At 72.0% G+C, this 56916-nt stretch carries 51 protein-coding genes (2 of these 51 cut by a window edge); 20 read left to right on the top strand and 31 right to left on the bottom strand.

Translation table 11 applies throughout. The features are described from left to right. From AB0G20_RS17830 to AB0G20_RS17755, 16 genes are all read right to left on the bottom strand, one after another. Nucleotides 1–119: the 5' end (the start) of a TetR/AcrR family transcriptional regulator gene (locus AB0G20_RS17830; protein ID WP_361302887.1), read on the bottom strand. It extends 493 nt beyond the left edge of the window; 119 of the gene's 612 nt are visible here — the first part of the coding sequence; the start codon lies at nucleotides 117–119; its stop codon lies beyond the left edge, outside the window. Further along, nucleotides 107–841: an enoyl-CoA hydratase family protein gene (locus tag AB0G20_RS17825; protein WP_361302884.1), complete on the bottom strand. Its 735-nt coding sequence runs from the start codon at nucleotides 839–841 to the stop codon at nucleotides 107–109. The genes AB0G20_RS17830 and AB0G20_RS17825 overlap by 13 nt, the downstream gene beginning before the upstream one ends. Beyond that, a complete protein-coding gene (locus tag AB0G20_RS17820; RefSeq protein ID WP_361302881.1) occupies nucleotides 838–2406 on the bottom strand; it encodes a 4-coumarate--CoA ligase family protein in 1569 nt (522 codons plus the stop codon). Before AB0G20_RS17820 ends, AB0G20_RS17825 begins: the two co-directional genes overlap by 4 nt. A gap of 39 nt (nucleotides 2407–2445) precedes the next feature. Beyond that, on the bottom strand, nucleotides 2446–3567 hold the full coding sequence (locus AB0G20_RS17815; protein WP_361302878.1) for an acyl-CoA dehydrogenase family protein: 1122 nt from the start codon (nucleotides 3565–3567) through the stop codon (nucleotides 2446–2448). Between the two features lie 55 nt (nucleotides 3568–3622). Continuing rightward, nucleotides 3623–5467 carry a biotin carboxylase N-terminal domain-containing protein gene (locus tag AB0G20_RS17810; RefSeq protein WP_361302875.1) on the bottom strand — a complete coding sequence of 615 codons (1845 nt, stop codon included), beginning with the start codon at nucleotides 5465–5467 and terminating at the stop codon, nucleotides 3623–3625. 8 nt (nucleotides 5468–5475) lie between these two features. Further along, nucleotides 5476–7074, bottom strand: coding sequence for a carboxyl transferase domain-containing protein (locus AB0G20_RS17805; protein WP_361302872.1), 1599 nt, complete (start codon nucleotides 7072–7074; stop codon nucleotides 5476–5478). Continuing rightward, the gene (locus AB0G20_RS17800) at nucleotides 7071–8738 is read right to left on the bottom strand and encodes an acyclic terpene utilization AtuA family protein (protein WP_361302869.1); all 1668 of its coding nucleotides are present in this window, start codon (nucleotides 8736–8738) and stop codon (nucleotides 7071–7073) included. Before AB0G20_RS17800 ends, AB0G20_RS17805 begins: the two co-directional genes overlap by 4 nt. Further along, entirely contained in the window at nucleotides 8735–9529 is a 795-nt protein-coding gene (locus AB0G20_RS17795; protein WP_361302866.1) for a TIGR03084 family metal-binding protein, read from the bottom strand. The genes AB0G20_RS17800 and AB0G20_RS17795 overlap by 4 nt, the downstream gene beginning before the upstream one ends. Nucleotides 9530–9691: 162 nt before the next feature. Next, a complete protein-coding gene (locus AB0G20_RS17790; RefSeq protein ID WP_361302863.1) occupies nucleotides 9692–10294 on the bottom strand; it encodes a DinB family protein in 603 nt (200 codons plus the stop codon). Nucleotides 10295–10367: 73 nt separating this feature from the next. Then, entirely contained in the window at nucleotides 10368–11327 is a 960-nt protein-coding gene (locus AB0G20_RS17785; RefSeq protein ID WP_361302860.1) for an EamA family transporter, read from the bottom strand. Nucleotides 11328–11486: 159 nt separating this feature from the next. Then, a complete protein-coding gene (locus AB0G20_RS17780; RefSeq protein ID WP_361302857.1) occupies nucleotides 11487–12620 on the bottom strand; it encodes a peptidoglycan bridge formation glycyltransferase FemA/FemB family protein in 1134 nt (377 codons plus the stop codon). 120 nt (nucleotides 12621–12740) lie between these two features. Further along, complete coding sequence (locus tag AB0G20_RS17775) at nucleotides 12741–15641, bottom strand: FAD-binding and (Fe-S)-binding domain-containing protein (protein ID WP_361302854.1); 2901 nt, start codon at nucleotides 15639–15641, stop codon at nucleotides 12741–12743. 23 nt (nucleotides 15642–15664) lie between these two features. Next, nucleotides 15665–16507 (bottom strand): carbohydrate ABC transporter permease, encoded by an 843-nt coding sequence (locus AB0G20_RS17770; RefSeq protein ID WP_361302851.1) that lies wholly within the window; start codon nucleotides 16505–16507, stop codon nucleotides 15665–15667. 7 nt (nucleotides 16508–16514) lie between these two features. After that, nucleotides 16515–17507 (bottom strand): sugar ABC transporter permease, encoded by a 993-nt coding sequence (locus AB0G20_RS17765; RefSeq protein WP_361302848.1) that lies wholly within the window; start codon nucleotides 17505–17507, stop codon nucleotides 16515–16517. A gap of 79 nt (nucleotides 17508–17586) precedes the next feature. Next, nucleotides 17587–18927 (bottom strand): sugar ABC transporter substrate-binding protein, encoded by a 1341-nt coding sequence (locus AB0G20_RS17760; protein ID WP_361302845.1) that lies wholly within the window; start codon nucleotides 18925–18927, stop codon nucleotides 17587–17589. 98 nt (nucleotides 18928–19025) lie between these two features. Continuing rightward, a complete protein-coding gene (locus AB0G20_RS17755) occupies nucleotides 19026–20045 on the bottom strand; it encodes a LacI family DNA-binding transcriptional regulator (protein WP_361302842.1) in 1020 nt (339 codons plus the stop codon). A gap of 207 nt (nucleotides 20046–20252) precedes the next feature. Here AB0G20_RS17755 and AB0G20_RS17750 point away from each other — a divergent pair, with 207 nt between their 5' ends. Both AB0G20_RS17750 and serC read left to right on the top strand, forming a co-directional pair. Next, nucleotides 20253–21602, top strand: coding sequence for a mucin-1 (locus AB0G20_RS17750; RefSeq protein ID WP_361302839.1), 1350 nt, complete (start codon nucleotides 20253–20255; stop codon nucleotides 21600–21602). A 74-nt stretch (nucleotides 21603–21676) separates the two neighbouring features. Beyond that, entirely contained in the window at nucleotides 21677–22795 is a 1119-nt protein-coding gene (gene serC, locus AB0G20_RS17745) for a phosphoserine transaminase (RefSeq protein WP_361302836.1), read from the top strand. Nucleotides 22796–22852: 57 nt separating this feature from the next. On the opposite strand, the gene AB0G20_RS17740 is transcribed toward serC, so the two are convergent. Then, nucleotides 22853–23728, bottom strand: coding sequence for an NAD(P)-binding domain-containing protein (locus AB0G20_RS17740; RefSeq protein WP_361303831.1), 876 nt, complete (start codon nucleotides 23726–23728; stop codon nucleotides 22853–22855). A 171-nt stretch (nucleotides 23729–23899) separates the two neighbouring features. Between AB0G20_RS17740 and AB0G20_RS17735 the strand changes: the two genes are divergently transcribed. After that, nucleotides 23900–24496, top strand: coding sequence for a TetR/AcrR family transcriptional regulator (locus AB0G20_RS17735; protein ID WP_361302833.1), 597 nt, complete (start codon nucleotides 23900–23902; stop codon nucleotides 24494–24496). Between the two features lie 43 nt (nucleotides 24497–24539). Here AB0G20_RS17735 and AB0G20_RS17730 read toward each other — a convergent pair whose 3' ends face one another. Together AB0G20_RS17730 and AB0G20_RS17725 are read right to left on the bottom strand one after the other, a co-directional pair. After that, nucleotides 24540–25196, bottom strand: coding sequence for a formylglycine-generating enzyme family protein (locus AB0G20_RS17730; RefSeq protein WP_361303828.1), 657 nt, complete (start codon nucleotides 25194–25196; stop codon nucleotides 24540–24542). Nucleotides 25197–25234: 38 nt separating this feature from the next. Further along, a complete protein-coding gene (locus tag AB0G20_RS17725; RefSeq protein ID WP_361302830.1) occupies nucleotides 25235–26002 on the bottom strand; it encodes a TetR/AcrR family transcriptional regulator in 768 nt (255 codons plus the stop codon). Nucleotides 26003–26107: 105 nt separating this feature from the next. Between AB0G20_RS17725 and AB0G20_RS17720 the strand changes: the two genes are divergently transcribed. The 3 genes from AB0G20_RS17720 to AB0G20_RS17710 all read left to right on the top strand — a co-directional run bounded on the left by AB0G20_RS17720 (nucleotide 26108) and on the right by AB0G20_RS17710 (nucleotide 29531). Next, nucleotides 26108–27067: an ATP-binding cassette domain-containing protein gene (locus AB0G20_RS17720; RefSeq protein ID WP_361302827.1), complete on the top strand. Its 960-nt coding sequence runs from the start codon at nucleotides 26108–26110 to the stop codon at nucleotides 27065–27067. Further along, nucleotides 27064–27882, top strand: coding sequence for an ABC transporter permease (locus AB0G20_RS17715; RefSeq protein ID WP_361302824.1), 819 nt, complete (start codon nucleotides 27064–27066; stop codon nucleotides 27880–27882). The genes AB0G20_RS17720 and AB0G20_RS17715 overlap by 4 nt, the downstream gene beginning before the upstream one ends. A gap of 134 nt (nucleotides 27883–28016) precedes the next feature. Further along, nucleotides 28017–29531 (top strand): cellulase family glycosylhydrolase, encoded by a 1515-nt coding sequence (locus AB0G20_RS17710; protein WP_361302821.1) that lies wholly within the window; start codon nucleotides 28017–28019, stop codon nucleotides 29529–29531. Between the two features lie 89 nt (nucleotides 29532–29620). Here AB0G20_RS17710 and AB0G20_RS17705 read toward each other — a convergent pair whose 3' ends face one another. Beyond that, nucleotides 29621–30595, bottom strand: coding sequence for a WD40 repeat domain-containing protein (locus AB0G20_RS17705; protein ID WP_361302818.1), 975 nt, complete (start codon nucleotides 30593–30595; stop codon nucleotides 29621–29623). Between the two features lie 89 nt (nucleotides 30596–30684). On the opposite strand from AB0G20_RS17705, the gene AB0G20_RS17700 reads away from it, so the two are divergent. Together AB0G20_RS17700 and AB0G20_RS17695 are read left to right on the top strand one after the other, a co-directional pair. Next, nucleotides 30685–31359 carry an SGNH/GDSL hydrolase family protein gene (locus AB0G20_RS17700; RefSeq protein ID WP_361302815.1) on the top strand — a complete coding sequence of 225 codons (675 nt, stop codon included), beginning with the start codon at nucleotides 30685–30687 and terminating at the stop codon, nucleotides 31357–31359. A 56-nt stretch (nucleotides 31360–31415) separates the two neighbouring features. Then, a complete protein-coding gene (locus AB0G20_RS17695; RefSeq protein ID WP_361302812.1) occupies nucleotides 31416–32408 on the top strand; it encodes an aldo/keto reductase in 993 nt (330 codons plus the stop codon). A 342-nt stretch (nucleotides 32409–32750) separates the two neighbouring features. On the opposite strand, the gene thpR is transcribed toward AB0G20_RS17695, so the two are convergent. Continuing rightward, nucleotides 32751–33323: an RNA 2',3'-cyclic phosphodiesterase gene (gene thpR, locus AB0G20_RS17690; RefSeq protein ID WP_361302809.1), complete on the bottom strand. Its 573-nt coding sequence runs from the start codon at nucleotides 33321–33323 to the stop codon at nucleotides 32751–32753. 26 nt (nucleotides 33324–33349) lie between these two features. Here thpR and AB0G20_RS17685 point away from each other — a divergent pair, with 26 nt between their 5' ends. After that, nucleotides 33350–33871, top strand: a complete 522-nt coding sequence (locus AB0G20_RS17685) for a GNAT family N-acetyltransferase (RefSeq protein ID WP_361302806.1) — start codon at nucleotides 33350–33352, stop codon at nucleotides 33869–33871. A 98-nt stretch (nucleotides 33872–33969) separates the two neighbouring features. Beyond that, complete coding sequence (locus AB0G20_RS17680) at nucleotides 33970–34557, top strand: Uma2 family endonuclease (protein ID WP_361302803.1); 588 nt, start codon at nucleotides 33970–33972, stop codon at nucleotides 34555–34557. Nucleotides 34558–34565: 8 nt separating this feature from the next. On the opposite strand, the gene AB0G20_RS17675 is transcribed toward AB0G20_RS17680, so the two are convergent. Further along, nucleotides 34566–35957: an MFS transporter gene (locus tag AB0G20_RS17675; RefSeq protein WP_361302800.1), complete on the bottom strand. Its 1392-nt coding sequence runs from the start codon at nucleotides 35955–35957 to the stop codon at nucleotides 34566–34568. A 26-nt stretch (nucleotides 35958–35983) separates the two neighbouring features. Then, nucleotides 35984–36421 (bottom strand): MarR family transcriptional regulator, encoded by a 438-nt coding sequence (locus AB0G20_RS17670; RefSeq protein WP_030849396.1) that lies wholly within the window; start codon nucleotides 36419–36421, stop codon nucleotides 35984–35986. Between the two features lie 155 nt (nucleotides 36422–36576). Between AB0G20_RS17670 and AB0G20_RS17665 the strand changes: the two genes are divergently transcribed. After that, entirely contained in the window at nucleotides 36577–36804 is a 228-nt protein-coding gene (locus AB0G20_RS17665; protein ID WP_361302796.1) for a ribbon-helix-helix protein, CopG family, read from the top strand. Here AB0G20_RS17665 and AB0G20_RS17660 read toward each other — a convergent pair. After that, nucleotides 36774–38225 carry an NCS2 family permease gene (locus AB0G20_RS17660; protein WP_361302793.1) on the bottom strand — a complete coding sequence of 484 codons (1452 nt, stop codon included), beginning with the start codon at nucleotides 38223–38225 and terminating at the stop codon, nucleotides 36774–36776. The two genes, AB0G20_RS17665 and AB0G20_RS17660, sit on opposite strands and share 31 nt — an antisense overlap. Before the next feature lie 117 nt (nucleotides 38226–38342). On the opposite strand from AB0G20_RS17660, the gene AB0G20_RS17655 reads away from it, so the two are divergent. From AB0G20_RS17655 to AB0G20_RS17645, 3 genes are all read left to right on the top strand, one after another. Continuing rightward, nucleotides 38343–38621 carry a DUF2530 domain-containing protein gene (locus tag AB0G20_RS17655; protein ID WP_361302790.1) on the top strand — a complete coding sequence of 93 codons (279 nt, stop codon included), beginning with the start codon at nucleotides 38343–38345 and terminating at the stop codon, nucleotides 38619–38621. 122 nt (nucleotides 38622–38743) lie between these two features. After that, the gene (locus AB0G20_RS17650; protein ID WP_361302787.1) at nucleotides 38744–39589 is read left to right on the top strand and encodes a class I SAM-dependent methyltransferase; all 846 of its coding nucleotides are present in this window, start codon (nucleotides 38744–38746) and stop codon (nucleotides 39587–39589) included. A 133-nt stretch (nucleotides 39590–39722) separates the two neighbouring features. Beyond that, a complete protein-coding gene (locus AB0G20_RS17645; RefSeq protein ID WP_361302784.1) occupies nucleotides 39723–42116 on the top strand; it encodes an HAD-IC family P-type ATPase in 2394 nt (797 codons plus the stop codon). 6 nt (nucleotides 42117–42122) lie between these two features. On the opposite strand, the gene AB0G20_RS17640 is transcribed toward AB0G20_RS17645, so the two are convergent. The 4 genes from AB0G20_RS17640 to AB0G20_RS17625 form a co-directional block, all read right to left on the bottom strand. Then, nucleotides 42123–42977 (bottom strand): hypothetical protein, encoded by an 855-nt coding sequence (locus AB0G20_RS17640; RefSeq protein WP_361302781.1) that lies wholly within the window; start codon nucleotides 42975–42977, stop codon nucleotides 42123–42125. 210 nt (nucleotides 42978–43187) lie between these two features. After that, the gene (locus AB0G20_RS17635) at nucleotides 43188–44072 is read right to left on the bottom strand and encodes a calcium-binding protein (protein ID WP_361302778.1); all 885 of its coding nucleotides are present in this window, start codon (nucleotides 44070–44072) and stop codon (nucleotides 43188–43190) included. A gap of 171 nt (nucleotides 44073–44243) precedes the next feature. Further along, nucleotides 44244–47372, bottom strand: coding sequence for a molecular chaperone Hsp90 (locus AB0G20_RS17630; RefSeq protein WP_361302775.1), 3129 nt, complete (start codon nucleotides 47370–47372; stop codon nucleotides 44244–44246). Between the two features lie 87 nt (nucleotides 47373–47459). Further along, nucleotides 47460–48386, bottom strand: a complete 927-nt coding sequence (locus AB0G20_RS17625; protein ID WP_361302772.1) for a DUF3027 domain-containing protein — start codon at nucleotides 48384–48386, stop codon at nucleotides 47460–47462. A 270-nt stretch (nucleotides 48387–48656) separates the two neighbouring features. On the opposite strand from AB0G20_RS17625, the gene AB0G20_RS17620 reads away from it, so the two are divergent. The 4 genes from AB0G20_RS17620 to AB0G20_RS17605 all read left to right on the top strand — a co-directional run bounded on the left by AB0G20_RS17620 (nucleotide 48657) and on the right by AB0G20_RS17605 (nucleotide 52158). Continuing rightward, nucleotides 48657–50090, top strand: a complete 1434-nt coding sequence (locus AB0G20_RS17620) for an MFS transporter (protein ID WP_361302769.1) — start codon at nucleotides 48657–48659, stop codon at nucleotides 50088–50090. A 76-nt stretch (nucleotides 50091–50166) separates the two neighbouring features. Continuing rightward, nucleotides 50167–50640, top strand: coding sequence for a DUF2771 domain-containing protein (locus AB0G20_RS17615; protein WP_361302766.1), 474 nt, complete (start codon nucleotides 50167–50169; stop codon nucleotides 50638–50640). 23 nt (nucleotides 50641–50663) lie between these two features. Beyond that, a complete protein-coding gene (locus AB0G20_RS17610) occupies nucleotides 50664–51320 on the top strand; it encodes a futalosine hydrolase (protein ID WP_361302763.1) in 657 nt (218 codons plus the stop codon). After that, a complete protein-coding gene (locus AB0G20_RS17605; protein ID WP_361302760.1) occupies nucleotides 51310–52158 on the top strand; it encodes a 1,4-dihydroxy-6-naphthoate synthase in 849 nt (282 codons plus the stop codon). Before AB0G20_RS17610 ends, AB0G20_RS17605 begins: the two co-directional genes overlap by 11 nt. 4 nt (nucleotides 52159–52162) lie before the next feature. On the opposite strand, the gene AB0G20_RS17600 is transcribed toward AB0G20_RS17605, so the two are convergent. Beyond that, on the bottom strand, nucleotides 52163–52546 hold the full coding sequence (locus AB0G20_RS17600; protein WP_030849358.1) for a cold-shock protein: 384 nt from the start codon (nucleotides 52544–52546) through the stop codon (nucleotides 52163–52165). A 164-nt stretch (nucleotides 52547–52710) separates the two neighbouring features. Here AB0G20_RS17600 and AB0G20_RS17595 point away from each other — a divergent pair, with 164 nt between their 5' ends. Then, nucleotides 52711–52959, top strand: a complete 249-nt coding sequence (locus tag AB0G20_RS17595) for a hypothetical protein (protein ID WP_031110609.1) — start codon at nucleotides 52711–52713, stop codon at nucleotides 52957–52959. Here the strand turns inward: AB0G20_RS17595 and AB0G20_RS17590 are convergent. Further along, a complete protein-coding gene (locus AB0G20_RS17590; protein ID WP_361302756.1) occupies nucleotides 52938–53561 on the bottom strand; it encodes a haloacid dehalogenase-like hydrolase in 624 nt (207 codons plus the stop codon). The two genes, AB0G20_RS17595 and AB0G20_RS17590, sit on opposite strands and share 22 nt — an antisense overlap. A 43-nt stretch (nucleotides 53562–53604) precedes the next feature. Next, complete coding sequence (locus AB0G20_RS17585) at nucleotides 53605–54594, bottom strand: hypothetical protein (protein ID WP_361302753.1); 990 nt, start codon at nucleotides 54592–54594, stop codon at nucleotides 53605–53607. A 152-nt stretch (nucleotides 54595–54746) separates the two neighbouring features. Between AB0G20_RS17585 and AB0G20_RS17580 the strand changes: the two genes are divergently transcribed. After that, on the top strand, nucleotides 54747–56916 hold the 5' portion of the coding sequence (locus tag AB0G20_RS17580) for a helicase C-terminal domain-containing protein (protein ID WP_361302750.1). 371 nt of this gene lie beyond the right edge of the window; only the first 2170 of its 2541 coding nucleotides appear in the window; its start codon is at nucleotides 54747–54749; its stop codon lies off the right edge, out of view.

Below are 56916 nucleotides of genomic sequence, written 5' to 3'. Positions count from 1 at the left end.
GCCCAGCCGTGTTCGGCCAGGCAGGACACGGCGGCTTCGAGGAGCCGCTGCCGGGTGGCCCGGCTGCGGTCCTGCTTGGGGACTCTCTCGGCACGGTCGACCGTGCTCACACCACCCATGCCGGATCCCGTCGTTCGAGGAAGGCCGTCATCCCCTCGCGGGCCTGCGGCGAGGAGAACAGCCGGGCCGAGAGCGCGGTCAGGTCGGCGGCGTCCCGGTCGAAGGCTTCCAGCACCCTAGCCGTGAGCAGCCGTTTCGTCTCGGCCAAGGCGTCGGGGGCGGACTTGCGCAGGCCGTCCAGGATGGGGGCCAGGGCCGTGTCGACGTCGTCGGCATGGGTGGTGAGCAGGCCCGTTGCGGTTGCTTCCGCCGCGTCGAAGCGCTCTCCCGTGAGGTAGTGGCGGGCCAGGGCGCGCGGGTTCGTGCGGGGCAGGAGCGGGAGGGAGATGACCGCGGGGGCGACTCCGATGCGGACCTCCGTGAAGGCGAAGGTGGCTTCCGTGGAGGCGGCCGCGATGTCGCAGGCGGCCAGGAGGCCGAGGCCGCCCGCGCGGACGTGGCCGGTGACCCGGGCGACGACCGGTGTGGGCAGCTCGATGATCTGCCGCAGCAGGGCGACCAGCGCCTCGGGCGGTGGCGGGTCCTTGAGGTCGGCGCCCGCGCTGAACGTGTTGCCGGTGTGCGTGAGGACGACCGCGCGGACGCCGGGGTCCTTGCCGGCGGCGGTGAGCGCGTCGGCGAGCTCGCCGACCAGGGCCGCCGACAGGGCGTTGCGGTTGCGCGGCGAGTCGAGGGACAGGGTCTCCACGGCACGCGCGCGGGTACGGGCGATCAGCGTCATGCGCTCTCCCTGAGCTGTCGGCGGAGGATCTTGCCGGAGGCCGCGCGGGGGACGCCGACGATGAAGGTGACGCGGCGGATCCGCTTGTAGGGGGCCACGCGCTCGGCGACGTACATCATGACCTCCGCCTCGGTGAGGTCCGCGGCGGACGGCTGGCGGACCACGTACGCGTGCGGGACCTCGTTGCCGTCGTCGTCGTACCTGCCGACGACGGCGGCGTCGGCGATGCCCGGGTGGGTGAGGAGCAGGGCCTCCAGCTCGGCGGGGGCCACCTGGAAGCCCTTGTACTTGATGAGTTCCTTGACCCGGTCGACGACGAAGAGCCAGCCGTCCCCGTCGACGTGTCCCACGTCCCCGGTGTGCAGCCAACCGTCGGGATCGATCATCGCGGTGGTGGCGTCGGGGCGGCCGAGGTAGCCCTTCATGACCTGGGGGCCGCGGATGAGGATCTCGCCGGATTCGCCGGCGGGCAGGTCCTTGCCGGGGTCGTCGAGGGAGACGATGCGCATCTCGGTGCCGGCGACGAGCTTGCCGACGGTTCCGGGCGGGGCGTCGTTCATGGCGTCCAGGGGGACGACGTGCGTGCCGGGTGACAGTTCCGTCATGCCGTAGGCCTGGCCGACGGGCGGCAGGCCGAGGCGCTGGGAGCAGGCGGCGGCGAGACGGGCGTCCAGGGGTGCGGCGGCGCTGATGATGTAGTCCAGGGACGACAGGTCGTACTGGGCGACGGCCGGGTGCTTGGCGAGGGCCAGGACGATCGGCGGGGCCACGTACAGCGCGTTGATGCGGTGGTTCTGGATGGCCGCGAGGAACTGCTCCAGATCGAAGCGGGGCAGGACGACGACGGTGGCGCCCTGCCGCAGGGGCGCGTTCATCAGGGCCGTGAGGCCGTATATGTGAAAGAAGGGCAGGACCGCCAGGACGCGGTCCCCCGGGCCCGCGGGGACCGCCGGGTGGAGCTGGGCGAGGTTGGTGGCGATCTGCCGGTGCGTGAGCATCACGCCCTTGGGGATGCCGGTGGTGCCGGAGGAGTACGGCAGCGCCGCGATGTCCTCGGCGGGGTCGATGGCGATCTGCGGCTCGGGGGCCGCGGAGGCCAGCATGTCGATCAGGGAGCGGTGGCCGCTCGCGCTGTCGCACACGAAGATCTCGCGTACGCCGCCCGCGAGTTCGGCGGCCCGGCGGGCGACGTCCAGCAGGGGTGAGACGGTGACGATCCAGCGGGCCGCCGAGTCCCGCAGCTGTTTCGCGAACTCCTCGGCGGTGGCGAGCGGGTGCACGGTGGTGACGGTGGCACCCGCGCGTGTGGCCGCGTAGAAGGCGGTCGGGAAGGCGATGGTGTTGGGGCTGTGCAGGGCGAGGACGTCGCCCTTGCGGACACCGGCCTCGGCGAGGGCGGCGGCGACGCGCCGGTGGAACCGGTCCACCTGCTCGTACGAGAGGGTGGTGCCGTCCGTGCCGTCGATCAGCGCCGGGATGTCGCCGAACTCGGCGGCCCGGGCCAGGACCGCGTCATGGATGGGCAGGTCGACGGGCGGGACGTCTGCGTACTCGCTGCGGAACATGGCTGGTTCCTCCTCGCGGCGCGGGCCGTCTCAGGGTGCTCAGTACGACTTGGGCAGGCCCAGGGTCTGGTGGGAGACGTAGTTGAGAATCATCTCCCGGCTCACCGGCGCAATACGAGCCACGCGCGCGGCCGTTATCAGCGAGGCGAGGCCGAACTCGCGCGTGAGGCCGTTGCCGCCGAGGGTGTGCACGGCTTGGTCGACCGCCTTCACACAGGCCTCACCGGCTGCGTACTTCGCCATGTTGGCGGCCTCCCCGGCGCCCATGTCGTCGCCCGCGTCGTAGAGGGCGGCGGCCTTCTGCATCATCAGGCGGGCGAGTTCGAGGTCGATGTGCGCCTGGGCCAGGGGGTGGGCGATGGCCTGGTGGGCGCCGATGGGGGTGTTCCAGACGGTGCGGTCGCGGGCGTAGTCGATGGCTTTCGCGAGCGCGTAGCGGCCCATGCCGATCGCGAAGGCGGCCGTCATGATGCGTTCGGGGTTGAGACCGGCGAAGAGCTGGAGGAGCCCCGCGTCCTCGTCGCCGACCAGGGCGTCGGCGGGCAGCCGTACGTCGTCGAGGGTCAGCTCGAACTGCTTCTCCGCGGCGTGGAGTTCCATGTCGATGGGGCGGCGGGTGAAGCCGGGGGTGTCGCGCGGGACGATGAAGAGGCAGGGCTTGAGGCGGCCGGTACGGGCGTCTTCGGTGCGGCCGACGATGAGGGTCGCGTCCGCGATGTCCACGCCGGAGATGAAGACCTTGCGGCCGGTGAGGAGCCAGTCCGCTCCGTCTTTTCGTGCCGTGGTGGTGATGCGGTGGCTGTTGGAACCCGCGTCGGGTTCCGTGATGCCGAAGGCCATGAGGCGGGTGCCGTCGGCCAGGCCGGGGAGCCACTGTTGTTTCTGGGCGTCCGTGCCGAAGCGGGATATCACTGTGCCGCAGATGGCGGGTGACACCACCATCATGAGAAGCGGGCAGCCTGCGGCGCCGAGCTCTTCGAGGACGATGGAGAGTTCGGAGATACCTCCGCCGCCGCCTCCGTACTCCTCGGGGAGGTTGACTCCGAGGTAGCCGAGTTTGCCTGCTTCCGACCAGAGTTGTGTGGTGTCGGATCCGCGGCCGTTGCGGTTGCCGAGTGCGGAGACCGCTCCTCGTAGGGCTTTGTGGTCTTCGGTGTCCATGGGTGTCCTTTCGGGTGCGGGAGCGTCGTGGCTGGTCGCGCAGTTCCCCGCGCCCCTAAGGGGTCTCTGTCACCACTGCCAGGAGTGAGCCCGGCTCGACCTGTTGTCCGGGTACGGCGTGCAGGGCGCTCAGAGTTCCCGTGGCCGGGGCTGTGATCTTGTGCTGCATCTTCATCGCCTCCAGCCAGAGGAGGGGGTCGCCGGCCTTGACGGCTGTGCCCACGGTCAGGCCTTCGGCGACTCGGACGACCGTGCCCGGCATGGGGGCCAGGAGGGAGCCCGGCGCGTGCTGGGCGGTGGGGTCGGGGAAGCGGGGCAGGGCTGTCAGGGCGGTGCGGTTGACGTAGACCTGCTTGCCGTAGCGGGTGACCTCGTACTTCCGCTCCACCCCGTCCACTTCGAGTACGACCAGTCCCGAGTCGGCGTGCACCACCCGCACCCCCTCCGCCTCCAGGCCCTCCCTGGTGTGCCGGTAACGGGCCTCGTGCTCCTCGCCCGCCATCAGGTACCGCTTGATCTGCGGCTGGGACGGGACGTTGCGCCAGCCGCCGAGGCGGGAGCGGCCCTGGGCGTCGGCGAGGGCCGCGGCCAGGGGGGCGTGCGGGTCGGGGGACGGCTCGGTCAGGTCCGGCAGGTGGCGGTCGTAGAAGCCGGTGTCCATACGGGCCGCGGTGAACTCCGGGTGGCGCAGGGAGCGGACCAGGAGGTCGCGGTTGGTGACGGGGCCGTGGAGCACGGTGCGTTCCAGGGCGGCGGCGAGCCTGCGGACGGCTTCCGTGCGGGTGGGGGCGTGCGCCACGACCTTGGCGAGCATGGGGTCGTAGTGGACGCCGATCTCGTCGCCGTCCGTGTACCCCGTGTCCAGGCGGACCGAGCCGGGCACGGACAGGCGGTGCAGGCGGCCGGTCTGCGGGGACCAGTCGCGGGCGGGGTCCTCGGCGTACAGGCGGGCCTCCACGGCGTGGCCACGCGCGCGCGGCGGGTCGGTTCCGAGGGGGTGGCCCTCGGCGATCCGGATCTGCTCCGCCACCAGGTCGATGCCGAAGACGGCCTCGGTGACGGGGTGCTCGACCTGGAGGCGGGTGTTCATCTCCAGGAAGTGCGCCCTGCCGTCGGCGACGAGGAACTCGACCGTTCCGGCGCCCACGTAGTCCACGGCCCGGGCGGCCCGTACCGCGAGGGCGCGGACCTCCTCGTCGAGCGCGGTGGACAGGCCGGGCGCCGGGGCCTCCTCGATCACCTTCTGGTGGCGGCGCTGCAGGGAGCAGTCGCGGGTGCCGAGGGCCCGGACGGTGCCGTGGGTGTCGGCGAGGATCTGCACCTCGACGTGGCGGCCGTTCTCCACGTACGGCTCGACGAAGACCTCACCGTCCCCGAAGGCGCTCGCGGCTTCGGCCCGTGCGGCGGCGAGTTCGGCGTCCAGCTCCGCCAGGTGCCGTACGACGCGCATGCCGCGGCCGCCGCCGCCCGCCGCCGCCTTCACCAGCACGGGCAGGTCGGCCTCGGTGACCTCGGTGAGGGGCTGGATTCCCATGAGCTGCTTGGCGCGGGTCTTGGACGCCATGGCCTCGATGGCCTGCGGGGGCGGGCCGATCCAGCGCAGGCCCGCGTCCAGGACGGCCCGGGCGAATTCGGCGTTCTCGGAGAGGAAGCCGTAGCCGGGGTGCACGGCGTCGGCGCCGGCCGCGACGGCGGCCTTCACGATCAGGTCGCCGCGCAGATAGGTGTCGGCGGGCGCCTCCCCCGGAAGTCGTACGCTCGCGTCGGCCACGCGCGCGTGGAGGGCGTGTCCGTCGGCGTCCGAGTGCACGGCGACGGTGCGGATGCCCAGGTCGCGGCAGGTGCGGAAGACCCGGCACGCGATCTCGCCCCGGTTGGCGACGAGCAGAGTGGAAATCATCTGATGCCTCACATCCGGAAGACGCCGAAGCCGCCGCGCGCGCCCTCGTAGGGGGCGGTGTGGATCGCGGAGAGGCACAGGCCGAGGACGGTGCGGGTGTCGCGCGGGTCGATGACGCCGTCGTCGTACAGCCGCCCGGACAGGAACATCGGCAGCGACTCGGACTCGATCTGCTGCTCCACCATGGCGCGCAGCGCCGCGTCCGCCTCCTCGTCGTAGGGCTGCCCCTTGGCGGCGGCCGACTGGCGGGCGACGATCGACAGCACGCCGGCGAGCTGCTGCGGGCCCATGACGGCCGACTTGGCGCTGGGCCAGGCGAAGAGGAAGCGGGGGTCGTAGGCCCGGCCGCACATGCCGTAGTGGCCGGCGCCGTAGGAGGCGCCCATCAGCACGGACAGATGCGGGACCTTCGAGTTGCTGACGGCGTTGATCATCATCGCGCCGTGCTTGATGATGCCGCCCTGCTCGTACTCCTTGCCGACCATGTAGCCGGTGGTGTTGTGCAGGAAGAGCAGGGGGATGTCGCGCTGGTTGGCGAGCTGGATGAACTGGGCGGCCTTCTGGGACTCCTCGCTGAACAGGACCCCCTGGGCGTTGGCGAGGATGCCGACCGGATAGCCGTGCAGGGCGGCCCAGCCGGTGGTCAGGCTCGTGCCGTACAGCGGCTTGAACTCGTCGAAGTCGGAGGCGTCGACGATCCTGGCGATGACCTCGCGCGGGTCGAAGGGGCTCTTCAGGTCGCCGGGGACGATGCCGAGGAGTTCGTCGGCGGAGTACTTGGGCGGCTCGGCCGGGCCCGGATCGCCGTACGCCTTGCGGTGGTTGAGGCGGGCGACCACGCGCCGGGCCTGCCGGAGCGCGTCCTGCTCGTCGACGGCGAAGTGGTCGGCGAGGCCCGACACGCGCGCGTGCATCTCGCCGCCGCCCAGGGACTCGTCGTCGCTCTCCTCCCCGGTCGCCATCTTCACCAGCGGCGGACCGCCGAGGAACACCTTCGCCCGCTCCTTGACCATGATCACGTGGTCGGACATGCCGGGGATGTAGGCGCCGCCCGCGGTGGAGTTGCCGAAGACGACCGCGACGGTGGGGATGCCGGCGGCGGACAGGCGGGTGAGGTCGCGGAAGACGGCGCCGCCGGGGATGAAGATCTCCTTCTGCGACGGCAGATCGGCGCCGCCGGACTCCACCAGGCTGATGCAGGGCAGCCGGTTGGCGAGGGCGATGTCGTTCGCGCGCAGGGCCTTCTTCAGCGACCAGGGGTTGCTCGCTCCGCCGCGCACGGTCGGGTCGTTGGCGGTGATCAGGCACTCCACGCCCTCGACGACGCCGATGCCGGTGACGAGGGACGCGCCGACGGTGTAGTCGCTGCCCCAGGCAGCCAGCGGGGACAGCTCCAGGAACGGCGTGTCGGGGTCGAGGAGCAGCTCGATGCGCTCACGGGCGAGGAGCTTGCCGCGCTTGCGGTGCCGTGCGACGTACTTCTCGCCACCGCCCGCGAGGGCTTTGGCGTGCTCGGCGTCGAGTGCGGCGAGCTTGGCGAGCATGGCCTCGCGGTTGGCCCGGTGGTCGGGGCCGGCGGGGTCGAGCGCGGAGGTCAGGACGGTCACAGCAGGGCCTCCGGTATCTCCAGGTGGCGGGAGCGCAGCCATTCGCCGAGGGCCTTGGCCTGCGGGTCGAAGCGGTGCTGGGCGGCGACACCGGCGCCGAGGATCCCCTCGACGACGAAGTTGAGGGCGCGCAGGTTCGGCAGCGCATGCCGTACGACGGTCAGCTCGCGGCTCTCGGGGATCAGCTCGCGGAACCGGTCGACGGTCAGCTCGTGCGCGAGCCACCGCCAGGCGTCGTCCGTGCGCGCCCACACTCCGGCGTTGGCGTTGCCGCCCTTGTCGCCGCTGCGGGCGCCCGCGACGAGGCCGAGGGGGGCGCGCCGGGTGGGCCCGGGCTCCGGCGGCTCCGGCAGGGGCGGCTCCGGCACCTCGTCGAGTGCGGCCGTGTCGTGGGCCGGTGGCACGGGGATCCTGCGCCCGTCGTGGAGGACGGCCACATGGTCGACTCCCCCATGGGGGACGTACACATCCTCGAAGACCCCATAGGGCGAGCCCTTTCCGGGTGGGGCCAGCACATGGAAGCCGGGATAGCTGGCCAGCGCCAGCTCCACGGCCGCCCCGCTCAGCGCCCGCCCGACGGCCCCCTGGTCGGGGTCCCTCACGACGAGCCGCAGCAACGCGCTCGCCCTCTCCTCGCTCGGTGCGTCGGGACGGTCGGTGCGGGCCAGTTCCCAGCGCACGTCGGCGACCTTGCCGAGGGCCGGTTCCATCTGGTCCCGCACCAGGGCTGCCTTGGCCTCGATGTCGAGGCCGGTGAGCACGAAGACGACCTCGTTGCGGAAGCCGCCGAGCCGGTTGAGCCCGACCTTGAGGGTGGGCGGTGGCGCCTCTCCGCGCACGCCCTCGATCCGCACCCGGTCGGGCCCGTCCTGGCTCAGCCGTACGGTGTCCAGCCGGGCGGTGACGTCCGGCCCCGCGTACCGGGCACCGGCCGTCTCGTACAGCAACTGCGCGGTGACGGTGCCGACGTCGACGAATCCGCCGGTGCCGGGGTGCTTGGTGATGACGCAGCTGCCGTCCTCGTGCAGTTCGGCGAGCGGGAACCCGGGGCGGCGGACGTCGCCGTCCCGGAAGAAGGCGTAGTTGCCGCCGGTGGCCTGCGCCCCGCACTCCAGGACATGCCCCGCGACCACGGCACCCGCCAGCCGGTCGTGGTCCTGCGGTGTCCATCCGAAGTGGGCCGCGGCGGGCCCGGTGACCAGGGCGGCGTCCGTCACCCGCCCGGTGACGACGACGTCGGCGCCCGCCCGCAGGCACTCCGCGATGCCGAACCCGCCGAGGTAGGCGTGGGCGGCGAGGCTGCCGGGGTGCGCTGCCGTGAGGTCGTCACCCGCCACGTGGGCGACGCGCACGGGGATGCCCAACCGGTCCGCCAAGTGCCGTACGGCGTCGGCGAGTCCGGCCGGGTTGAGTCCGCCGGCGTTGGTGACGATCCTGACGCCCCGCTCGTGCGCGAGCCCCAGGCAGTCCTCCAACTGCCGCAGGAACGTGCGGGCGTATCCGGCTGCGGGGTCCTTGAGGCGGTCCCGGCCGAGGATGAGCATGGTCAGCTCGGCGAGGTAGTCGCCGGTGAGGACGTCGAGTTCGCCCCCGGTGAGCATCTCGCGCATCGCGTCGGAGCGGTCGCCGTAGAAGCCGGAGGCGTTGCCTATGCGGAGGGTCACGAGGCGGACTCCTTCGGCGGGCGTCCGCTGCCCGGCGGTCCCGCGAAGGCCTGCGCGATGCCGAGCCAGCGGTCGGCGTCGGGGCCGTCGGCGCGCAGGGCGAGGTCGGTGCGGTGGGCGCGCTGGGTGACCAGCAGGCAGAAGTCGAGGGCGGGCCCGGTGACCCGCTGCGCGGCGTCAGCGGGGCCGTACGTCCACAGGTCGCCGGAGGGGGCGCGCAGTTCGACGCGGAACGGGTCGGCGGGCGGGGTCAGGCCGTGCACGCCGAAGGCGAAGTCCCGGGTCCGTACCCCGAGCCAGGCCACGTGCCGCAGCCGGTCGGTGGGCGGGCGCACCACACCCAGGGCCTCGGCAACGTCCTGCCCATGGGCCCAGGTCTCCATGAGACGGGCCGTCGCCATGGAGGCGGCCGACATGGGCGGGCCGTACCAGGGGAAGCGCGCCTTGGGCGGGGCGGCCCGCAGGGCTTCCTCCAGTGCCCTACGGCCGCCGCGCCACCGGGCGAGCAACTGGTCGGGCGGGAGCTTCGCGCCCTCCTCGGCGCCCTCGTCGACGAAGGAGTCCGGCGCGGCGAGGGCCTTCTCGACCAGCGTGTGGAAGCCGTCGGCGTCCGTGACGGCGAGCAGGGCCGAGCGGTCCGTCCAGGCGAGATGGGCGATCTGGTGGGCCACGGTCCAGCCGGGCGCGGGGGTCGCGAGCGACCAGCGGTGCGGGGTCGACCCGGCCACGAGGCGGTCGAGTTCCTCGCTCTCCTCGCGCAGATCGTCGATCACGGATGTCGGATCGGACACGGGCGCTCCCCTCGGGGCACGGCGGTGTGCGGGGTGGTGCGGCGTGCTGAGGAGCATGGCAGCGGCACCAGAAACAATCAAGCGTGCTTGCATGAAATTGTTGCGGTGACCGAGAGGGTGTTCTTCGGCGGCGCGACCGGGGCCCGGCCCGCCACGGTCGGCTCAGTCGGTCCTGCCCGCCTCGCGCGCCGCCTCCTCCAGGCGGTGCCGATGGGCCTCCCACATGGCCAGGTCGTCCGTGGGCATGCTGTCCTTGCCCGGCGTCAGGCCGACCGACCCGTCGATGAGTTCGCGCACGATGTCGGCGTGACCGGCGTGACGGCTGGTGTCGGCGATCACGCGTACCAGGATGTGGTGCAGCGTGGTCTCCCGGCGCTCCTCGGGCCACCAGGGGACGTGACCGGTCGCGTCCAGCGGCAGCGCCGCGATCGTGCCGTTCGCGTGCTCCCACGCCCGGCGGTACAGCCCGGCGATGTCCTCGCGCGACTCTTCCGGGGTGGCCCACATGTCGGCGTTGGGTTCGGCGTCCTGCGTGTACCACCAGGGCGGTGGGTTCCCGTCGAAGAACGGCCGGCCGAACGTGTCGCCGAAGTACCCCAGCTCCACCCCGGCGGCGTGCTTGACCAGCCCCAGCAGATTGGTGCCGGTCGGTGTCAGGGGGCGGCGGATGTCGTACTCCGAGAGCCCGTCGAGCTTCCACAGCAGGGCGTCACGAGCGTCCTGGAGGTAGCAGAGGAGGTCCGCCTTGGGGTCCGGTGCGGTCATGCGGGCAGTCTTGCACCCGGCACTGACACCCGGGCCGGACCGGAACAGCGGCCGCGTCCCTCCCGGAGGCCGGTCAGCCCTCCAGGCCTGTGCCCTCCAGCGCCGCCGTCTTCTTGCGGCCGCGGCCCACCTGGGTGCGCACCGCGCCCATGCTCGCCGCGACGACCAGGGCGATCGCGGCGGCCTCGGCGGCGTTGAGGGCCTGGTCGAGGATGAGGAAGCCGGCCGTCGCGGCGATGGCCGGTTCGAGGCTCATCAGGATCGCGAACGTGGAGGCGGGCAGGCGGCGCAGGGCGAGGAGTTCGAGGGTGTAGGGCAGGACCGAGGAGAGCAGGGCGACCGCCGCGCCCAGGCCCAGCGTCACCGGGTCGAGCAGCTTGGTCCCCGACTCGGCGATGCCCAGGGGCAGGAACAGCACCGCTCCCACCGCCATCGCCAGGGCCAGCCCGTCCGCCTGCGGGAAGCGGCGGCCGGTACGGGCGCTGAAGACGATGTAGGCCGCCCACATGGCGCCGGCGCCCAGGGCGAAGGCCGCTCCTGTGGGGTCGAGGCCGCTGAAGCCTCCCCCGCCGAGGAGGAAGACACCGGCGAGGGCGAGCCCCGCCCAGACGACGTTGATCGCGCGGCGGGAGGCGAAGACCGAGAGGGCGAGCGGGCCGAGGACCTCCAGGGTGACCGCGGGGCCCAGCGGGATGCGCGCGACGGATTGATAGAAGAGGCCGTTCATGGCGGCCATGGTGATGCCGAAGACGACGACCGTGCCCCAGTCGGTGCGCGAATGGCCGCGCAGCCGCGGACGGCAGACCAGGAGCAGGACGACGGCCGCGACCAGCAGGCGCAGCGCCACCACGCCGAGGGCACCCGCCCTGGGCATCAGCGTCACCGCGAGGGCGCCGCCGAACTGCACGGAGATCCCGCCCGCGAGCACCAGGCCCACGGGACCGAGGGAGCCGAGCCGGCCCGGGCCGGCGGTCGGCGCGGTGGCGTCGGCGGTCGCGGACGGGGGCGAGGTGGCGGTCTCCGGCGTGGTCACGGGCGGTCCTGTGGTCGGGGTGGGTGTCCGGGTGCTGGGGGTGTGCGGTGCGTACACCCGGATACACTCAACGTACAGCCCGGTGCACTGCCCAGTCCAGGGTAATGGACTCCGACAGGTGCGTGAACCCTTTTTGCCTCTGTCTCGGGCTGTGAGACGTCAGCGGCGGGCGAGATACAGGTTCAGCGCCTTGTACAGCAGCCGGTTGAGGGGGTAGTCCCATTCGCCGAGGTACTCCACGGCCTCGCCGCCGGTGCCCACCTTGAAGCGGAGCAGGCCCAGCAGGTGGCTGGACTCCTCCAGGGTGTCGGTGATGCCGCGCAGGTCGTAGACGGCGGCGCCGAGTTCGTGCGCGTCGGTCATCATGCGCCACTGCACGGCGCTGCTCGGCTGGACCTCGCGGCGGCGGCCGGTGGAGGCGCCGTAGGAGTACCAGACGTGGTCGCCGACGGTCAGCATGGTGGCCGCGGCGAGCACCTCGCCGTCGTGGTAGGCGAGGTAGAGCCGCATCCGGTCCGGGTGTTCGGCGGTGAGCGCGGTCCACATGCGCTGGAAGTACGGCAGCGGGCGCGGGATGAAGCGGTCCCGCTCGGCGGTCTCGCTGTACAGCTCGTGGAAGGCCGGCAGGTCCTCCAGGTCGCCGCGCACGACCTTCACCCCGGCCTTCTCCGCCTTCTTGATGTTGCGGCGCCACTGCTGGTTCAGGCCGTTGTGGATGTCCTCCAGCGACCGGCCGGCGAACGGCACCTGGAAGACGTACCGGGGCTGCCCCGCGGCGAAATCGTCGTCGCCGGAGGCCTCGGACTGCCGCCAGCCCATGCGGCGCAGACTGTCCGCGACCTGGCCGGCCCGCGGTTCGTACGACGTCGCCCGCACGTCGCGCAGCCGCCGGGCGGCCGGGTCCGCGATCGCCGCCTTGACCGCCTCGGCGTCCCAGCGGCGCACCACGACCGGCGGGCCCATCCGCACCGCGAAGGCACCCCGCCGTCTCAGGTGCGCGAGCATCGGCTCCAGCAGACGTTCGAGGCCGGGCTCGTGCCAGTCGATCAGCGGGCCCTCGGGGAGGTAGGCGAGGTACCGCGGCAGCCAGGGCAGTCGCGGCCCGGGCAGGGGGCGCAGCAGCACCAGTCCCGCGCCGACGAGCTGCCCGCCGTCGAACCAGCCGAGGCTCTCCGCCCGCCAGTCGGGTTTCACCTCGCCCCAGGACGGGACCTGGGTGTGGCTGGCGGAGGGGCGGGCCGTGACGAACGCGAGGTGCTCGTCACGGGTGATCGGCTGGACGCGGACGCTCATGCGCGGGCTCCTTCGAGCAGCGGCCCTCGGCGGGCAGTGGCTGGTTCCGCGAGCCTAGGAGCGGCCCCGGCCCTCCCCCGGCTCAGACACTCGGGTCGCCCGTCCCGTGGCCCGAACGCCTCACCCGCCGTCGCGCCGGCGGTTCTCGTCCAGTGCCTCGGCCAGGACCTCCGCGAGATGCCGGCCCCGTACGCCCGCCAGCTGCGCCAGCTGGGTGCGGCAGGAGAAGCCGTCCGCCAGGACCACCGTGCCGTCCGGGGCGTCCCGTACGGAGGGCAGGAGTTGTTCCTCCGCGCAGGCGGTGGACACCTCGTAGTGGCCCTTCTCGAAACCGAAGTTGCCCGCGAGGCCGCAGCAGCCACCGCTCAGTTCGCCGGTGAGCAGGGCCGCTTCCCGCAGCCGGCGGTCGGCGGCGTCGCCGAGCACCGCGTGCTGGTGGCAGTGGGTCTGTCCGGCCACCGGGCGGTCCACGCGCGGCGGTGTCCAGCCGGGGGCGTGGCGCTCCAGCGTCTCCGCGAACGTGAGGACCTTCGCGGCGAGGCGGGCCGCGCGCGGGTCGTCGGGCAGCAGCTCGGGGACGTCCGTGCGCAGGGCCGCGGCGCAGCTCGGTTCCAGGACGACGACCGGGGCGTCGGTCTCCAGCACCGGTTCCATCAGGTCGAGCGTGCGGCGCATGACGGCCCGGGCACGGTCGAGCTGGCCCGTCGACACGTACGTCAGCCCGCAGCAGACACGGCCCCGGCCGCGCAGCAGGGACAGCGGGTCGAGGGCGACCGTCCTGCCGTCGCCCACCGGCGGCTTCGCCAGGTGCACGGTCGGCGGCAGCGCCACCCGCAGCCCGGCCGCCTCCAGTACCCGGACGACAGCCTGCCCCACGGCCGGCGAGAGGTGCTCGGTGAAGGTGTCGGGCCACAGCACGACGAGCGGCCCCTGCCCTGCGGCACCCTCGCGCCGCCGCTCCCACCACCGGCTGAACGGCCGCGGCGCCACCCGCGGAATCTCCCGCTCGGGCGCGAGCCCGCCGAGCCGCTTCGCCGCCCGCGCGACGGGCCGTACCGCGGACAGCGCGTTGACCAGCCACGCGGTGCGCGTGCGGGACACCGCCCGGAGCCACACCGGCAGCCACCCCATCGCGTAGTGCGCGGCGGGCCGGCGCCGCCCGGCGTAGTGCTGATGCAGGAACTCCGCCTTGTACGTGGCCATGTCGACCCCGACCGGGCAGTCCGACCGGCAGCCCTTGCAGGACAGGCACAGGTCCAGCGCGTCCCGGACCTCGGTCGAGCGCCAGCCGTCCGTCACCACCTCACCGGCGAGCATCTCGTGCAGCAGCCGGGCCCGCCCGCGCGTGGAGTGCTCCTCCGCGCCCGTCGCCCGGAAGGACGGGCACATGACGCCCGAGCCGGACACCGATGTCGTACGGCACTTGGCGACGCCCACGCAGCGCCGCACCGCCGCCGAGAAGTCACCGCCGTCCGAGGGGTAGCCGAAGGCCACGTCGACCGGTTCGCGGGGCAGGACGGAGAAGCGCAGGTCGGCGTCGAGGGGGGCCGGGCGTACGAGCATCCCCGGGTTGAGCAGGTCGTCCGGGTCCCACACCCCCTTCACCCGCTCGAACAGGCCCACCATCCCGGCCCCGTACATCCTCGGCAGCAGCTCCGCCCGGGCCTGCCCGTCGCCGTGCTCCCCGGACAGGGACCCGCCGTGCGCCACCACCAGCTCCGCGAGCTCCTCCGAGAAGCGGCGGAAACGCGCGACGCCGGCCCGGGTCAGCAGGTCGAAGTCGATCCGGACGTGGATGCAGCCGTCCCCGAAGTGCCCGTACGGCGTGCCGCGCAGCCCGTGCGCCGCCATGAGGGCCCGGAAGTCCCGCAGGTACGCCCCCAGCCGCGCGGGCGGCACCGCGCAGTCCTCCCAGCCCGGCCACGCCTCGGTCCCGTCCGGCATGCGCGTCGCCGTACCGCTCGCGTCCTCCCGGATCCGCCACAGCGCGCGCTGCCCGGCCGGGTCGGTGACCACGAGCGCGTCCACGACGTCGGCGGCCCGCACGATCTCCTGCGCACGCGCGCGTGCCTGCGCCGCCGATTCCCCGCCGGTCTCCACGAACAGCCAGGCCCCGCCCCGCGGCAGCGCGGCCGGGGACGGCACCAGGTCCACCGCCATGCCCTCCACCGTCAGCGGCCCGTACGGCAGCAGCCCGGCCGCCGCCTCCGCCGCCGCGCTCTCGTCCGCGTACGCCAGCACGGCCAGCGCACGCGCGCGGGGCGCCTCGACCAGGCGCACGACCGCCTCCGTCAGCACGCCGAGTGTGCCCTCGGAGCCGCAGAAGGAGCGGGCCACGTCGGCGCCGCGCTCGGGCAGCAGAGCGTCCAGCGCGTATCCGGAGATGCGGCGGGGCAGTTCCGGGAAGCCGGTGCGCAGGCGCGCCAGTTCCCCCTCGGCCAGGGTCCGCAGCCCGTCCGGCGCCCCGGCCCAGTCCTGCCCGAGCCGCAGCCGCTCGCCCCGCGCGGTGACGACGTCCAGCTCCCGCACGCTGTCCGCGGTCGTCCCCCACGCCACGGAGTGCGAGCCGCAGGAGTTGTTGCCGATCATGCCGCCGAGCGTGCACCGGCTGTGCGTGGACGGGTCCGGCCCGAAACGCAGCCCGTGCGGGGCCGCGGCCTCCTGGAGCCGGTCGAGCACCAGCCCCGGCTGCACGACGGCGGTGCGGGTCCGCGGGTCGAGCGAGACGAGCCCGTTCATGTGCCGGGTGAAGTCCAGCACCACGCCCGTGCCCGTCGCCTGCCCCGCGATCGACGTCCCGCCGCCTCTCGCGACGACCGGCACCCCCCGCTCCCGGCACACCTCCAGGACCGCCGCCACGTCGTCGGCGTCCCGCGGAGCGACCACCCCCAGCGGCACCCGCCGGTAGTTGGAGGCGTCCATGGTGACCAGCGCCCGGGAGGTGGCGTCGAACCCCACGTCACCTCGGACGACCCGGCTCAGCTCCGTCCCGAGGGCGGGGAGATCCCCGAAATCCGTCATGCGTCCAGCATGCCCCGGGGGCCTCAGCCCTTGACGGCGGAGCTGGCCACGCCCTCGACGAACCAGCGCTGGAAGAACGCGAAGACGATCAGCACGGGCAGCACCAGCAGCACGCCGAAGGCGAGGATCTGACCCCAGTCCGGGGGCTGCTGCCCCTGGAAGACGCTCATCTCCAGGGGGAGGGGACGCACCGACGGGTCGGACACCATCAGCACCGGCCACAGGAAGGAGCCCCACTGGATGAGGAAGGTGAGGATCGCGACCGAGGCGAACACCGGCCTGGACATCGGCACGATGATCGCGAAGAAGGTGCGCCAGGGCCCCGCGCCGTCCAGCCGGGCCGCTTCCTCGATGCTCGGCGGGATCTTCTTGAAGAACGTGTGGAACTGGTAGATCGCGAAGGCGTTGGCGACGAACGGCAGCGCCTGGACGAACAGGGTGTTGCGCTGGCCGTTGAACATGTAGAACAGCGGCACCGCCACCGACTCGAACGGGATCAGCATCAGCAGCAGGACGAGGGTGAACACCGCGTTCTGCCCCCGCCACTTCAGCCGCGTCAGCCCGTACGCCGCCATCGAGTTGACGATCAGTCCGCCCGTCACCACGACGAACGACAGCAGCACCGACACGCCCATGAACTGCCAGAAGTAGCCGGTGCTGTCGGAGTTCAGGCTGTCGAGGACGGCGGCGTAGTTGTCGAAGGAGAGGTGGGTGGGCAGGAAGCCGGACAGGCCGTTCAGGACCTCGTCCGACGGCTTGAGGCTGCCGAGGAAGAGGTAGAGCGCGGGGAGCGCGAAGACGAACGCCAGGACGCTCAGGACGGTGTAGTCGAGGACGCGGCGTACGGGCGTACGGGTCATGGCCATGGATCAGTCAGTCCTCGTTGTCGGGCCGGACGACGCGGCGCTGGACGATCGTCAGGGCGACGACGATCAGGAAGAACACCACCGTGACGGCCGAGGCCTGGCCGATGTCGTTCTGGTCGAAGGCCGTGGTGACGGCCTGGTACATCACCGTCCGGGTGGCGTCCTCGTCCAGACCGCCGCCGCGGATGAGGATGTACACCTGGTCGAAGACCCGGAAGGACAGCACCGAGGTCAGCATCGCGACGAAGACGAGGGTGCCGCGGATGCCGGGCAGGGTGACGTGCCGGAACTGCTGCCAGCGCGAGGCACGGTCCAGCTCGGAGGCCTCGTAGAGCTCGCCCGGGATCTGCTGGAGGCCGGCCAGCAGGATGACCATCTGGAAGCCGACGCCCTGCCACACCGACAGCACGATGATCGAGCCCATCGCGGTGAGGCCGTCGCCGAGCCAGTCGAAGGCACCCCAGTTTCCGAAACTCACCGTGTCCAGCAGGGAGTTGAGCATGCCCTGCTCGCTGCGGGCGAGGATCAGCCGCCAGATCACGGCGACCAGCGCCATCGGGAAGACCACCGGCATGAAGAAGAAGGACCGGAACAGGCCGATGGCCTTCAGCTTGCGGTTGAGCAGGATCGCCAGCGCCAGCGCAAGGCCCGTCTGGAGCGGTACGACGACCGCGGCGAAGGTCAGGTTGTTCAGCAGCGCACGCAGGAACGGGCCGGACAGGTCGGGGTCGGTGAACAGCCGCCGGTAGTGCTCCACGCCGAAGAAGGTGGGCTCCAGCGGCGAGCCCAGGCGGACGTTGTAGAAGGAGAGCACCACGGCGTAGCCGAACGGGATGCCGACGAAGGCGATCAGCCCGCCGACGGCCGGGGCGGACATCAGCAGCCCGTGCAGCCGGTCGCGGTTGCCGCGCGACGGACGCGGGGGCTTCGCGGAGGGCGCGGGCGAGACGGCCTGCGCCCGGTCTGGGGCCGCGCCGTGCGCGGGTTCCACGGTTTTCACGGGAGGGTCCTCTTCCCGGCGGGGCGGGCGCGGTCGGTACGTCGCCGACGGCCCGCTCCGGCCGATGCGTCCTGCGGGGTTACGGGATCTCGTAGCCGGCGTTGTCGGTGAAGTCCCGGTCGATGGCGCGGGCCGCCTTCTGCAGGGCTTCCTCCGGGTCGGCGCCGCCGTAGATCGAGTTCAGGGCCGTGTTGAACTTGGCGGTGATCGTCGGGTATCCGGCGGTCACCGGGCGGGTGACGGCGACGCAGGAGGCGTTGATGTCGCTGTCGCCGCAGGGCCGGGCGAGCTGGTCGGCGAAGAGCTGGAGCGGGCCGCCCTTCTTGTACAGCTCGCTCTTGGCGAGGGCGGACTTGGTGGCGGGCACCGCGCCGTTGGCCTTCGTCATCGCGCCCACGTTGGCGTCGTTCAGGAGGTAGTCCAGGAAGGTGCCCGCGGCCTTGCCGTTCTTGCTGTCGGCGCCGATGCCCCAGGCCCACGAACCCTGCCCGGTCTTGGGGCCGTTGCCGAAGTCCGGCAGCGGCAGGACGGCGAGGTCGTCGCCGAGGGCCTCGCTGTAGGCGGGGTAGTTCCAGTGGCCGACCCAGCTCAGCGCCGCCTTCCCCTTGGCGAAGGCGTTGCCGTCGGTGTTGGGGTCGACGTACGTCTTCCAGGACTGGAAGGTCTTCAGCGCGGAGACGACCTTCGGGCTGTCGAGGGCGCCCTCCGCCTTGCCGTCCTTCAGCAGGGCGCCGCCGGCCGACCAGACGATCGGGGAGAAGCCGAAGGTGCCCCACTCGGAGGCCAGGCCGTACTGCTCCGATATGTCGAGGACCTTGCCGTCGGAGTCCTTGCCCTTCAGCGCCTTGAGGGCCTTGCCGAACTCCTCGGCCGTCCAGGCGTCGTCCACGCTCTTCGGGTACTTCACACCGGCCGCGTCCAGCAGCTTCTTGTTGGCGTACAAGCCGAGCCCGGCGTCGAACATGCCCAGGCCGTAGTGCTTGCCGCCGATCTCGCCCTGCGCCTTGATCGCGTCGGTGGCGTTGCCGAGGGTCTTGGCGGAGACGTGACCGTCGACCGGGGCGAGCTTGCTGTTGTAGACGAAGTTCGCCATCGTCGGGCCGTCGAACTCCAGCACGTCCGGCAGTTCGGACGCGTCGGTGGCGGTGATGGTCTTCGTGTAGTCCTTCTCGGGGATCAGCTTCAGCTCGGCCTTGACGTCGTTCTGCGAGGAGTTGAAGGACTTCACCGCGTTCTGCAGCGCGGCCGTCTCGCTCGCCTGGCCCTGGTGGGCCCAGACGCTGATGGTGCCCTTGCCGCTGCCCTCCTCGGCGGAGGTGTCGCTGCCGCCGCCCCCGCCACAGGCGGCCAGCGCGGCCAGGGGCAGCAGAGCGAGGGCGGTCAGGGCCGTACGACGGTGCCTTCTGTGACCGGTGATCATGGTGGTGCCTCCGTGCGGGGATGGATGGGTGCGCGGACTGTCGGGGCCGGGGACAGGAACGGCCCTTCGGTGTCGGGCGGTTGAGGGGAGTGGTTCGGTTACCGCGGCCGGCCGCTGGGCGGCGGAGCGGTGGTCTCGCGGAGGATGAAGCGAATGGGCATCTCGACGGGGCGCGGCGGCCCCGCGTCCGGATCGTCCAGCTGCGCCAGCAGCAGCCGGGCCGCCTCCTGGCCCTGGGCCGCGACCGGCTGGGCCACCGTGGTCAGACCGACCACCTCGGACAGCTCGTGATCGTCGAAGCCGACGACGGACACGTCTTCCGGAACCCTCAGCCGGTGCCGGCGCAGGGCACGCAGCGCGCCCATCGCCATCTCGTCGGACTGGGCGAACACGGCGGTCGGCGGGTGACGCAGCGCCAGCAGCTCGGTCATGGCCCGCTCACCGCCCCCGACCGTGTATCCGCCGTCCGCCTCCAGGGCGGGGTCGGGCTCGACCCCGGCGTCGGTCAGCACGTCCAGATAGCCCTGCCGGCGGTCGAGGGGCGTGGTCCAGTGCAGCGGCTCGCTGGCCCCGGAGATCATGCCGATGCGACGGTGGCCGAGGTTCACCAGATGCCGTACGGCGCTCTCCGCCCCGCCCCGGTCGTCGATGCCGACCACCGTGAAGCCGGGCCGGGCGCCGCCGACCGTGGTCGCCAGCGGCACGCCGAGGGACCTCAGGGCGGCGGCCTCGTCCGGGTCCGGGATCAGCAGGGACAGCACGGCGTCGACCCGCTTGCGGATCGGCAGGTTGGTGAAGAAGCGCTTGCGCGCCTCCGGTGAGCCGAGGTTGTACAGCAGGACGTCGTAGCCGGCGGCGCTGAAGACCTTCTCCGCCGCGTCCAGCACGGTGCCGAAGAACCAGCGGCCGACGTACGGGACGACGACGCCGATGGTGTGGGTGCGACCGCTGGCCAGGCTGGAGGCCGAGCGGGAGGCGGTGTAGCCCAGCTCGGCGGCGGCCGCGACGATCCTGGCCCGCATCTCCTCCGACACTCCGGGACGGCCACGCAGGGCGCGGGACACGGTGGACGCCGAGACCCCGGTGGCCTCTGCGACATCGGTGATGCTGACCGTCACGGGACGCTCCTTGATCGGGTGCACGCCGCGGGTCTGTGGCCCGGAAGCACGTCGGCGTGAGGGGGAGTGACGAGACCGTAAACCCGCCTCCGTTGTTGCGCAAGCGTTTGCGTTCAGATTTACTTCGGCTGACTCTCAGAGAAACCCCCGCCAGCCAGAACACAGCGCACGCGTTTGAGTGCCGCTGTCGGCAGACAGGACCTGTCCATGCGATACGCGCCGCCCGGCCTCTGCGTGAACGACTTCGACCTCCTGCGCCACGCGGACGGCACCTACACGGTGCTGCACCTGCAGGGCCCGTGGACGGCCGAGTTCGACCACCTGCGCATGGAGACCTCCTACGGCCGGGCCACCTCCGCCGACCTGGTCCACTGGGAGCCGCAGGGCACGGCCTTCGGCAACGGCCTGCCGGGCCGCTTCGACCAGCAGGCGGTGTGGACCATGCACGCCTTCCCACACCGCGCCGGCATGGCGATGCTCTACACCGCGGTCTCCGGGCTCACCCCGGACGGCTGGCCCCTGCAGTCGGTCGGCCTGGCCCACTCCGACCGCACCGACGGCACCGGCTGGCGCCGCCACGGCACGGGACCGGTCGTCGAGGCGGACGGACGCTGGTACCGCACGGGCGAACGCATGGGCTGGCGCGACCCCTTCGTCGTACGCGACGACGAATCCGACGGCTGGGTCATGGTGATCTGCGCCGCCGACGCCTCCCTCCCGGTCGAGGTCAGCGGCTGCGTCGCCTGGGCCACCTCCGACGACCTGGAGCACTGGACCGTCCACCCGCCGCTCATCTCCCCCGGCGACGTCGACGAGCTGGAGTGCCCGGTCCTCGAACGCCTCGACGACGGCAGCTGGTTGCTGCTCGGCTCCATCGGCGCCACCCGGGGCTTCGAGGCGTGGACCGCCCCGCGCCTGCGCGGCCCGTGGACCCGCCGCGGCCCGCTCGGCCCGACGGGCGCGTACGCCCCGCGCGTCGTCGCCGCCCCCGACGGCTCCCGCGTCGTGCTGCACACCACCCCGCGCCGCGTCGGCCTCACCGACACCGGCGACCGCTGCCGCGGCATGCTCGCCCAGCCCAAGTCCCTCGTCGTACCCGAGGACGCGGCGCCCCGCCTGGAATGGTGGCCGGGCCTCGACCCCTGGCTCGGCGAGGAGACGTACGACGCCCCCCTGCACGCGGTCGGCGACATCGGCCTCCGCGGCCGCACCGAGATCACCCTGCGCACGCATGTCTCCGACGCGGACCGGCCCGCGCTCACGGTCGCCTGCGACGGCAAGAACCTCCGGGTCACCGGCCCCGACGGCGTCCCGCTCGGCGAGACCCTCCTGCCGGAGCCCGCCGCCTCGCTGCGCATCCTCACCGTCGGCGAGTACGTCGAGGTCTACGCCGACGGCGTCTTCGTCCTCACGACCCTGTGCTACTCCGGCCGCCCCGCCCCCTGGACGGCCACCACCGAGGACGGCGTCCGTCCCGTACCCGTCCGCCCGGTCCGGCTGCCCGCCCCGCACCGCGACGACGCCTCGGCCGTCTGGCCCGGTCCGTCGCTCGGCTGACCGGCCACCGGACACCGTCTCACCCGACGGACGACGTTTCGCCCGCGTTTCCGGAAACGGCTACGCTCCCCTGCGTGGCTGAGATCCAGATTCCCGCTGACATCAAGCCCGCCGACGGACGTTTCGGCGCGGGTCCCTCCAAGGTGCGGACAGAGGCGCTGGACGCCCTCGCCGCCACCGGCACCTCCCTCATGGGCACCTCCCACCGCCAGGCTCCTGTGAAGAACCTGGTCGGCAAGGTGCGCGAGGGCATCAGTGAGCTGTTCCAGCTCCCCGACGGCTACGAGGTGATCCTCGGCAACGGCGGCTCGACCGCGTTCTGGGACGTCGCGACGCACGGCCTGATCGAGAACAAGTCGCAGCACCTCAGCTTCGGCGAGTTCTCCTCCAAGTTCGCCAAGGCCGCCAAGCTCGCGCCGTGGCTCGCCGAGCCGGACGTCATCTCCTCCGACCCGGGCACCCACCCCGAGGCGGTCGCCGAGGCGGGCGTGGACGTCTACGCCTTCACCCACAACGAGACCTCGACCGGTGTCGCCATGCCGATCAAGCGGGTGGCCGGTGCCGACGAGGGCGCCCTGGTGCTCGTGGACGCCACCTCCGGCGCCGGCGGCCTGCCCGTCGACGTCAGCGAGACCGACGTCTACTACTTCGCCCCGCAGAAGTCCTTCGCCTCCGACGGCGGCCTGTGGATCGGCGTCTTCTCCCCGGCCGCGATCGAGCGCGCCGAGCGCATCCACGCGTCCGGCCGCCACGTCCCGGAGTTCTTCTCGCTGCCGACGGCGATCGACAACTCCCGCAAGAACCAGACGTACAACACCCCGGCCCTCGCGACCCTCTTCCTGCTCAACCAGCAGCTGGAGTGGATCAACGGCCAGGGCGGCCTCGACTGGTCGGTCCGGCGCACGGCCACCTCCGCCCGCACCCTCTACGGCTGGGCCGAGGACATCAAGTACGCCAACCCGTTCGTCACCGACCCGGCCAAGCGCTCGCAGGTCATCGGCACGATCGACTTCACGGACGAGGTCGACGCCGCCGCCGTCGCCAAGGTGCTGCGCGCCAACGGCATCGTCGACACCGAGCCCTACCGCAAGCTCGGCCGCAACCAGCTGCGCGTGGCGATGTTCCCGGCGATCGACCCGGCGGACATCGAGGCGCTCACGAAGTGCGTCGACTACGTGATCGAGAAGCTCTGACCTTCGCGCGTACGTGACCGAGGGCGCCCCGCGTGTGCGGGGCGCCCTCGCTCGTGCTCAGGCGGCCGCGCCCCTGCCGAACACCTCGAACAGCCGCGTCAGGCTGTCCTCTTCGTAACCCTCCGCCGCCGCGCGCCGGAACGACTCCAGCACCGCGGCCGGCAGCGCCGGATCCACGCCCGAGTCGCGGGTGGTGTGCACGACGTGGTCCATGCTGGCCACCGCCATCGAGATCCGCTCGACGTCACCGGCGTGCCGCCCCTCCTCGATCCGCGGCGTGTAGAAGTCGAGGAACTGGCCCATCCCGCCCAGCGTCCCGGCCGCGTACGGCATGATCTCGGAGGGCTTGATGCCGTTGGCGTCCGCCAGCGCCAGCATGTGCAGCCAGGCGGTCAGGGTCGTCCAGAACAGGTCCATCTGGAGCTGGTAGTACAGGGCGGCCAGGCCCGGGTCCTCACCGCGGTAGTCGGTGCCCGTGAGGACCTTCAGGACGTCCTCGTACTCCTCGAAGAGGTCCCGGGGGCCGCTGTAGAAGGTGTCGAACTCCGGCGAGCCGATGCCGGACGGCGGCGTCTGCACACCCCCGGTGAGGTGGCGCGCCCCGTGCCCGGCCGCCCAGACGGCACCCTCACGGGCCCTGTCCGGGGTGTCCGAACTGAGGTTGACCAGGACGCGGCCCTTCAGCGCCGGGGCTGCGGGCTCCAGGACGGTGTACATCGATGCGTAGTCGGTGAGGCTCAGCACCACCACCTCGCCCGCCGCCAGCGCCTCCTCGACGGTGGCGGCGCGCACCGCGCCCCTGGTCACCAGGTCGTCGGCGCGGCTCGCGGTGCGGTTCCAGACGGTGACCCGGTAGCCGGCCTTCAGGTAGGCGCCTGCCATGGCGCGGCCCATGGGGCCGAGCCCGATGACGGTCACGGACGGCGTACTCACAGCGGACGGACTCACGTAAATCTCCCCGAGGATCACTGGACGGCTCAACGACGGATGACAGAACGACGGACGACGAGCACCAGACAGCGAGCGACTAGAACTAACGCTCTATCTAGAAGGGAACCTAGCACAACGTCTAGAACGATCGCTCTAGCTCGGTACAGTGGTGGCGTGAAGACCAAAGCCCCGCACGACCTCGAAACCGTCGGCACTCGCGAACGGATCGTCCATACGGCCTCCCGCCTGATGCAGCGCCAGGGCTACGAAGGCACCGGCATCAAGCAGATCTCCCGCGAGGCCGGGGCGACGCTCGGCTCGGTCTACCACTTCTTCCCGGGTGGCAAGCAGGAGCTCGGCACGGCCGCCGTACGGCTCGGCGACGAGGAGTTCACCGAGCTGCTGCGCGAGACGCTCGACGCGGAGCCGGAACCGGAGAAGGCCCTGCTCGCGCTCGCCGCCTCCCTCGCCCAAGGGCTGCGCGACTCCGACTGGCTCGACGGCTGCCCGGTCACCTCCACCGTCGTGGGCACGGCGGCCGGCGCCCCCGGCATCCAGCGGGCGGCGGCCGAGGCGTTCGCCCGCTGGCGCTCGGTCGTCGCCGAGAAGCTGGTCGCCGCCGGCTTCACCGCCCCGGACGCCGAGGACCTGTCCCACACGGTGATCGCCACACTGGAAGGCGCCGAACTCGCCGCCCAAGTGGCCCGCGACGAAGCGCCGCTGGAGGCCGCTGGGCGGCATCTGGCGCGCCTGGTCGCCTCATACCGCTGACTCCCCGCCGTCAGCGGCGGCGAGAGCTCGGCTACGGCGAGAGCTACGCATCACCCGGGGCCGAGCGCGCCACCCTGAACCCCACGTCGTCGATCCGGAACGTGGGATGGCTGCGGCGGCGCACCGAGGCGCGGCAGCTCCAGTGCTCGTCGGACCAGCCGCCGCCCCGCAGGACGCGGTAGGTGCCGTAGACCTCGGCGTCGTAGAGGTCCCAGCACCAGTCCCAGACGTTGCCCAGCATGTCGTACAGGCCCCAGGCGTTGGGCTGCCGGCCGCCCACGGGGTGGATGCCGTCCCCGGAGTTGCCGCGGTACCAGGCGATCTCGTCGAGCGGGCCGTGGCGGGGGCCGGTGCTGCCGGCGCGGCAGGCGTGTTCCCACTCGGCCTCGGTCGGCAGCCGGTAGCCGTCGGCGGCGGTGTCCCACTCGGCTTCCCCGGTGCCGGGCCGCACCTCGTACGCGGGGGTCAGGCCCTCGCGCCGGGACAGGGCGTTGCAGAACCGGATCGCGTCCCACCAGGACACGCCCTCGACGGGCAGCCGGTCACCCCGGGCCGCGCTCGGACGCTCGCCGGTGACCTCGGCGTACCACGCCTGCGTGACCGGGAACGCCGACAGGCAAAACGGCGCGACCTCGACCGTCCAGGTGCGCTGCGTCCGCCGGTCCGACAGGGTCACCCGGCCGGGCGGGACGGTCGTCATCGTGTGTGCCACAGCCCCCGTGTTCATGGCATGTGACCCTATCCGCGGCCTCGTTGCGCCACGAGCACGTCCAACCCGTCCAGGATCCGCTGCAATCCGAACTCGAAGTGGTCGAACTCCGCGCCGAAGGCGTCCTCGGCGAGGGACGCCATCACCGGGTAGCGGCCCGAGGCCATGGCTTTCTCCAGGGCCGGCACCTGCGCCTGCCAGAACTCGGCGTCCGTCAGACCCGTCCGGCGCTCCGCCTCCTGCTCGTAGAGCTGCGTGCGCGCGGCCCCGACGACGTATCCGTCGATCATGATGATCGCGGAGACCAGCTCGGGGTCGGTCAGCCCCATCGGGCGGATCCGGGTGAGGACCTTCTCCATCCCGTCGAGGGCACTGGGGCCGAGGATCGGGCGGGTCTGGTTGACCTGGAGCAGCCAGGGGTGGCGGCGGTAGAGGGCGAGGGTGGCGCGGGCCAGTGCCTCCAGGGCCGCACGCCAGCCGCCGTCGCCGAGGTCGGCCGGGTTCTCGGAGGGGCGCTGCACCCGGTCCAGCATGAGGTCGAGCAGCTCGCCCTTGCCGGGCACGTACCGGTACAGCGACATGGTGCCGGTGCCGAGCTCGGTCGCGACGCGGCGCATGGAGAGCCCCTCCAGACCCTCGGTGTCCGCCACCTGGATGGCCGCTTCCACGATCCGGTCCAGCGTCAGGGTCGGTTTGGGGCCGCGAGTGGGGCGGCGACCGGTGTCCCACAGCAGTTCGAGGGTGCGGGCGATGTCGCCGCTGCCGCTGGTCTCCGTACCGCCCGTGCCACTCGTCATGGCACCCAGCTTAGATCCCCGCCGAAAAACTGGGTACGGCGTACGCGCAATCGGGTACGGTGTACTCAGTTAGCGCCGGCGGGGCGAGCACACGGGAGGGGCGGCATGGACGGATACGCGGTGCGGGCGGAGGGGCTGGAGAAGAGGTACGGCGAGAAACACGCCCTCGACGGCTTCGACCTGGAGGTGCGCGAGGGCACGGTGCACGGCCTGCTCGGGCCGAACGGGGCGGGCAAGACCACCGCCGTGCGCATCCTGTCCACGCTGCTCCGGCTGGACGGGGGCGGTGCGACGGTCGCCGGGCTGGACGTCGTCCGGCAGGCACGAGAAGTGCGGGCCCGGATCGGCCTCACCGGCCAGTACGCGGCGGTCGACGAGGTGCTCACCGGCCGGCAGAACCTGGAGATGTTCGGCCGCCTGTTCCACCTGGGCGGCAAGCGGGCCGGGCTCCGGGCGACCGAACTGCTGGAGCAGTTCGACCTGACCGACGCGGCCGACCGGGGGGTGGGCAAGTACAGCGGCGGCATGCGGCGCCGGCTCGACCTCGCCGCGTCGATGATCCTCGCCCCGGCCGTCCTCTTCCTCGACGAGCCCACGACCGGGCTCGACCCCCGCAGCCGGGGCGAAGTGTGGGACTCCGTACGGACATTGGTGGCCGGCGGCACGACCGTGCTGCTGACCACGCAGTACCTGGAGGAGGCCGACAAGCTCGCCTCGCGCATCACCGTCATCGACCAGGGGCGGGCCATCGCCGACGACACCCCGGACGGGCTGAAGAACCTGGTCGGCGGCGACCGCATCGAGGTCGTGGTCACCGAGCGGTCCGAGATTCCGCGGGCAGTGAAGGTGGTCGCCCGGGTCACGGACGGCGAACCCGAGGCGGACGAGACGGAGTTGCGGGTGCACGCGCCGGTCACCGACCGGGTCACGGCACTCACCGAAGTGGCGCGGACCCTCCAGGACGAGGGCGTCGGGGTCGAGGACATCGGGCTGCGCAGGCCCAGCCTCGACGACGTGTTCCTGCGCCTGACCGGACACCGGACCGAGAAGGAGGCCGCGGCGTGAGCGCCCTCGACCTGAGCACCCCGAGCACGCGGGGCGGTGCGTACTGGCTGCTCGCCGACTGCTGGAACATCGTCCGCCGCGGCCTGACCCACTACCAGCGCCAGCCCGTCAACATCGCCTGGCAGCTGGGCTTCCCGATCCTGTCCGTGCTGATGTACGGCTATGTCTTCGGCAGCGCGATGAGGGTGCCGGGCGGCGGGGACTACAAGGACTTCCTGATGCCGGGCATGTTCGTGATGACCATGGCGTTCGGGTTCATCAACACGGCCACCGTAGTGGTCTACGACTCCACCAAGGGCGTCATCGACCGCTTCCGCTCCATGCCGATGGCCTCCTCGGCCGTGGTGGCCGGGCGCGGGATCACCGATCTGATCGTCGCCTGCGCCGAGTTGGCCATCATGATGCTCACCGCGTTCGCCATGGGCTGGCGCCCGGACGGCGGCTTCGGCTTCCTCGCCGCGTTCGGGCTGCTGCTCTGGCTGCGGTTCGCGCTGATCTGGATCGGCGTGTGGCTCGGCCTGCTGGTGCCGAACCCCGAGGCGGCGGGCGGCCTGTTCGCGGTCGCCTTCCCGCTGACGATGATCTCCAGCGTCTTCGTCGCACCGCAGCTCATGCCCGACTGGCTGGGCTGGCTGGCGGTCTGGAACCCGATCTCCTCCACGGCGGCGGCGACCCGTGACCTGTTCGGCACGCCGGTCACCGGCGACACGTGGGTCGAGCAGCACGCGCTGCTGATGGCCGGGGTGTGGCCGGTGATCCTGACAGCGATCTTCCTGCCGCTGGCCGTACGGCGGTTCAGGAAGCTGAGCCGCTAGCGGTCGCGGTGATTGCACACCTCCCAGAGTCTTGACGTGCCCATGTTGCGTCAGTTCTCTGGGAGGTGCGCGGCGCTATGGGAGCGCTCCCATAATGTTCCGGGTGCCGTGCCTCCCCGAGAGGAAGCAGCCACATGTTCCGCACTCTGCGCAGAGCGCTGTGTGCCGCCGCGGCGCTCCTGTTACCGCTGGCGGGTGTGCAGTCGGCACGGGCCGATGTCGCCGCCGAGGCCGCCGGCGGCGGCTACTGGCACACCAGCGGCCGGCAGATCCTGGACGCGGCCGGTCAGCCCGTCCGTATCGCCGGCATCAACTGGTTCGGCTTCGAGACCGCCAACCACGTCGTCCACGGCCTGTGGGCCCGCGACTACAAGAGCATGATCGACCAGATGAAGTCGCTGGGCTACAACACCATCCGCATGCCCTACAGCGACGACATCCTCAAGCCAGGCACCATGCCGGACAGCATCAACCACGACGGCAAGAACACGGACCTGCGCGGGCTGACGTCCCTCCAGGTCCTGGACAAGATCGTGGCCTACGCGGGCCAGTCCGGCCTCAAGATCGTCCTGGACCGGCACCGCCCGGACGGGGCCGGGCAGTCGGCGCTCTGGTACACCTCCTCGGTCCCCGAGTCGACGTGGATCGCCACCCTCAAGGCCCTGGCGACGCGCTACAAGGGCGACTCCACCGTGGTCGGCATCGACCTGCACAACGAGCCCCACGACCCGGCCTGCTGGGGCTGCGGCGACACCTCCCGCGACTGGCGTCTGGCCGCCCAGCGCGCGGGCAACGCGGTGCTGTCGGCCAACCCCGAGCTGCTGATCATGGTCGAGGGCGTGCAGTCGTACAACGGCGTGAACGGCTGGTGGGGCGGCAACCTGATGGGCGTGGCCCAGCACCCGGTCCAGCTGGACGTCCCCAACCGGCTGGTCTACTCGGCGCACGACTACGCGACGTCGGTGGCGCAGCAGTCCTGGTTCTCGGACCCGTCCTTCCCCGCCAACATGCCGGGGATCTGGGACAAGTACTGGGGCTACATCTTCAAGCAGAACATCGCCCCGGTGTGGCTCGGCGAGTTCGGTACGACGCTCCAGCCCTCGGTGGACCAGAAGTGGCTGGCGGAGCTGGTGAAGTACCTGCGCTCGACGTCGGCGTACGGAGCCGACAGCTTCCACTGGACGTTCTGGTCCTGGAACCCCAACTCCGGTGACACCGGCGGCATCCTGAAGGACGACTGGCAGACGGTCGACGCGGCGAAGGACGCGTACCTGGCGTCCGTCAAGGCCCCCGGCTTCGACGCCGGCGGCCCCGGCCCCGGCGACCCCGGCGATCCCGGCAGCGGCACGCCCACCTGCACCGCCGCCTACACCGTCGGCAGCGACTGGGGCGGCGGCTTCAACGCCGAGGTGAAGGTGACCAACACGGGCGCGGTTCCGCTGAAGTCCTGGAAGGTGACGTGGACGTGGAGCGGCTCCCAGAAGGTCACGAACATGTGGAACGCGTCGCACACCCAGAGCGGCGCGAGCGTCACGGCCGTGAACGCCGCGCACAACGGCACTGTGTCTCCGGGCGGTTCGGCGAGCTTCGGGTTCGGGGGCGCGCCTGGGGGCGGGGGTGTGCCGGGGGTGAGCTGCTCGGCTACGTGACACAGAGGTGAGGGGCGCCCGGTGTTCGCCGGGCGCCCTTGAGCGGGGCGGCCGAGACGGGCTCCGCCGGAACCGCCTGCGGCTGACCGCTACCTCCGTCGTCTCATCCCCCGCAGACCCAGCACGACGACCAGGAGGACACCGGCAGCGATCGCCCCCGTCTTGAGGTTGCCGTTCAGGCCGTCTCCCCCGCCGTCGGACGCGGCCGAACTCCCGCCGCCGGACGAGGAGTCGGACCCCCCGCCCCCCGGCGCGTCCTGCGGCTCCACAGGACTGTCCGCCCCCTCGGCGCCGTACATCAGCTTCTTGCCGTCGGCGGTGTAGGTGACGGACTCGCCCTGCCCCAGGAACGGCACGCCGAGCCGTTGCTTCTTTTTGATCTTCCCGCCGTTCCAGTCGTACGCGATCGCGCCGAAGTAGCTGCGTACGACGAGGTGTTCGCCGTCCGGGGAGAGCGTGGCGTCGGTGGCCTCCAGGTCGGGGACGGCCGCGACGGGCCGGAACGTGTTCGACCCGGAGGAAGAGAGCCGGGCCGGGCCCTCGTACAGGTGCCCGCCCTTCTCGTTCTTGTCGACGATGTAGACACGGCCGGTCTTCGGGTGCACGACGAGGGACTCGGCGTCCCGCGCGCCGTCGGAGTACTTCACGACGTACTGCGTGGCCCGGATGGTCTGGTCGCGCAGGTTCTTCGGCTCGGGCAGCCGGTAGATCCAGACGTACGGCCAGCTTCCGCCGAGGTTGTCACCGATGTCGCCGACGTAGATCTGGTTGTCCGGCCCGATCGAGATGGCCTCGACGTCGCGCGGACTGCCCACGCCCGACATGGTGATCGTGGCGACCGTCTCGCCCGTCGCGCTGTCGACGGCGTAGAGGTACGCCCCGTCGTCGCTGTCGTTGTGCGTCCAGTAGATGCCGGGGTGCTGCCGCGAGGCCGCCAGGCCGCTGGACTCGGTGATGCGCGGGTCCCTGATCGTGAACTTCTCGTCGCCGTCGGCGGCTGAGGCGGGCACGGCGAGGGCGCCCGTGAGGAGGGCCGCGGCAAGAAGGGCGAACGGTCTGCGCATGCCCCAAGCCTGCCATCCCGCTCGCCCGTTCAGCGGGGCGTGGCCCGACTCACATCCCGCCGGGCGACTTGATCGTTCATGATGAGCGGATGCTCAGGTTCATGCCCGTCGGTGACTCCATGACGATCGGAAGCACGGGCGAACACACATGGCGCTACCGGCTGTGGCAGCACCTGTCCCGTTCCTACGGCGGCCCCTTCACCCTCGTCGGCCCGCGCGAGACGCTCTACGACAAGCTCGCCGAAGCCCCGGTGTCGTACGCGTACGCCGAACCGGACTTCCCGCGTGCCCACCTGGCCGGCTGGGGCGAGGGCTGGCAGCACATGGCGCCGCTGATCGGCGATGCGGTGCGGTCGTGCCGCGCGGACGTGCTCCTGGTCTCCCTGGGCCTGATCGACCTGGGCTTCTACACGAACGCGGAGCAGACCGCCGAAAACGTCCGGGCCTTCACGGCCGAGGCACGGGCGGCGAACCGGCGGGTGGGCATGGTGTGGCTGCCGGTCACCCCGAACGTGCGCGCCCAGTCGGACGCGGCCTTCGCCGGCGAGGTCGCCCGCTTCAACGAACTCCTCGCCAAGGCGGCCGCGGACCTCGACGAGCCCGGCTCCCCCGTCCTCCTGGCCACGCCCCCGCCGTCGTACGACGTCGCCACCGACACCTACGACGGCACCCACCCCAACGCGAGCGGCGAGCACAAGATCGCGGCGGCCTTCGCGGAGGCGATGCACCAGGGCTGGGACCTGGCCGGTCCTTACGAGGCGTAGCTCAGCCCCACCGGCAGCTTGCTTGGAGCGCACTTCAAGACGTTGGCTTGGGCAACATGAAGTACACGCAGCTCGGACGCACGGGACTCAAGGTCAGCCGGCTCGTCCTCGGCACCATGAACTTCGGTCCGCAGACCGACGAGGCCGACAGCCACGCCATCATGGACGCGGCGCTGGACGCGGGCATCAACTTCTTCGACACCGCCAATGTGTACGGCTGGGGTGAGAACAAGGGCCGTACCGAAAGCATCATCGGCAACTGGTTCGCCCAGGGCGAGGGACGGCGCGACAAGGTCGTCCTCGCCACGAAGGTGTACGGCAACATGGGCGCCGACGGCCCGGCCTGGCCCAACCACGACAAGCTCTCCGCGGTCAACATCCGGCGGGCCGTGGACGCCAGCCTCAAGCGGCTCCAGACGGACTACATCGACGTCTACCAGTTCCACCACATCGACCGGGACACCCCCTTCGACGAGATCTGGCAGGCGATCGACGTCCTGATCCAGCAGGGAAAGATCCTCTACGTCGGGTCGTCGAACTTCCCCGGCTACAAGATCGCCCAGGCCAACGAGATCGCCGCCCGGCGCGGCGGGACCATCGGCCTGGTCAGCGAGCAGTGCCTGTACAACCTCGCCGAGCGGCGGGCCGAGATGGAGGTCGTCCCGGCCGCGCAGGAGTACGGCCTCGGTGTCATCCCGTGGTCGCCGCTGCACGGCGGTCTGCTGGGCGGTGTCCTCAAGAAGGAGGTCGAGGGCAAGCGCCGCGCCTCCGGCCGTGCGGCCGACGCGCTCGCCGACGCCGGCACCCGCGCGCAGATCCAGTCCTACGAGGACCTGCTCGACAAGCACGGCATCGAGCCCGGCGAGGCCGCCCTGGCCTGGCTGCTCACCCGCCCCGGCGTGACCGGCCCGATCGTCGGCCCGCGCACCGCCGAGCAGCTCGCCTCCGCGGTTCGCGCGTCCGAGCTGGAGCTGTCCGAGGAGCTCCTGACCGGCCTGGACGAGATCTTCCCGGGGCCGGGCCCGAGCCCGGAGGCTTTCGCCTGGTAGGCCCACCCCCTCAGGGGCGCGGGAACTGCCGCACCATGCGGCTCCGCCGCGCCCCAAGGGGCGCGGGGAACTGCGCGACCAGCCCCCGCCGGCCCGCAGTCGAAGAACAGCCGTCGGCAGTCCCCCCACCGCCTACCAGCCATCGCCCAGGGGCCCCGCCGCCCCCAAGGGGCGCGGGGTACTGCGCGACCAGCCCCCACCGGCCCACAGCCGGAGGACAACGTCCGCGGTCCCCCCGCCGCCCTACCTCCCGAGCACGGAGGCCAAGGCGACGACGAGAAACATCAGCACGAGCACACCGGCCATGATCCGGTTGCGGGTTTTCGGGTCCACGCACCGAGCCTAACCGGCGCCCCCGAGCGGCCAGCGCCCGACCGCCTCGTACCGGGGCTGCTCCCCCGGAACCCCGGAGGTCGGCAGATTGCTCCGCACCAGGCAGAGCTCCCGCACGGTCCAGGTCCGGCCCGTGAATCCCGCGAGCGTGTCCAGGAACGCCCGCGCATCCCCCGCCTCCCGGCTCCGCGCCACGGTCAGATGCGCCTTGTACCGCCGGTGCTCCCCCATCGGCACCCCCGCCTTGCGCGCCGCGGCCTCGGCCCGCTCGGCCAGGAGACGGAGGGTCGCCAGGTCCCCCTCGGCCCCGGCCCACAGCGCCTTCCCGTGCCCGAACTGGCCCCCGCCCCGCACGGCCAGCTCGAACGGTTCGGTCCGGCGGGCGGCCCGCTCCAGCCGCTCCGACAGCCCGGGCACGAGAGCGTCGTCGACCTCACCGTAGAAGGCGAGCGTGAAGTGCCAGCCGGGACGGCCGGTCCAGCGCATGCCGTCGGCGCCGGGCAGCTCGCGCAACTCGTCGGCCACGGCACCGAGTTCACGACACACCTCGTCAGGGGGCAGCACGGCCGCGAAGAGTCTCATGCGGACAAGCCTGGCATCATGAGGCCATGCGGATCACCATCCGGGACGGCGGGCCCGACGACATTCCCGCGATACTCGGCATGCTCGACAGCTGTGTGGAGTGGCTGGTCTCCCAGGGGCGCACGGGGCAGTGGGGGACGCGGCCCCTGTCGCAGAGCCCGAAGACGGTGGAGTCGGTCGGCCGGTACATGGCGGAGGGCAGTGTGTACATGGCCGACGTCGACGGTGTTCCGGCCGGGACCCTCACTCTCACCGGATCGGCGGGCGCCTACCTGTCCCACCTCCCGCAGCCCGGCGAACCCGAGCGCTACATCCACTGGCTGGCCTCCGACCGGCGCTTCAAGGGACACGGCGTGGGCAGCGCCCTGCTCGCGCACGCCGCCGAGGAGACCCGCAGCGCCGGGGTCTCCCTCCTGCGCGTCGACTGCTACGCCGGGGACGACGGCAAGCTCGTCCGCTACTACGAGTCCAACGGCTTCACGCGGACCGAGGCCTTCACGGTCGGCGAGAACGAGTGGCCGGGGCAGTTGCTGGCTCGGAGGGTGTAGGCCCGCCCCACTGACCCGGACGTGTCCAGGTCACCGTGCGTATCGTTGTACCGCGCGGCCGGCTCCATCCGCGGGTGCGGCCGGGGAGGAGCGCCGCGATGACCGTCCTTGCAGACAGGATCGAGATGGCCGACAGCAGCGGTGAACTCACCCTCGACATGATGTTCGAGTGGGTGGAGACGATGCCGGTCCCCGAGGGCTACAAGGTCGAGATCGTCGGGGGGAACATCTTCATGGCGCCTCAGCGGGACACCCACTGGGACATCATCCTGGACATCGTCGAGCAGCTGCGCGGCAAGTACCCGCGCAAGCGCGTGAAGTCGGACGTCCGTGTCGACTACCCGGGCCACCTCAACGGCTTCGCCTCCGACATCACCGTGATGACGGAGGGCGCGGCGAAGAACGACAAGGGCCTGTGGCGCTACCAGGACGTCGAGTTCGTCGCCGAGGTGATCTCCAGGAAGACGGGGGCGAACGACTACGGCCCCAAGAAGGACGCCTACGCCGTCGCCGGGGTGCCGGTGTACCTGATCGTGGATCCGTACACCGGCCGCTGGCATCTGCACACCAAGCCCAAGGACGGCGAGTACCGGGGCGAGCTGAGCCTGGACTTCGGGGACGAGATCGACCTGACGGGCACCGTGGTCGGGCTCGTCCTCCAGACCGGCGAGTTCCCCCGGGACTGACGGCGTCCCTACGCCGCCCGAGCCAGCTCCTCCTGATGCCCCCGGGGCACGAAGCGCACCCGGGGATGGCCGCCGTGCCAGCCGATCGACAGCCGGAGGTTGCCGACGCGAGCCAGGATCAGGCCGATCACCGCCGCGGCGAGCGCGGCCACCGCGCCGCCGGCCGCGAGGCCGACCCGGGCGCCGTAGGTGTCGGTGATCCAGCCGACGATCGGGGCGCCGACCGGCGAGCCACCGAGGAAGACCATCATGTAGAGGGCCATGACACGGCCGCGCATGGCCGGGTCCGTGGACATCTGGATGCTGGTGTTCGTCGTGACGTTGACGGTCATGCCGAACAGCCCCAGCGGGACCATGAGCAGGGCGAACATCCACAGGGTGGGCGTCGTGGCCGCCACGATCTCCAGCGTTCCGAAGACCAGCGCCGCCGCGATCAGCAGCCGCAGCCGGGCCGTGCCCCGCCGCGCCGCGAGCAGCGCGCCCGCGACCGAGCCGACCGCCATCAGCGTGTTGAACATGCTGTACGCGCCCGCCCCCGCGTGGAACACGTCGTCCGCGAAGGCCGACAGGTAGACGGGGAAGTTGAAGGCGAACGTGCCGACGAAGCCGACCAGGACGATCGGCCAGATCAGCTCCGGGCGGCCGGTGACGTAGCGCACGCCTTCGCGCAGCTGCCCCTTGGCGCGCGGGGCGCGCTCCACGACGTGCAGCTCGCGGGCGCGCATCAGCAGCAGGCCGGTGAGCGGCGCGATGAAGGACAGGCCGTTGAACAGAAAGGCGTAGCCGGTGCCGACGCCGGTGATCAGTATGCCCGCGACGGCGGGGCCGACCAGGCGGGCGGACTGGAAGTTCGCCGAGTTCAGGCTGACGGCGTTCTGCAGCTGCCCCGGGCCGACCAGCTCGGAGACGAAGGACTGCCGGGCCGGGTTGTCGACGACGGTGGCGAGACCGACGGCGAACGCGGCGACGTACACGTGCCACACCTGGACATGACCGGTGAGGGTGAGGACGGCCAGGGCGATCGCCGTGAGCGCCATCGAGGACTGCGTCACGAGGAGCGCGGGCCGCTTGCGCAGCCGGTCGACGAGGACACCGCCGTACAGGCCGAAGAGCAGCATCGGCAGGAACTGCAGCGCGGTCGTGATGCCGACGGCGGCGGAGGAGCCGGTGAGGCTGAGCACCAGCCAGTCCTGGGCGATGCGCTGCATCCAGGTACCGATGTTGGAGACGACCTGCCCCATGAAGAACAGGCGGTAGTTGCGCACCTTCAGGGAGGAGAACATCGAGGACTTGCGAGCGGGCCGGGCGGCGGGTGCGTCGGAGGCGGGTGCATCGGAGGCGGGCGGGGAATCGTGGGGATCAGGTGCGGGGGCGGAAGCTGCTCCGGGTCCCGAACTCAAAGAATTCGCCTCCTTGCGAGTACGACTTACAGATGCGCGAGCTTCTCCAGCACGGGGGCGGCGGCGCGGAGTTTCGCCCACTCGTCCTCGTCGAGGTTCTCCACCAGCGTGGCCAGGAACGCGTTCCGCTTGGCGCGGCTCTCCTCGAGCATGGCCTCGGCCTGCTCGGTGCGGGTGACGACCTTCTGGCGCCGGTCCTCGGGATGAGGCTCCAGCCGGACCAGTCCCTTGGCCTCCAGCAGCGCCACGATGCGGGTCATCGACGGCGGCTGGACGTGCTCCTTGCGGGCGAGCTCGCCCGGCGTGGCCCTGCCGCACAGGGACAGGGTGCCCAGCACCGACATCTCGGTGGGGCTGAGCGATTCGTCGACCCGCTGGTGCTTGAGCCGACGGGACAGCCGCATCACCGCGGATCGGAGGGAGTTCACGGCGGCTACATCGTCGCCATGGCTGAGGTCCGGCATGTTCTTTAGCGTAACTCATTACTCTCGCTAAAGACCAGCGGGGACACGCAGGAACGCCCGTGACGCCCGCCACTGAACCGTGACATCACTCATATGGGTGATCCGGCAGCGGAACGCGACACACCGGACCAAAGGCTGCCGCGACCCTCATGGGCATGGGGACCAGCGTGCTCAGCCTGCGAATAGACCACGACCTGCTCGAACGGCTCAGGCACCATGCCGCGAAAAGGGGAATGAGCGTCCAGGACTATGTCGTCCGGACGCTCATTCGAGATGACTTCGACCAGCGGTTCCGGTCCGCCGTCGAGGAGACGGAGAGGTTCTACGGGTCACCCGACTCCGGTGACGGGGATCAGGTCAGGCCCAGCGCCGGCATCAGGTAGTAGAACGCGAACACCGCCGACACCGCGTACATCGCCACCGGCACCTCGCGGCCCCGCCCGGCCGCCAGCCGCAGCACCACGAAGGTGATGAAGCCCATGCCGATGCCGTTGGTGATCGAGTAGGTGAACGGCATCATCAGCATCGTCACGAAGGCCGGGACGGCGATCGTGTAGTCCGCCCAGTCGATCTCCTTGACCGATCCGGCCATGATCAGGAAGCCGACCGCGAGCAGCGCGGGCGTGGCCGCCTGGGACGGGACCATCGTGGCGACCGGCGTCAGGAAGAGGGCGACGGCGAAGAGGCCGCCGGTGACCACGTTCGCGAAACCGGTCCGGGCGCCCTCGCCGACCCCCGCCGTGGACTCGACGAAGGCGGTCGTCGCGGAGGAGGAGCTGGCGCCACCGGCGGCGACCGCGAGGCCGTCGACGAGCAGCACCTTGTTGATGCCGGGCATCTGCCCCTGCGCGTCGGTCAGCTTCGCCTCGTCGGAGACACCCATGATCGTGCCCATCGCGTCGAAGAAGCACGACAGCAGCACGGTGAAGACGAAGAGCACGCCGGTGAGCATGCCGACCTTCTCGAAGCCGCCGAACAGGCTGACCTGCCCGATCAGCCCGAAGTCGGGGCTGGCCACCGGGTTGCCCGGCCACTTGGGCGTGGTCAGGCCCCAGCTCGGCACCTTCGCCACCGCGTCGATGACCACCGCGAGGACCGTCATGGCGACGATCGAGATGAGGATCGCGCCGGAGACCTTGCGCACGATGAGCGCGAGGGTCAGCAGCACACCCAGGACGAAGACCAGGACCGGCCAGCCGTTGAGGTGACCGTCGCCGCCGAGCTGGAGCGGGACGGTGGTCTGGGCAACGTCAGGGATCCGGGAGACGAAGCCCGCGTCGACGAGTCCGATCAGCATGATGAACAGGCCGATACCGATGGAAATGGCCTTGCGCAGCCCGTAGGGCACGGCGTTCATGACGCGCTCGCGCAGCCCCGTCGCGACCAGCAGCATGACCACGAACCCGGCGAGGACGACCATGCCCATCGCGTCCGGCCAGGACATGCGCGGGGCGAGCTGGAGGGCGACGACCGAGTTCACGCCGAGGCCGGCGGCCAGCGCGATCGGGACGTTGCCGATGACGCCCATGAGGAGGGTGGTGAGCGCGGCGGTGAGGGCCGTCGCGGTGACGAGCTGGCCGTTGTCGAGCTGGTGACCGTACATGTCCTTGGCGCTGCCGAGGATGATCGGGTTCAGCACGATGATGTAGGCCATCGCGAAGAAGGTGGCGAGACCGCCGCGGACCTCGCGGGACAGGGTGCTGCCCCGCTCGGAGATCCGGAAGAAGCGGTCGAGTGCGCCGTACATGGGCCCGGCTCCCGGCTGTTCAGGGGCGGGGACCTTGGCGGGAGCCGAGGAGGACATGTGTTTGGTGTTTCCTACGAAGAGAAGTGGTCAGACATAAACCGTTTCAGTATGAACATATAAAGTCCCGATCGCACATCTCCGCGCGTAGACCTGATCGCCTCGTAAGCTGTCCCCATGGCGAAGTGGACCCCCCGACACGAGGCGCCGGAGCCCCTGGAGGGCCCCGTGGTCGCCACCATCACCGGCGGCACCATCCTGTGGTTCGTCCTCTTCCTGGCCCAGCTCCCCTTCTACGGCTGGTTCGACGACCACGGCCACACCTGGTGGGTGTGGACCTGCCTGGCCGGTGCCGGGCTGGGACTGATCGGTATCTGGTACGTCCGCAAGCGTGACGCCGCGCTCAAGCGGGCGGCCGCCGCCGAGGGGCTGACGGCGACACCATCGGCCGAGTAGGCACCTGCCTGCCGCTCTCCCGCGAGACACGTCCCCGCACCCTCCCTACGCTCTTAGAAGGCGGCGAAACGCTCGAAAACCGTCAGCGCGGAACCGCCGCCCGACCGGTGAGGAGCGCAGCGATGACGATGCAGAACAGCGCGGCCGAGGCAGACCGCGCCCTGAAGTCCAAGCACCGGGCGATGTGGGCCCAGGGCGACTACCCCTCCCTGGCCGCCGAGGTCATCCCCGAGCTGGGAGCGATCCTGGTCGAGGCGAGCGGGGTGCGCTCCGGCCAGCGGGTGCTGGACGTGGGCGCCGGCTCCGGCAACGCCGCGATCCCGGCGGCCCTGACCGGCGCGGACGTGGTGGCCTCCGACCTGACGCCGGAACTGTTCGAGGCCGGGCGGCAGGCGGCCGAGAGGCAGGGTGCGCACCTCGCCTGGCAGGAGGCCGACGCCGAGGCCCTGCCCTTCGGTGACGCGGAGTTCGACACCGTGCTGTCCTGCGTGGGCGTCATGTTCGCCCCGCACCACCAGCAGGCCGCCGACGAACTCGTCCGGGTCTGCCGTCCGGGCGGCACCATCGGGCTGCTGAGCTGGACGCCCCAGGGCTTCATCGGCCGGATGTTCGCCGCGATGAAGCCATACGCGCCACCGCCCCCGCCCGGGGCCCAGCCGCCGCCGCTGTGGGGAGACGAGGACCATGTGCGCGCCCTCCTCGGCGACCGGGTCACGGACGTCAGCGCCGAACGCCGCACGGTCCGGGTCGACCGCTTCGAGACGCCCGAGACGTTCCGCGACTACTTCAAGGAGCGCTACGGCCCGACCATCAGCGTCTACAAGAACATCGCCGGCGAGCCCGACCGCGCCGCCGCCCTCGACCGCGACCTGACGGCCCTCGTCGAGGACGGCGACCTCGGGACCGGTTCGGGCGGGACGGTCCTGGAGTGGGAGTACCTGCTGTTCACCGCCCGCCGGGCGGGCTGACCCCGGGGCGCGGCGCCGTGGTTCGACGGCGTACAACTGCCGTACGACCACGGCACGAAGTCCGTCCTTCCCAGGTCGGATCTTCGCCGCATTCAGCGGGTGAAGCGGCAAATCCGCACGTACCGTCGAATGCATGACGCATCTCGACGCGGGTGCCCGGCCCGACTCCGCGCGGCCGGCGACGGTCACCTCCCGCGAGACCGGCCTGACCGGTGCTCAGGTCGCCGAACGGGTGGAGCGCGGCCAGGTCAACGACGTGCCGGTGCGCAGCAGCCGGTCCACCGTCGACATCGTCCGGGCGAACGTCTTCACCCGCTTCAACGCGATCATCGGCGTGCTGTGGCTGATCATGCTGGTCGTCGCGCCGATCCAGGACAGCCTGTTCGGGTTCGTGATCCTCGCGAACACCGGCATCGGGATCGTTCAGGAGTGGCGCGCGAAGAAGACGCTGGACTCGCTCGCGCTGATCGGCGAGGTGCGGCCGACCGTACGCCGGGACGGGACCGCCGGGCAGGTCAGCACGTCCGAGATCGTGCTGGACGACCTGATCGAGATCGGGCCCGGGGACAAGGTCGTCGTCGACGGTGTCTGCGTCGAGGCGGACGGTCTCGAGATCGACGAGTCGCTGCTGACCGGTGAGGCCGACCCGGTCGTCAAACGCCCGGGCGACCAGGTCATGTCGGGCAGCTTCGTGGTGGCGGGCGGCGGGGCCTTCCAGGCGACGAAGGTCGGCCGCGAGGCCTACGCCGCCCAGCTCGCCGAGGAGGCCTCGCGCTTCACCCTCGTCCAGTCCGAGCTGCGGTCGGGCATCTCCACGATCCTCAAGTACGTCACGTGGATGATGGTCCCGACCGCGATCGGCCTGATCATCAGCCAGCTGGTCGTGAAGGAGAACGCCTTCGACGACTCCGTCGCCCGCACGGTGGGCGGCATCGTCCCGATGGTCCCCGAGGGGCTGGTACTGCTCACCTCGGTCGCCTTCGCCATCGGCGTGATCCGCCTGGGCCGCAAGCAGTGCCTGGTGCAGGAGCTGCCCGCGATCGAAGGGCTGGCCCGGGTCGACACCGTCTGCCTCGACAAGACCGGCACCCTCACCGAGGGCGGCATGGACGTCACCGAGCTGCGGCCGCTCCAGGGCACCGACGAGACGTACGTACGGAAGGTGCTCGGCGCGCTCGGCGAGTCGGACCCGCGGCCGAACGCCTCCCTGAAGGCGATCATGGACGCCTACCCGGCCGTGGAGGGCTGGCGCTGCACCGAGGCCCTGCCCTTCTCCTCCGCCCGCAAGTACAGCGGCGCCGCGTTCAGCGAGGGCGACGGGGAGGCCGGCCGCTGGCTGCTGGGCGCGCCCGACGTGCTGCTGGCGGACGACGATCCGGCCCTGGCCGAGACCGGGCGGCTGAACGAGCAGGGCCTCAGGGTGCTGCTGCTCGTGCGGGTCGCGCGGGACCTGGACGATCCCGACGTGACGAAGGGGGCGAAGCCCACCGCCCTGGTCGTGCTGGAGCAGCGGCTGCGGCCGGACGCCGCGGACACCCTGCGCTACTTCGCCGACCAGAACGTCCGGGCCAAGGTCATCTCGGGTGACAACGCGGTGTCGGTCGGTGCGGTCGCCGCCAAGCTCGGGCTGTCCGGCACCACCGTGGACGCGCGCCGGCTGCCCGCCGAACCGGAGGGGATGGCCGACGCGCTCGACGACGGCACGGTGTTCGGCCGGGTCACGCCGCAGCAGAAGCGGAACATGGTGGGCGCGCTGCAGTTCCGCGGGCACACCGTCGCGATGACGGGCGACGGGGTGAACGACGTCCTCGCCCTGAAGGACGCCGACATCGGCGTGGCGATGGGCTCCGGCTCGGAGGCGACCCGGGCGGTCGCGCAGATCGTGCTGCTGAACAACAGCTTCGCGACGCTGCCGTCGGTGGTCGCCGAGGGGCGCCGGGTCATCGGCAACATCACGCGGGTGGCGACGCTGTTCCTCGTCAAGACGGTGTACTCGGTGCTGCTGGCCGTCCTGGTGGTCTGCTCCCAGGTGGAGTACCCGTTCCTGCCGCGCCACCTGACCCTGCTGTCGACGCTGACCATCGGCATCCCGGCGTTCTTCCTCGCGCTCGCGCCCAACAAGGAGCGCGCGAAACCGAACTTCGTACGGCGGGTCATGCGGTACGCGATCCCGGGCGGGGTGGTGGCGGCTGCGGCGACCTTCGCGACGTACCTCATCGCCCGGGAGCACTACACGGGCGCGGGGGCGCTGGACGCGGAGACCAGTGCGGCGACGCTCACGCTGTTCGTCGTCTCGATGTGGGTGCTGGCGATCATCGCCCGGCCCTACACCTGGTGGCGTGTCGCCCTCGTCGCGTCCATGGCCGGGGCGTTCCTGTTGGTCCTGGTCGTGCCGTGGCTGCAGCACTTCTTCGCGCTGAAGCTGGTGGGGATGACGATGCCGTGGATCGCGGTCGGCATCGCGGCCGTGGCGGCGGCCACCCTGGAACTCCTGTGGAGGTGGGTGGACCGCCGCCTTCCGGCTTAGCGGGTTCTACTTCACGTCGACGTAGTCGCCCGTGGCGTTGACGGCCGGGGTGGTCGTGGTGCCGGCGAAGCTGAAGCGCCAGTAGCCGTCGTACTGGGCGGTGGCGGTGGCCTTCACGTTGCCGTACTGGTCGGAGGTCACCGTCTTGACCGTGGTGTACGTGCTGGTGCCCGCCTTGCGGAACTGGAGCTTGACCGGCTGGCCGGTGTAGCCGTGGTAGGCGTTGTCCTCCCAGTTGGCGCGGGACAGCTTGCCGGTGGACGTGATGGTCTTGCCCTTGTACACGGGCTCGGGGCCGGCGTTGACGGTCAGCTTGGAGTAGCGCTGCACCTTGGTGGTGCCCAGGCCGCCCTGCATCTTCTCGGCGTCGTCGCTGGTGACGGCGAGGGCGCCGGCGCCCCAGGTGCCGGCGTCGGAGTTGAACAGGTCGCCGTCGGCCGGGCGGATGCTGATGACGCCCTTGCAGTCGAGGACCGTCGACGAGGCGGCGGTGCAGGTGGCCGGGTCGTCGCTGATCAGGACGTTGTCGGCGGTGTCGAGCGAGGAGCCGTGGTAGATCAGCGGGCCCGTGGCGAAGTGGTCGGAGCCGGTGTCGAGGTCCGCGGCGTGGGTCACGGTGAAGGTGACCGGCACGCTCACCACGTTGGTGGTGCCGACGACTATGTTCTTGCCGCTGTTGACCTTCACGTTGGAGAAGGTGACGTCGAGGGTCGAGGCGGTGGTGCCCGTGCCCGCGTCGGCCGCGGCGGAGCTGAACGCCTGCTTGCCGGACGGGGCGTCGGCGGCCTGTGCGGCCGGGACGACGAGGGCGGAGAGGGCCAGGGCGCCGGCGACGGCGGCCACGGTGGCTCGCATGTGCATGTGTTTCCCCAGGGGGAGAAGTGATCGCGGAGTCTGTTGACTCACGCGATCAGATCCACGAGCCCCGGGCGGGGTTGTAGGGCCGGGCCCGGGTTTTGCCGTCTCGTCCGCAACGTTTGACGAGCGCTTGGCATATGCCCGGTGCACAGACGACACCGCCGGCCCCGGCATGACGCCGGGACCGGCGGTGTCGTCGTCGCGTGGACGGTATTACTGCACGTCGACGAAGTCGCCCGTGGCGTTGATGGCCGGGGTCGTGGTCGTGCCCGCGAAGGAGTAGCGGAAGTAGCCGTCGGTCGACGCGGTGACCGTGGTCTTCAGCTCACCCGTGCTGTTCGACTTGATGGTCTTCAGCGTGGTGTAGGTGTCGCTGCCCTTCTTGCGGAACTGCAGCTTCACCGACTGGTTGGTGTAACCCGCGTACTTGAGGGTCTCCCAGTTGGCGCGGGACAGCTTGCCCGTGACGGTGACGGTCCGGCCCTTCTTCACCGGCTCCGGCGAGGCGTTGACCGTCAGCTTGGAGGCGCGCTGGACCTTGTGGGTGCCGTAGTAGTCGTTCCAGTACATGTCCCCGCTCTTGGCGAGGGCCCCCACGGTGACGTGCCACGTGCCGGCCAGCGCGTTGGCGTACAGCTCGCCGATCCCGTCGTCGTTCAGGCCGGGGGCGGCCGAGATGGTGAGCTTGCACGACGACGTGGTGGCGCTGGTGGCCGTGCAGGTGGCCGCCTCCTCGTTCGGCGGGAGGAAGCCGTCGACGTTCTCCTCGACGTCGGTGCCGTGCCACAGGTCGATGTACGCGTCCTCGACGCCCGAGGCGTGGCTGACGTTCAGCGACACCGTGAAGGTCTTGCTGTACGTGGTGCCGACCACGACGGCCTTGCCGGAGTTGACCTTGACGTTCGACACGACGGGCGCGGCCTCGGCGGCGGCAGCGGTGCCGAAGGCCGACTTGGCGGAGGAGGTGCCGAAACGCTCCGCGGCGCTCGGCCGGTTCAGGTTGACGTCGCCCTGGGCGTCGGCCTGCGCGGCCGGCACGGCGAGAGCGGAAAGGGCCAGGGCGCCGGTGACGGCGGCCACGGTGGCTCGGATACGCATGCATTCTCCAAGTGGAGAGGGGCCCCGGTGCTCGTCGTCGGCTCTCGGGGCCCAAGTGATCGTGGAGTCTGTTGACTCACGTGATCAGATTCCTCAACAGTGCGCATGGTTGTACGGCAGGTGAAAAATATGTGCGGAACTTTTCACCTGCGGTCCAACGTCACCGCCGGATCAGTCGAACCAGCGGTCCCGCGCCAGTTCCTGCGTCCGGGACGGGTCCTCCAGCAGCGCCGCCACCTCGAACCGCCGCGGCCACTGCCCCGCCGCCCAGGCGAGCCCCGCGGCGACGCCCTCCAGGGTGGCGGCGTGCAGGACACCGTCGTCGGTGAGCCGCCAGTCGATCTCCACGCCGTCGACGACGAGTTCCTCGTGCTCGACGTAGAAGGACGGGGTCTGCCGGCCGAGCAGCACCCGCACCGGCTCCGGTACGTCGTGCTCGGTGCCCTCGGAGGTGACCTCTCCCGTGACGGACTCGCTCAGCCTCCGCACCTGGAACAGTTCGGCCAGCTCGGCGGCGCGTGACGGCCGTACCGGAAGCAGCGGGACGCCCTCGGTGAAGGGCAGCAGGTCGGGCGAGTCGCACACCACGGCGTCGGCCGCGTCCACGACCTCCACCCGGCCGTCGGTGACGGCCCGCAGGTCGTCCGGAAGGGTCACCTGATCCGGGTCCAGCTCGGCCAGCGACCCGTACAGGGCGTGCAGTTGGGTCCCCGTCACCTCCCGCTCGGGGTCGGCGAGCCGGTCGAGCAGCTCGGCGGCGCCACCGGGCTCGCCCAGCAGCGCGGCGACGGACGTCCGCACGCCCAGCGCCCGCAGCACCTGCTCGTCCTCGAACCCCGTCGCGTCGGCCTCGTCGTAGAGCCCGCGCAGCAGCGGGTCGCCGCCGGCGGCCCGCAGGCCGGCCGGGCGGCGGCCGTCGAGCACGGGGTTCCCGCGCAGCCACCAGGCGGTGTACGGCCGGACGGCCTCGTGCGTCCCGTCCGGCAGCAGGATCCGCACGGGCTGCACGATCGCGTCCCTGAGCGGCGGCTGGGACAACAGCGCGAGCGCCTGCGCCCACTTGTCCTCGTCCACGAGGTCCAGGTCCCGTACGGCGATGATCTCGGTGGCGACCGGCGGCACCGGGCTGTCCGGGAACCGGTCGAGGATGTCCTCGCACCACACGTCGACGGCGTCCAGCAGGCCCGCGTCGTCGGGTTCGGCGAAGTCGCCCTCGCGGGGCTCCAGTTCGTCCGGGTCGAGGACGACGTCGGTGGCGCGGACGACCGCGAAGTTCACCAGGACACCGCAGGCGGCCAGCGGCTGCTCGCCCCACTTGTCGGCCAGCTCGGCGTCCACGGCGGCGAGTTCACCCTCGCGCATGACCTGGGCGAAGTGGCCGCCGGGGAAGACGAGTTCGCACGCCGGGGCCGGTTCGCCGTCCTCGTCGGGCAGGGCGAGCGCGCCGAGCCAGGGCTCGTCACCGGGCTCCAGCCCGGCGTCCCGCACCAACGCGAGCACGGTGTCGGCCAGTTCGTCGGCGTCGAGGGAGTCCTCTTCCCAGTTCACGCCGCCCTCGTCGTCCAGGGACGCGGCGACGGCGGCCCGGACCTGCGGCGTGGTGAGGACGGCCCGGGGCGTCGCGGGCAGGGCGCCGAGCTTCTCCAGGATCGGGTGGGCGGCGTCCGGGTGGGCGACCTTCAGACCGAGCCGGGCCAGCACCTCGGGGTCGATCCGCGCGGCCTCCGCGCTCGGCAGCAGGACCTGCCGGGGCCCGATGGTCGTACGGCCGTCCGCCAGCGGGACCGGGAGCCCCGACAAGCGGTCCGGGTCGATCCCGGCCAGGCTGTCGTAGAGCCGCTGCCACCAGCCGGGCTCCTTCTCCAGCCCGGCCAGCCGGTCGATCGCGTCGGTCAGCGGGACCCGGGCGACGCCCAGCGTCCGCAGCTCGGCGCGGCGCTCCAGCCCGGCGGGCAGCAGGGTGGGCAGCACCTCGGCGAGCACCCGCACGGTGTCGGCGCCCGCGCCCTCGACGACCTCGGCGTCCCGGGGCCGCAGGGATTCCGGCAGGTCGTCGTCCTCGCGGGGAGGGAGGGCGGGCGGGAGAAACCCAGTCCGCGGCAGCCGCTCCAGGATCGCCTGGCGCAGGGCGCCGTCCAGCTCGCCCTTGCCGAGCGGGCCGGGCACCAGGCCGATGATCCCGGAGGTCACCGGCCGCCAGTCGCCGAGGAGCTCGGCGTAGGCGTCGGCCGCGCGCTGGACGAGGAAGTCGGTCAGCGGGCCGGGGGCGGCGTGCCGGCGGGTGGAGTCCAGCGGGAACGAGGCGATGAGCAGGGCGGGGACGCCGAGCGGTTCGTCACTCGGGGTCGGGGCGTGCACGACCGCGCTGGTGCGGGGCCGGGCCGGGCTGCCGTCGCTGTCCACGGGCACGGCCCAGGTGACCGACCAGTGGGGCCGCAGCCGTTCCTCGACGGGCCGGTCGGTGAGGAGCTCCGGGGTGAGCGGGCCGTGGGCGGCGGCGGTGCGCCAGTGGGTGACGCCGTGGGCGGAGTCGTCGACGACGGTGAAGGGACCGTCGGACCGGCGGGTGAGGGTCCGCGGACTCTCCCCGTTGATCTCGACGACCAGCTCTTCGAGTCCGGGCAGGGTGAGCAGCAGGGCGTCGTCGACGGCCCGCAGGAGCCGCTCGGCGAGATCGGCGGCGGCCGCGTCACGCAGCGGCAGGATGACGGCGGTGTCGTACGGGCCGGGGGCCGTGCCCTCGGCGGCGTACGGGAGCCGCAGCAGGGGTACGTGCCCGTCCCGGCGCCGGACCTCGTCCCCGAGGCCGGGGCTGTGCCGGGCGGTCTCGGCGGCCAGGGCCCTGGCCTCGGCCAGCGACCACCGCACACCGCCGTGCCGGCCGACGACGGCGGGCTCGTCGGTGACGGAGAGCACCGCGGCGAATCCGACGCCGAACCGCCCCACGGAGGACGTGTCGCCCGAGTCCCTCTTGGCCGACGCCCGCAGGGTGGACAGCGACTCGACCCCGGCCGCGTCCAGCGGGGCGCCGGTGTTGGCGGCGACGAGCACCCCGTCGCGCAGGGTGAGCCGCAGCCGCCCCGGCACTTCGGCCCGGGCCGCCGCGTCGGCGGCGTTCTGGGCGAGCTCCACGACGAGCCGGTCCCGGTAGCCGCCGAGAACCAGGTCCTCCTCGGCGTTGGCGTCCTCACGGAACCGGGCGGGGCTGGTGGCCCAGGCATCGAGGACACCGCGCCGCAGACGGGCGGTACCGAACGGATCGGCCCCCTCGGCGGCGGGCCGCACGAACTTGCTGCTCACGTTCCGTTCCTTCTCCTCGTGGACGTGAGGATGAAGGTACCGCCTGGGAAGCGGACGGCGTGCCCCCGCCCGGCGCGGGCAGCGGCGCTACGAGTGCCCCAGTTCCTCCGTGTCCAGGTCCGCCGTCGCCGATACCGAGCCCGAGTCCGAGGCCGGACGGAGGGGGAACGGGTCGACCCGGGTCTCGTCGATGACCGGGGCGGCCGGCTGGGGCGGACGGGGCATGACCGCGGCCTCGGAGTGGCCGCCGCAGCCGTAGGCGAGGGAGACCAGGCGGCCGTCGGCCGGGGAGAACTCGTTGGCGCAGGCGCCGAAGGCCTGGCCCAGGGAGCCGCCGATGGGCACGAGGAAGCCGCAGCTGACACAGGCCGCGGGGGCCGCCTGGGCCATGGGGGTCTTGGGGCCGAACGCCTCCTCCCAGCGGTCGGCCGCGGTGTGCAGGCCGTAGCGGGACAGGACGCGGGCCCGGCGCATGCCCAGTTCCTCGGCGACCGCCGGGATCGAACCGCGCAGGGGGGCGACCGTGAAGCCGGACGAGGGGCCCATGGTGAGGTCCGCGTCCTCCGCCTCCACCAGGTCGGCCATCTCGTGCGACACGGGAACGTTCGGCGCGGGCTCGTCCTCGCCCGTGTAGCCCGGCTCCAGCCGCAGGTCCTCGGCGTCGGTGGGCAGCAGATCGCCCGGCCCCATGTCGCCGGGACGCAGCCGCTCGCTCCACGGCACCCACTCGGGCGCCAGCACCGCGTCCGGGCCGGGCAGCAGCGCCGCCTCGTCCACCGTGACGATCTTCGCCCGGGAGGCCCGGGCCACCGTCACGGCCCAGCGCCAGCCCCGGTACCCGAGCTCCCGGCACTGGAAGAAGTGCGTGACGACACGGTCTCCCTCGGAGATCAGGCCCACGTGTTCCCCGACGATTCCTGGCGCGGCGGCCTCCTCGGCTGCGGCGCGTGCGAGGTCGACGGCCTCGGCGCACAGACGGTCAGGGGTGCGGCTTCGCGTTGTCGCTGCGCTCACAGGTATCGCTTCTCTCCATACGCCGTCTCACGAGTGCGCCACTCCCAGCGCGGGGGCGGACGGAGCGGACCGGGGGACCGCGTCGACATCCTTCATCCATTTTGCGGGATGGCTGAGATACGCACGCTACCCTTCCGCCCCACTTCGCGTACACCGACGGTCCTGTTGCGCCGCCCACCGGACACGAGCCGCACCCCGGACAGTCACCCCACAGGCCCTATACAAGCGGTAATGGCACTACCCACAGCCTTATCGGGGCACTATGACGTCGTGGCAGCCGCGAAGACACCCCCGGGCGCCACCGGGACCGGTGGGTCGAAAGGGGTCAAGGGAAGCAGCCGACCGGGCGGACCGGGCCGTTTGGGCGGCTCCCTCCGCTCGGTCGGCCGTGCCCTGCACTTCCCGGTGACCGGCACGGCCCGCGGCATCCGCAAGGCCACCCACGCGCACGGCGCGGGCGAGTCCGGCCTCGGCAAGCTGATCGAGCTGCACGGCGTGAACGGCGCCGGTGACGTCATGATCACCGTCGCCCTCGCCTCCACGGTCTTCTTCTCCGTGCCCACCGACGAGGCCCGCGGCCGCGTCGCCCTGTACCTCGCCATCACCATGGCGCCCTTCACCCTCCTCGCGCCCGTCATCGGCCCCCTCCTCGACCGCATCCCGCACGGCCGCCGCGCCGCCATGGCCGGGGCGATGCTGGCCCGGGCGCTGCTCGCGCTCATCCTGTCCGGCGCGGTCGTCAGCGGCGGCCTGGAGCTGTACCCGGCCGCGCTGGGCGTCCTGGTCTCGTCGAAGGCGTACGGCGTGGTCAGAAGCGCCGTCGTGCCCCGGCTGCTGCCGCCCCGCTTCTCCCTGGTGAAGGCCAACTCGCGGGTGACCCTCGGCGGCCTCCTCGCCACCGGCATCGCCGCGCCCATCGGCGCCGGACTCCAGCAGATCGGGCCGCGCTGGCCCCTCTACGGCGCCTTCGTGCTCTTCGTGGCGGGGACGATCCTGTCGTTCACGCTGCCGTCGAAGGTCGACTCCGCCAAGGGCGAGGACCGTGCCCTGCTGGCCGCGGACGAGCAGCACCTGCACGGGCCGCACCGGCAGCCGGTCAAGCGCCCCGGGCTGCGCACGGTCGGCCCTGCCGTCACCCACGCCCTCGGCGCCAACGCCGCCATCCGCTGCCTGACCGGGTTCCTGATCTTCTTCCTGGCGTTCCTGCTGCGCGAGCACCCGGTGTCCGGCCAGAGCGCCGCGGTGTCCCTGGGGATCGTGGCGGTCTCGGCGGGCGTGGGCAACGCGCTCGGCACGGCCGTCGGGGCGTGGCTGCGCTCCCGGGCGCCGGAGATCATCATCGTCGTGGTCGTGGCGTGCGTGGCGGGCGCGGCGATCACGGCCGCGGTGTTCTTCAGCGCGGTCATGGTGGCCGCGCTGGCCGCCATCGCCGGGTTCGCGCAGGCCCTGGCGAAGCTGTCGCTGGACGCGCTGATCCAGCGGGACGTGCCCGAGAGCGTCCGTACGTCGGCCTTCGCCCGCTCCGAGACCCTGCTGCAGATGTCGTGGGTGCTGGGCGGGGCGATCGGCATCGCCGTGCCGCTCAACGGCACGGCCGGGCTCGCGGTGGGCGCCGCGATCGTCGGCGCCGGGTGGCTGACGACCGTACGGGGGCTGATCGACTCGGCGCGGCGCGGCGGCACGGGGCGGGCGCGCGTCGCATAGGGCCCTTCTGATGGATCTCCCAGGGAGCCGTACCCCGCGTGGGCGGTGCGACCGGCGGGCCCGATAGCCTTCGCCCATGAACACGTTGCAATCCGCTGTGCGACGCCGCCGCGCCGTCGCTGTCGCCGGTGTCGTATCCGCCGGACTGCTCGTCCTGTCGGCCTGTGACAAGCCGACGCCGATGGCCACGGTCACCGTGGGCAGCGACTCGGTGAACTCCGAGGCCACCTGCGGTGGCGAGGGCGACGCCCTGAAGCAGTCCGATCTCGCCGGGTGCCTGAAGGACAAGGGCATCAAGAGCATCTCCGTCGACCCCGACGAGACCGTGCGCTTCGGTGTCGACCCCGAGATCGCCGACAAGGGCTGGACGATCCTGATGAACGGTCAGCCGCTGACCGACGCCAGCACGAAGACCTACCGCACGATCCCGGGCAGCGTGTTCTTCAACGCCCAGTACGGCGCGCAGGGCAACTCGACGCTGGTCTCCATCAAGGAGGGCGAGAAGGACGCGTCCGGGCTCTGGAACTTCAAGCTCAAGAAGGACGCCTGATCGCTGCCGCTGGGCTTGACCGGGTGCTCGTCGCCACCGCGGTTTCCGCGGAACAGGACGCGGTCGCCCGGTCCTGCCCCGGGGCCGGCGGCATCGAGGTGATCGCCGCAGGTGTCGGGCCCGCTCTCGCCGCTGCCTCCGTCGCCTCCGCCCTCACCGCCGCCTCCCTCCGGGGCGAGCCCTACGGTCTCGTCGTCTCCGCCGGGATCGGGGGCGGGTTCCAGCCCGGGGCGCCTGTGGGATCGCTCGTCGTCGCCGACGGGATCGTCGCGGCCGATCTGGGGGCCGAGACCGAGGACGGGTTCGTGCCGGTCACCGAGCTCGGGTTCGGGACCGTCAGGCATCAGCCGCCCGCGGATCTCGTCCGGCGGGCCGCCGACGTCACCGGGGCCCGCACCGGGGCCGTGCTCACCGTGTCGACCGTGACCGGGACGGCCGCCAGGGCCGCCGCGCTGCGGGAACGGCACCCCACCGCCCTCGCCGAGGCCATGGAGGGCTTCGGCGTCGCCGAGGCCGCCGCCGCGCAGGGGGTGCCCGTGCTGGAGATCCGGGCGATCTCCAATCCCGTCGGGCCGCGTGACCGCGCCGCGTGGCGGATCGGCGACGCTCTGGCAGCCTTGAGCGAGGGGTTCGGGAAGCTCGCGCCCGTACTGGAGAGTTGGAACCGGCATGACAGTTGACCAGCTGCAGATCGCGTACTCGCCCTGCCCGAACGACACGTTCGTCTTCGACGCCCTGGCCCATGACCGGGTCCCCGGCGCCCCCGCCCTCGACGTGACCTTCGCCGACATCGACATCACCAACGGCATGGCCGAGCGCGGCGAGTTCGACGTGCTGAAGGTGTCGTACGCCGTGCTGCCCTACGTCCTCGACGACTACGCCCTGCTGCCCTGCGGGGGCGCGCTGGGGCGGGGCTGCGGGCCGCTGGTGCTGACACGGGAGGCGGACGTCGACCTCACCGGGCGCACCGTCGCGGTGCCCAGTGAGAGGTCGACCGCCTACCTGCTGTTCCGGCTGTGGGCCGCGGACACCCTGGCCGACGGGGTCGGCGAGATCGTCGTCATGCCGTTCCACGAGATCATGCCGGCCGTACGGGACGGCAAGGTCGACGCGGGACTCGTGATCCACGAGGCGCGCTTCACCTACGGCGAGTACGGGCTGCACAAGCTCGCCGACATGGGCGAGCACTGGGAGAACACCACGGGGCTGCCGATCCCGCTGGGCGCGATCATCGCCAAGCGGTCGCTGGGCGAGCAGAAGCTGCGGCTGCTCGCCGACTCCATCCGGACGTCCGTGCGCGCCGCCTGGGACGATCCCGAGGCGTCCCGGCCGTACGTCATGGAGCACGCCCAGGAGATGGACCCGGCCGTCGCCGACCAGCACATCGGGCTGTACGTCAACGAGTTCACCGCCGGTCTCGGCGAGGACGGCTACGCGGCCGTACGCGGGCTGCTGACCCGCGCGGCGGCCGAGGGGCTCGTTCCGCCCCTCGGCCCGGACGCGCTGCGTTTTCCCTGAGGTCTCAGACGTCCAGCTGGTCGGCGACCGCGCGCAGCAGGCCGGCGATCTTCTTGCCGGCGGTCTTCTCGGGGTAGCGGCCGCGCTCCAGCATCGGCGTGATGTTCTCCAGGAGAGTCGTCAGATCCTGGACGATGGAGGCCAGCTCGTCCGGCTTCTTGCGGGTCGCGGCGGCGACGGACGGGGTGGGGTCCAGGATCGTCAGGGACAGCGCCTGGTCTCCGCGCTGTCCGGCGACGACGCCGAACTCCACGCGCTGACCCGGCTTGAGCATCTCGACTCCGGCGGGGAGGACCGAGGAATGGACGAAGACGTCACCGCCGTCGTCGCGGGAGAGAAAGCCGAAGCCCTTCTCGCTGTTGAACCACTTGACCTTGCCGGTAGGCACGTCTGTCCTCGTCCTCGTACTCGTCGGAAAACTGCTTCTGGAAACGGCTCTTGATAGCACTCGGGCGGGTCGTACGGACCCGCCGGTACCAAGGCTAATGCTCTTGCAGCCGGTGACAAGACGTCACCCGGTTGTTCCTTCGCGCTGGGAACTACCCTGGTCGGGTGCGTGACAAAACCCAAACGAATTCCGCCGCTCCCGGTGACCGCCTGGTCCGTGCCGGAGCCGTCGTCTTCTTCATCGGCGCCCTGGCCACACTGGTCACGGTCGCCCCGTTGTTCCTCGGGACGACGCCCTTTCCGACGTACATGTTCGGATTGAGCATGCTCATGGCAGTCGGATTCCTGATGGCCGGTGCGGGAGTGCTGCGTTCCGTGGCAGCGGGCCGCCGTCAGGCTCGCGCGGGACGGTAGTCCGAAAGCCACCGCGGGAATTCGGTCAGATCGGTGAGGACGACGTCCGCGCCCGCCGCGCGCAGTTCCTCCTCGGGGCAGGGGCCGGTGGCCACCGCGACCGAGAGCGCCCCGGCGGTCCGGGCGCCGCGGACGTCCCCGACGTGGTCGCCGACGTAGACGCCGGCGTCGTGCTCGCGCAGGGCCTCCGCCTTCTGCTCGGCCCACAGGTCGCCGATGACGGCGTCGGGCTCGATGCCGAGGTGGGCGAGGTGCAGTTTGGCGTTGGGCTCGTACTTGGCGGTGACGACTATCGCGCGTCCACCGGCCTCCCGTACGGCCGCGATGGCCTCCCGGGCGCCGGTCATCGCCGGGGTCGCGGCGATGGCGATCGACGGGTACATCTCCCGGTACAGGTCCGCCATGACCGGGACCTCCTCGGCCGGGAACCAGTTGATCAGTTCCTCGGCCAGCGGCGGCCCGAGCCGCGTGACCGCCAGGTCGGCGTCGATGTACGTCCCCGTCCGCTCGGACAGCGCCCGGTAGCAGGCGCGGATGCCGGGACGGGAATCGATGAGGGTCATGTCGAGGTCGAAGCCGACGGTGAGTGCCATATGGGCCATTGTGCCCAGGCGGTGCGAGGGGCAGACCTCCGCCTGTGACCGGCTAGCGCGAGCGCTGTGAGCGCCACACCAGGAACAGTGCCGACGCCACCGCCGCGCCCCTGACCACCCAGGGCCAGGTCTCCGCCACCGCGGCGTTCATGTGGCCCTCGGCGATCGGGGCGCCCCAGCGGCCGTTCATCCGGCCCCACAGCCAGACCAGGCCCCCCGCCACGGAGAGGCTCGGCAGGATCACGACCGCCCACTTCGTCTCGGCCTGGGTGAGGCGCCGGGAGGCGTAGGCGATGAGCCAGCCGAGCAGGAGGACGAACCAGTTGCCGAGGACGGCACCGGCGACGAGCAGGCCGGCGGCGATCAGGAGGAGCGGGTTGCTCCAGTTTCCGGCGGCCAGGCGCGGGAGACGGCGGCGGCGCCCCTCCTCGGCCGGCTCGGCCGCCTCGACGACCGGGGCGGGTTCCCCGGCCGCCGGCTTCTCCAGCTCCGCCGTGCGCTGCGCCGGCGGCTTCAGCAGGTCGGGCAGCTCCACGCCGCCCACGAAGCCCGGCACTTCGTCACCCACGCCGAACGGGCTGCTGTCCACCCGCCACCAGTCCGGCTGGACCGCGCTGTCGCCGAGCTCGTGCCCGGCGGCCAGATGCGGCGGGGCCGGGCCGTCGGAGGGCGCGGGGTGCGCCTCCTCGGCATGTCGCGCCGGGCGGGGGCGCGGTACGACGCGCCGCATGACGCCCTTCGCCCGCTCCTCCGGCTCCGCCTCGCGCTGTACGGGGACGGAGGCGGGGGCGGCGCCGCGCGGCTCGACGCCCGTGCCGCCCGCTGCCGCGGTCACGACGTCGTCGGGGCTGCCCAGGCGCGACAGGATGCGGCGCACGGCGGCGGGCGAGTCGACAGTGGCCTTCGCGCGGCGCTTGTCGATCTCGTTGCGCAGATCCGCGACCAGACGCATCCGGGTGGCCGACGACAACTGCCGCTGCTGGGCCACGTCGCCGACGCGGCTCAGATACTCGTAAACGACCTGGTCGCTCTCAATCCCCACGAAGTCCCCTCCGGGGCGGGTGCGTTGCGTGACGCCGTCGGACGACGGTACCGCGAGTGCCCGCGGAGCGGCCAAAAGCCCGTCCCGCGTTCGGGGACGGGGCCGCGCACAGTCGGCCCGGCTGCCGCGGGCAACCCGCTACCGTGGACCGGATGAGCACCGAGGACAGGCCCCCGGCCCCCCGCTCCCTCGCGGAAGCGCTCCGCGCGCGGGGCGACGCTTCGCTGGGCGCGCTCCTGCGCAGCCGCCCGGATCTCATCACGCCCGTCCCCACCGACCTCACCCAGCTCGCGACCCGGGCCGGCACCCGTGCCTCGGTCGTGCGGGCCCTGGAACGGCTGGACCGGTTCGCGCTGCAGACGGCGGAGGCGCTGGCCGTGGCGGCGGACCCGGCGACCTACGGCGAACTGCTCGGGCTCATGGCCGGGGACGACCCCGACCCGGCCGTCGTCGCGGCCCTGCCGCACGCCCTGGACGGCTTGCGCGAGCAGGCGCTGGTGTGGGGCGGCGACGACCGGCTGCGGCTGGTCCGCACGGCGCGTGAGCTGCTGGCTCCCTCGCCGCAGCACCCCTCGCCGACGGGGCTCGGCCCGACGGTCCAGGAGGCCACCGCCGGGATGTCCCCGGGCCGGATCCAGGAGATCGTCACGGCCGCCGGACTGGCCTCGACGCACGACTCGGTCTCCGCGGTGACCGCCCTGGCCGGGCTGTTCACGGACCGGGCCCGGATGGCCGCGCTGCTCGCCGACGCCCCGGCCGACTCCCTCGACGTACTGGAACGCCTGGTGTGGGGGCCGCCCTACGGGCAGGTCACCGCCGATCCGGCGCCCCGGCTGCGCTGGCTGCTGGACCGCGGACTGCTGCTGCCGACGGCGCCCGGGACGGTCGTCCTGCCGCGCGAGGTAGCCCTGCATCTGCGGCGCGGCCTGGCACACCGGGCGCCCGAGCCCGTACCGCCGGTGGTCGAGACGGCGGCCGTACATCGTCCACAGGTTGTGGACAGCACCGCGGCCGGTCAGGCGTACACCGCGCTCGCGACCGTCGAGGAGCTGCTGAAGGACTGGGACGAGGGCGGGCCCGCGGTGCTGCGGGCCGGTGGGCTGAGCGTGCGGGACCTGAAGCGGACCGCCGTCGCGCTCGACGTGCCCGAGCCGGTCGCCGCGTTCTGGGTGGAGCTGGCGTACGCGGCGGGCCTGATCGCCTCGGACGGCGAGGCCGACGAGCGGTACGCGGCGACCCCGGCGTACGACGAGTGGCTGGAGCTGCCCGCCGCCGAGCGCTGGTCGCGGCTGGTCACGGCGTGGCTCGCGGCGACCCGGACGGCCGGTCTTGTGGGCGGGCGGGACGCGAAGGACCGTACGTTGTCGGCGCTCGGACCCGGCCTGGACCGCTCGGCGGCGCCCGAGGTACGGCACCGGGTGCTGGCGCTGCTGGCCGGGCTGGCCGAGGGCGCCGCTCCGGCCGCCGGGTCGGTGCTGGCCCGGCTGCGCTGGGAGCGCCCCCTGCGCGGCGACCGGCGCGAGGACGACCTGCGGAGCCGGCTCGCCGAGTGGGCCCTGTCCGAGGCCGAACTGCTGGGCGTCACGGGCCGGGGCGCGCTGTCGGCCCAGGGCCGGGCGCTGCTGGGCGCGCCTGCGGCCCCCGCGAAGAGCCCGGAAGCGGAGCCCTCCGGGCCGGGGGACAAGCTGCCCGTCCATCACCACCACCGCTCCGCCCCGCTCGTCCCCCTCTCCCCCGCCGAACAGGCCGTCGCCTCCGCCGCCGCGGCCCGGCTGCTCGCGCCGCTCCTGCCCGAGCCGCTGGACCACGTGCTGCTCCAGGCCGACCTGACGGCGGTGGCGCCGGGCCCCCTGCGGCGGCCTCTCGCGGACATGCTGGGTGTGCTGGCGGACGTCGAGTCCAAGGGCGGGGCCACCGTCTACCGCTTCACGCCCGGCTCGGTGCGGCGGGCGCTGGACGCCGGGCAGGCCGCCTCCGACCTGCACGCCTTCCTCGCCGCGCACTCCCGCACCCCGGTGCCGCAGCCGCTCGCGTACCTGATCGACGACGTGGCCCGACGGCACGGGCATCTGCGGGTCGGCGCGGCCTCGGCGTACGTGCGCTGCGACGACGACGCGGTGCTCAGCGAGATCCTCGCCGACAAGCGGGCCGCCGGGCTCGGGCTGCGCCGGCTCGCCCCGACCGTGCTGGCCGCCCAGGCCGATCCGGCGGGGCTCCTGGAAGGCCTGCGGGCGATGGGGTTCGCGCCGGCCGCCGAGTCCGCCGAGGGCGATGTCCTGATCACCCGCGCCCTGGCCCACCGCACCCCGCCCCGCACGGCGC

Source organism: Streptomyces sp. NPDC024017 (genome assembly GCF_040638895.1).
In the GTDB taxonomy this organism is placed as follows: domain Bacteria; phylum Actinomycetota; class Actinomycetes; order Streptomycetales; family Streptomycetaceae; genus Streptomyces.
This window is presented reverse-complemented; position numbering and strand designations above follow the sequence as displayed.

Excerpts from the sequence above, each read along its gene's own strand:
- AB0G20_RS17825 (WP_361302884.1), bottom strand. The coding sequence starts at position 841 with ATGACGCTGATCGCCCGTACCCGCGCGCGTGCCGTGGAGACCCTGTCC.
- AB0G20_RS17820 (WP_361302881.1), bottom strand. The coding sequence starts at position 2,406 with ATGTTCCGCAGCGAGTACGCAGACGTCCCGCCCGTCGACCTGCCCATC.
- AB0G20_RS17815 (WP_361302878.1), bottom strand. The coding sequence starts at position 3,567 with ATGGACACCGAAGACCACAAAGCCCTACGAGGAGCGGTCTCCGCACTC.
- AB0G20_RS17810 (WP_361302875.1), bottom strand. The coding sequence starts at position 5,467 with ATGATTTCCACTCTGCTCGTCGCCAACCGGGGCGAGATCGCGTGCCGG.
- AB0G20_RS17790 (WP_361302863.1), bottom strand. The coding sequence starts at position 10,294 with ATGACCGCACCGGACCCCAAGGCGGACCTCCTCTGCTACCTCCAGGAC.
- AB0G20_RS17780 (WP_361302857.1), bottom strand. The coding sequence starts at position 12,620 with ATGAGCGTCCGCGTCCAGCCGATCACCCGTGACGAGCACCTCGCGTTC.
- AB0G20_RS17775 (WP_361302854.1), bottom strand. The coding sequence starts at position 15,641 with ATGACGGATTTCGGGGATCTCCCCGCCCTCGGGACGGAGCTGAGCCGG.
- AB0G20_RS17770 (WP_361302851.1), bottom strand. The coding sequence starts at position 16,507 with ATGGCCATGACCCGTACGCCCGTACGCCGCGTCCTCGACTACACCGTC.
- AB0G20_RS17760 (WP_361302845.1), bottom strand. The coding sequence starts at position 18,927 with ATGATCACCGGTCACAGAAGGCACCGTCGTACGGCCCTGACCGCCCTC.
- AB0G20_RS17750 (WP_361302839.1), top strand. The coding sequence starts at position 20,253 with ATGCGATACGCGCCGCCCGGCCTCTGCGTGAACGACTTCGACCTCCTG.
- AB0G20_RS17730 (WP_361303828.1), bottom strand. The coding sequence starts at position 25,196 with ATGACGACCGTCCCGCCCGGCCGGGTGACCCTGTCGGACCGGCGGACG.
- AB0G20_RS17725 (WP_361302830.1), bottom strand. The coding sequence starts at position 26,002 with ATGACGAGTGGCACGGGCGGTACGGAGACCAGCGGCAGCGGCGACATC.
- AB0G20_RS17720 (WP_361302827.1), top strand. The coding sequence starts at position 26,108 with ATGGACGGATACGCGGTGCGGGCGGAGGGGCTGGAGAAGAGGTACGGC.
- AB0G20_RS17710 (WP_361302821.1), top strand. The coding sequence starts at position 28,017 with ATGTTCCGCACTCTGCGCAGAGCGCTGTGTGCCGCCGCGGCGCTCCTG.
- AB0G20_RS17705 (WP_361302818.1), bottom strand. The coding sequence starts at position 30,595 with ATGCGCAGACCGTTCGCCCTTCTTGCCGCGGCCCTCCTCACGGGCGCC.
- AB0G20_RS17700 (WP_361302815.1), top strand. The coding sequence starts at position 30,685 with ATGCTCAGGTTCATGCCCGTCGGTGACTCCATGACGATCGGAAGCACG.
- AB0G20_RS17695 (WP_361302812.1), top strand. The coding sequence starts at position 31,416 with ATGAAGTACACGCAGCTCGGACGCACGGGACTCAAGGTCAGCCGGCTC.
- thpR (WP_361302809.1), bottom strand. The coding sequence starts at position 33,323 with ATGAGACTCTTCGCGGCCGTGCTGCCCCCTGACGAGGTGTGTCGTGAA.
- AB0G20_RS17685 (WP_361302806.1), top strand. The coding sequence starts at position 33,350 with ATGCGGATCACCATCCGGGACGGCGGGCCCGACGACATTCCCGCGATA.
- AB0G20_RS17680 (WP_361302803.1), top strand. The coding sequence starts at position 33,970 with ATGACCGTCCTTGCAGACAGGATCGAGATGGCCGACAGCAGCGGTGAA.
- AB0G20_RS17670 (WP_030849396.1), bottom strand. The coding sequence starts at position 36,421 with ATGCCGGACCTCAGCCATGGCGACGATGTAGCCGCCGTGAACTCCCTC.
- AB0G20_RS17665 (WP_361302796.1), top strand. The coding sequence starts at position 36,577 with ATGGGGACCAGCGTGCTCAGCCTGCGAATAGACCACGACCTGCTCGAA.
- AB0G20_RS17660 (WP_361302793.1), bottom strand. The coding sequence starts at position 38,225 with ATGTCCTCCTCGGCTCCCGCCAAGGTCCCCGCCCCTGAACAGCCGGGA.
- AB0G20_RS17655 (WP_361302790.1), top strand. The coding sequence starts at position 38,343 with ATGGCGAAGTGGACCCCCCGACACGAGGCGCCGGAGCCCCTGGAGGGC.
- AB0G20_RS17650 (WP_361302787.1), top strand. The coding sequence starts at position 38,744 with ATGACGATGCAGAACAGCGCGGCCGAGGCAGACCGCGCCCTGAAGTCC.
- AB0G20_RS17645 (WP_361302784.1), top strand. The coding sequence starts at position 39,723 with ATGACGCATCTCGACGCGGGTGCCCGGCCCGACTCCGCGCGGCCGGCG.
- AB0G20_RS17640 (WP_361302781.1), bottom strand. The coding sequence starts at position 42,977 with ATGCACATGCGAGCCACCGTGGCCGCCGTCGCCGGCGCCCTGGCCCTC.
- AB0G20_RS17635 (WP_361302778.1), bottom strand. The coding sequence starts at position 44,072 with ATGCGTATCCGAGCCACCGTGGCCGCCGTCACCGGCGCCCTGGCCCTT.
- AB0G20_RS17615 (WP_361302766.1), top strand. The coding sequence starts at position 50,167 with ATGAACACGTTGCAATCCGCTGTGCGACGCCGCCGCGCCGTCGCTGTC.
- AB0G20_RS17605 (WP_361302760.1), top strand. The coding sequence starts at position 51,310 with ATGACAGTTGACCAGCTGCAGATCGCGTACTCGCCCTGCCCGAACGAC.
- AB0G20_RS17590 (WP_361302756.1), bottom strand. The coding sequence starts at position 53,561 with ATGGCCCATATGGCACTCACCGTCGGCTTCGACCTCGACATGACCCTC.